This is a genomic window from Flavobacterium sp. CAN_S2 (assembly GCF_015752255.1).
In the GTDB taxonomy this organism is placed as follows: Bacteria; Bacteroidota; Bacteroidia; order Flavobacteriales; family Flavobacteriaceae; genus Flavobacterium.
This window is the reverse complement of sequence record NZ_JADOVA010000002.1, coordinates 346029-403699: the sequence shown is the minus strand read 5'-3', so window position 1 is coordinate 403699 and position 57671 is coordinate 346029. Positions and strand designations below refer to the sequence as shown.

General features: G+C 34.5%; 48 protein-coding genes and 3 tRNA genes (2 of these 51 cut by a window edge). 32 read left to right on the top strand and 19 right to left on the bottom strand.

The genetic code is table 11. From position 1 onward, the window contains the following. The 4 genes from ddpX to IWX80_RS09580 all read right to left on the bottom strand — a co-directional run. Window positions 1-382: the 5' portion of a D-alanyl-D-alanine dipeptidase gene (gene ddpX / locus IWX80_RS09595; RefSeq protein ID WP_196853237.1), read on the bottom strand. The gene continues 278 nt to the left of window position 1, outside the view; the window shows 382 of its 660 coding nt (coding positions 1-382); it begins with the start codon at window positions 380-382; the stop codon falls past the left edge of the window. Between the two features lie 94 nt (window positions 383-476). Beyond that, window positions 477-550, bottom strand: a tRNA-Arg gene (locus IWX80_RS09590). A 22-nt stretch (window positions 551-572) separates the two neighbouring features. Beyond that, window positions 573-647: transfer RNA gene (locus tag IWX80_RS09585), tRNA-Pro, on the bottom strand. Between the two features lie 22 nt (window positions 648-669). Further along, window positions 670-753: transfer RNA gene (locus tag IWX80_RS09580), tRNA-Ser, on the bottom strand. 228 nt (window positions 754-981) lie between these two features. Here IWX80_RS09580 and IWX80_RS09575 point away from each other — a divergent pair. Then, on the top strand, window positions 982-2160 hold the full coding sequence (locus IWX80_RS09575) for an acetyl-CoA C-acyltransferase (RefSeq protein WP_196853236.1): 1179 nt from the start codon (window positions 982-984) through the stop codon (window positions 2158-2160). Between the two features lie 70 nt (window positions 2161-2230). Next, the gene (locus IWX80_RS09570; protein ID WP_196853235.1) at window positions 2231-2992 is read left to right on the top strand and encodes a C40 family peptidase; all 762 of its coding nucleotides are present in this window, start codon (window positions 2231-2233) and stop codon (window positions 2990-2992) included. 50 nt (window positions 2993-3042) lie between these two features. On the opposite strand, the gene IWX80_RS09565 is transcribed toward IWX80_RS09570, so the two are convergent. Further along, window positions 3043-4311, bottom strand: coding sequence for a tetratricopeptide repeat protein (locus IWX80_RS09565; RefSeq protein WP_196853234.1), 1269 nt, complete (start codon window positions 4309-4311; stop codon window positions 3043-3045). A gap of 46 nt (window positions 4312-4357) precedes the next feature. Beyond that, on the bottom strand, window positions 4358-6979 hold the full coding sequence (gyrA, locus tag IWX80_RS09560) for a DNA gyrase subunit A (RefSeq protein ID WP_196853233.1): 2622 nt from the start codon (window positions 6977-6979) through the stop codon (window positions 4358-4360). Between the two features lie 256 nt (window positions 6980-7235). Here gyrA and IWX80_RS09555 point away from each other — a divergent pair, with 256 nt between their 5' ends. From IWX80_RS09555 to IWX80_RS09530, 6 genes are all read left to right on the top strand, one after another. Continuing rightward, on the top strand, window positions 7236-9782 hold the full coding sequence (locus tag IWX80_RS09555) for an ATP-dependent Clp protease ATP-binding subunit (protein ID WP_196853232.1): 2547 nt from the start codon (window positions 7236-7238) through the stop codon (window positions 9780-9782). A 137-nt stretch (window positions 9783-9919) separates the two neighbouring features. Beyond that, the gene (gene rimK / locus IWX80_RS09550) at window positions 9920-11302 is read left to right on the top strand and encodes a 30S ribosomal protein S6--L-glutamate ligase (protein ID WP_196853231.1); all 1383 of its coding nucleotides are present in this window, start codon (window positions 9920-9922) and stop codon (window positions 11300-11302) included. An 85-nt stretch (window positions 11303-11387) separates the two neighbouring features. Then, window positions 11388-11903: a DUF421 domain-containing protein gene (locus IWX80_RS09545; protein WP_196853230.1), complete on the top strand. Its 516-nt coding sequence runs from the start codon at window positions 11388-11390 to the stop codon at window positions 11901-11903. Between the two features lie 59 nt (window positions 11904-11962). After that, window positions 11963-12847, top strand: coding sequence for a pirin family protein (locus IWX80_RS09540; protein ID WP_196853229.1), 885 nt, complete (start codon window positions 11963-11965; stop codon window positions 12845-12847). Window positions 12848-12849: 2 nt separating this feature from the next. Beyond that, the gene (locus tag IWX80_RS09535) at window positions 12850-13242 is read left to right on the top strand and encodes an OsmC family protein (protein ID WP_196853228.1); all 393 of its coding nucleotides are present in this window, start codon (window positions 12850-12852) and stop codon (window positions 13240-13242) included. Window positions 13243-13248: 6 nt separating this feature from the next. Continuing rightward, window positions 13249-13530 (top strand): GNAT family N-acetyltransferase, encoded by a 282-nt coding sequence (locus IWX80_RS09530; RefSeq protein ID WP_196853227.1) that lies wholly within the window; start codon window positions 13249-13251, stop codon window positions 13528-13530. Window positions 13531-13601: 71 nt separating this feature from the next. On the opposite strand, the gene IWX80_RS09525 is transcribed toward IWX80_RS09530, so the two are convergent. Genes IWX80_RS09525 through hutH form a run of 3 tightly spaced genes read right to left on the bottom strand, consistent with a single transcriptional unit; the run spans window position 13602 to window position 17188 of the window. Then, window positions 13602-14948, bottom strand: coding sequence for an inorganic phosphate transporter (locus IWX80_RS09525; RefSeq protein WP_113635616.1), 1347 nt, complete (start codon window positions 14946-14948; stop codon window positions 13602-13604). A gap of 31 nt (window positions 14949-14979) precedes the next feature. Next, window positions 14980-15624 carry a DUF47 domain-containing protein gene (locus IWX80_RS09520; RefSeq protein WP_196853226.1) on the bottom strand — a complete coding sequence of 215 codons (645 nt, stop codon included), beginning with the start codon at window positions 15622-15624 and terminating at the stop codon, window positions 14980-14982. Window positions 15625-15673: 49 nt separating this feature from the next. After that, entirely contained in the window at window positions 15674-17188 is a 1515-nt protein-coding gene (gene hutH, locus IWX80_RS09515; protein ID WP_196853225.1) for a histidine ammonia-lyase, read from the bottom strand. Between the two features lie 712 nt (window positions 17189-17900). Here hutH and thrA point away from each other — a divergent pair. The 5 genes from thrA to IWX80_RS09490 all read left to right on the top strand — a co-directional run bounded on the left by thrA (window position 17901) and on the right by IWX80_RS09490 (window position 24884). Next, a complete protein-coding gene (gene thrA, locus IWX80_RS09510) occupies window positions 17901-20348 on the top strand; it encodes a bifunctional aspartate kinase/homoserine dehydrogenase I (protein WP_196853224.1) in 2448 nt (815 codons plus the stop codon). An 84-nt stretch (window positions 20349-20432) separates the two neighbouring features. Then, entirely contained in the window at window positions 20433-21353 is a 921-nt protein-coding gene (locus tag IWX80_RS09505; protein WP_196853223.1) for a homoserine kinase, read from the top strand. 116 nt (window positions 21354-21469) lie between these two features. Next, entirely contained in the window at window positions 21470-22759 is a 1290-nt protein-coding gene (gene thrC, locus IWX80_RS09500) for a threonine synthase (RefSeq protein ID WP_196853222.1), read from the top strand. A 270-nt stretch (window positions 22760-23029) separates the two neighbouring features. Next, the gene (locus IWX80_RS09495; protein ID WP_196853221.1) at window positions 23030-24199 is read left to right on the top strand and encodes a hypothetical protein; all 1170 of its coding nucleotides are present in this window, start codon (window positions 23030-23032) and stop codon (window positions 24197-24199) included. A 193-nt stretch (window positions 24200-24392) separates the two neighbouring features. Then, window positions 24393-24884, top strand: coding sequence for a hypothetical protein (locus IWX80_RS09490; protein ID WP_196853220.1), 492 nt, complete (start codon window positions 24393-24395; stop codon window positions 24882-24884). 63 nt (window positions 24885-24947) lie between these two features. On the opposite strand, the gene IWX80_RS09485 is transcribed toward IWX80_RS09490, so the two are convergent. Beyond that, window positions 24948-25487: a YSC84-related protein gene (locus IWX80_RS09485; RefSeq protein WP_196853219.1), complete on the bottom strand. Its 540-nt coding sequence runs from the start codon at window positions 25485-25487 to the stop codon at window positions 24948-24950. A 246-nt stretch (window positions 25488-25733) separates the two neighbouring features. Between IWX80_RS09485 and IWX80_RS09480 the strand changes: the two genes are divergently transcribed. From IWX80_RS09480 to IWX80_RS09465, 4 genes are all read left to right on the top strand, one after another. Further along, window positions 25734-26243 carry a GNAT family N-acetyltransferase gene (locus IWX80_RS09480; RefSeq protein ID WP_196853218.1) on the top strand — a complete coding sequence of 170 codons (510 nt, stop codon included), beginning with the start codon at window positions 25734-25736 and terminating at the stop codon, window positions 26241-26243. A 146-nt stretch (window positions 26244-26389) separates the two neighbouring features. Further along, window positions 26390-26893 carry an SRPBCC family protein gene (locus tag IWX80_RS09475; RefSeq protein WP_196853217.1) on the top strand — a complete coding sequence of 168 codons (504 nt, stop codon included), beginning with the start codon at window positions 26390-26392 and terminating at the stop codon, window positions 26891-26893. 283 nt (window positions 26894-27176) lie between these two features. After that, complete coding sequence (locus IWX80_RS09470) at window positions 27177-28706, top strand: S10 family peptidase (RefSeq protein ID WP_196853216.1); 1530 nt, start codon at window positions 27177-27179, stop codon at window positions 28704-28706. A 134-nt stretch (window positions 28707-28840) separates the two neighbouring features. Next, window positions 28841-30031 carry an NAD(P)/FAD-dependent oxidoreductase gene (locus IWX80_RS09465; protein ID WP_196853215.1) on the top strand — a complete coding sequence of 397 codons (1191 nt, stop codon included), beginning with the start codon at window positions 28841-28843 and terminating at the stop codon, window positions 30029-30031. Between the two features lie 76 nt (window positions 30032-30107). On the opposite strand, the gene IWX80_RS09460 is transcribed toward IWX80_RS09465, so the two are convergent. Both IWX80_RS09460 and IWX80_RS09455 read right to left on the bottom strand, forming a co-directional pair. Continuing rightward, window positions 30108-30491 carry a DUF3037 domain-containing protein gene (locus IWX80_RS09460; protein ID WP_196853214.1) on the bottom strand — a complete coding sequence of 128 codons (384 nt, stop codon included), beginning with the start codon at window positions 30489-30491 and terminating at the stop codon, window positions 30108-30110. Beyond that, window positions 30469-31263 (bottom strand): HipA family kinase, encoded by a 795-nt coding sequence (locus tag IWX80_RS09455; protein WP_196853213.1) that lies wholly within the window; start codon window positions 31261-31263, stop codon window positions 30469-30471. Before IWX80_RS09455 ends, IWX80_RS09460 begins: the two co-directional genes overlap by 23 nt. A 180-nt stretch (window positions 31264-31443) precedes the next feature. Between IWX80_RS09455 and IWX80_RS09450 the strand changes: the two genes are divergently transcribed. Continuing rightward, window positions 31444-32793, top strand: a complete 1350-nt coding sequence (locus IWX80_RS09450) for a TlpA family protein disulfide reductase (RefSeq protein ID WP_196853212.1) — start codon at window positions 31444-31446, stop codon at window positions 32791-32793. 26 nt (window positions 32794-32819) lie between these two features. Here IWX80_RS09450 and IWX80_RS09445 read toward each other — a convergent pair whose 3' ends face one another. Continuing rightward, window positions 32820-33710, bottom strand: a complete 891-nt coding sequence (locus tag IWX80_RS09445; protein ID WP_334682305.1) for an NAD(P)H-hydrate dehydratase — start codon at window positions 33708-33710, stop codon at window positions 32820-32822. Window positions 33711-33952: 242 nt separating this feature from the next. Here IWX80_RS09445 and gcvT point away from each other — a divergent pair, with 242 nt between their 5' ends. The 5 genes from gcvT (at window position 33953) to IWX80_RS09420 (ending at window position 41440) form a co-directional block, all read left to right on the top strand. Further along, window positions 33953-35035: a glycine cleavage system aminomethyltransferase GcvT gene (gcvT, locus tag IWX80_RS09440; RefSeq protein WP_196853211.1), complete on the top strand. Its 1083-nt coding sequence runs from the start codon at window positions 33953-33955 to the stop codon at window positions 35033-35035. A 6-nt stretch (window positions 35036-35041) separates the two neighbouring features. Further along, complete coding sequence (locus IWX80_RS09435) at window positions 35042-37084, top strand: carboxy terminal-processing peptidase (RefSeq protein WP_196853210.1); 2043 nt, start codon at window positions 35042-35044, stop codon at window positions 37082-37084. Between the two features lie 14 nt (window positions 37085-37098). Continuing rightward, window positions 37099-38133, top strand: coding sequence for an LIC11966 family surface protein (locus IWX80_RS09430; protein ID WP_196853209.1), 1035 nt, complete (start codon window positions 37099-37101; stop codon window positions 38131-38133). A gap of 61 nt (window positions 38134-38194) precedes the next feature. Further along, complete coding sequence (locus tag IWX80_RS09425; protein WP_113635578.1) at window positions 38195-38908, top strand: YebC/PmpR family DNA-binding transcriptional regulator; 714 nt, start codon at window positions 38195-38197, stop codon at window positions 38906-38908. Window positions 38909-39367: 459 nt separating this feature from the next. Further along, window positions 39368-41440 carry a hypothetical protein gene (locus IWX80_RS09420; RefSeq protein ID WP_196853208.1) on the top strand — a complete coding sequence of 691 codons (2073 nt, stop codon included), beginning with the start codon at window positions 39368-39370 and terminating at the stop codon, window positions 41438-41440. A gap of 84 nt (window positions 41441-41524) precedes the next feature. On the opposite strand, the gene IWX80_RS09415 is transcribed toward IWX80_RS09420, so the two are convergent. Both IWX80_RS09415 and IWX80_RS09410 read right to left on the bottom strand, forming a co-directional pair. Then, a complete protein-coding gene (locus tag IWX80_RS09415; RefSeq protein ID WP_196853207.1) occupies window positions 41525-42565 on the bottom strand; it encodes a PLP-dependent cysteine synthase family protein in 1041 nt (346 codons plus the stop codon). A 69-nt stretch (window positions 42566-42634) separates the two neighbouring features. Next, window positions 42635-44695 (bottom strand): S9 family peptidase, encoded by a 2061-nt coding sequence (locus IWX80_RS09410; protein ID WP_442899836.1) that lies wholly within the window; start codon window positions 44693-44695, stop codon window positions 42635-42637. A 145-nt stretch (window positions 44696-44840) separates the two neighbouring features. Here IWX80_RS09410 and IWX80_RS09405 point away from each other — a divergent pair, with 145 nt between their 5' ends. Continuing rightward, the gene (locus tag IWX80_RS09405) at window positions 44841-45161 is read left to right on the top strand and encodes a YbaB/EbfC family nucleoid-associated protein (RefSeq protein ID WP_113665668.1); all 321 of its coding nucleotides are present in this window, start codon (window positions 44841-44843) and stop codon (window positions 45159-45161) included. Window positions 45162-45246: 85 nt separating this feature from the next. Here IWX80_RS09405 and IWX80_RS09400 read toward each other — a convergent pair whose 3' ends face one another. Continuing rightward, window positions 45247-46269, bottom strand: coding sequence for a threonine aldolase family protein (locus IWX80_RS09400; RefSeq protein WP_196853205.1), 1023 nt, complete (start codon window positions 46267-46269; stop codon window positions 45247-45249). 191 nt (window positions 46270-46460) lie between these two features. Here IWX80_RS09400 and prfB point away from each other — a divergent pair. The 5 genes from prfB (at window position 46461) to IWX80_RS09375 (ending at window position 52041) form a co-directional block, all read left to right on the top strand. Further along, a protein-coding gene (gene prfB, locus IWX80_RS09395) for a peptide chain release factor 2 (RefSeq protein WP_196853204.1) occupies window positions 46461-47556 on the top strand; the annotation gives its coding sequence in 2 pieces (ribosomal slippage) (window positions 46461-46523 and window positions 46525-47556; 1095 coding nt in all). Window positions 47557-47650: 94 nt separating this feature from the next. After that, the gene (locus IWX80_RS09390; protein ID WP_196853203.1) at window positions 47651-48376 is read left to right on the top strand and encodes an energy transducer TonB; all 726 of its coding nucleotides are present in this window, start codon (window positions 47651-47653) and stop codon (window positions 48374-48376) included. Window positions 48377-48465: 89 nt separating this feature from the next. Further along, window positions 48466-49464 carry a UDP-3-O-(3-hydroxymyristoyl)glucosamine N-acyltransferase gene (lpxD, locus tag IWX80_RS09385; RefSeq protein WP_196853202.1) on the top strand — a complete coding sequence of 333 codons (999 nt, stop codon included), beginning with the start codon at window positions 48466-48468 and terminating at the stop codon, window positions 49462-49464. A gap of 166 nt (window positions 49465-49630) precedes the next feature. After that, window positions 49631-51259 carry an acyl-CoA carboxylase subunit beta gene (locus IWX80_RS09380; RefSeq protein WP_196853201.1) on the top strand — a complete coding sequence of 543 codons (1629 nt, stop codon included), beginning with the start codon at window positions 49631-49633 and terminating at the stop codon, window positions 51257-51259. A 149-nt stretch (window positions 51260-51408) separates the two neighbouring features. Further along, window positions 51409-52041: a hypothetical protein gene (locus IWX80_RS09375; RefSeq protein ID WP_196853200.1), complete on the top strand. Its 633-nt coding sequence runs from the start codon at window positions 51409-51411 to the stop codon at window positions 52039-52041. Window positions 52042-52116: 75 nt separating this feature from the next. On the opposite strand, the gene IWX80_RS09370 is transcribed toward IWX80_RS09375, so the two are convergent. Together IWX80_RS09370 and IWX80_RS09365 are read right to left on the bottom strand one after the other, a co-directional pair. Next, entirely contained in the window at window positions 52117-53166 is a 1050-nt protein-coding gene (locus IWX80_RS09370; protein WP_196853199.1) for an AMP-binding protein, read from the bottom strand. A gap of 39 nt (window positions 53167-53205) precedes the next feature. Beyond that, on the bottom strand, window positions 53206-54117 hold the full coding sequence (locus IWX80_RS09365; protein WP_196853198.1) for a CPBP family intramembrane glutamic endopeptidase: 912 nt from the start codon (window positions 54115-54117) through the stop codon (window positions 53206-53208). 97 nt (window positions 54118-54214) lie between these two features. On the opposite strand from IWX80_RS09365, the gene IWX80_RS09360 reads away from it, so the two are divergent. Both IWX80_RS09360 and IWX80_RS09355 read left to right on the top strand, forming a co-directional pair. Next, window positions 54215-54559: an arsenate reductase family protein gene (locus IWX80_RS09360; protein ID WP_196853197.1), complete on the top strand. Its 345-nt coding sequence runs from the start codon at window positions 54215-54217 to the stop codon at window positions 54557-54559. Between the two features lie 96 nt (window positions 54560-54655). Further along, a complete protein-coding gene (locus IWX80_RS09355; protein WP_196853196.1) occupies window positions 54656-57109 on the top strand; it encodes a TonB-dependent receptor domain-containing protein in 2454 nt (817 codons plus the stop codon). Between the two features lie 124 nt (window positions 57110-57233). Here the strand turns inward: IWX80_RS09355 and IWX80_RS09350 are convergent, their stop codons facing one another. Beyond that, entirely contained in the window at window positions 57234-57488 is a 255-nt protein-coding gene (locus IWX80_RS09350; RefSeq protein WP_196853296.1) for a hypothetical protein, read from the bottom strand. 165 nt (window positions 57489-57653) lie between these two features. On the opposite strand from IWX80_RS09350, the gene fumC reads away from it, so the two are divergent. Further along, window positions 57654-57671, top strand: the 5' end (the start) of a protein-coding gene (fumC, locus tag IWX80_RS09345) for a class II fumarate hydratase (protein WP_196853195.1). The gene runs 1380 nt beyond the window's last position; 18 of the gene's 1398 nt are visible here — the first part of the coding sequence; its start codon is at window positions 57654-57656; its stop codon lies beyond the right edge, outside the window.

Below are 57671 nucleotides of genomic sequence, written 5' to 3'. Positions count from 1 at the left end.
CAGGATTGGCCACATATTCTGGGTTAGAAACAATTTTCCACATTTTTTTTTGAATATCCAAAGGGCGGTAACAATCAAAAATTTTGATTTTATACCCTTTTTCCATGAATCTCAAATTGGCTTCCACAAGTGCAGTAACCGTTTTTAATCTTAAAAAACATTCCGCACAATCGTATACTTTTGATTTCAGGAAATTATCATCCGTCGCATACTTCATGTCATATTCAAAATCTTGACTATACTCTTTTAAATTTACAAATGTAGTATCATTGATAGTCACACTATTTTTTTCTTGAGTATCCACAATGATAGTTTGCGACTTGCAAGAAACAATACAAAAAAGAGAAGATAGAATTATAAATGGTTTGAAGTATGAAGTCATGAATACTATTTTTTATAAAAATAAAACTTTTTTTTGGGATTTTAGAAACTATAAAAAACAAAAAAACCGATACTAATAAAAGTATCGGTTTAAGTGAAGGCAGAAGGATTCGAACCTTCGACCGCCTGCTTAGAAGGCAGGTGCTCTATCCAGCTGAGCTATGCCTCCATTGCTCTTGGAAAAAAATTAGTCGGGGTGGCAGGATTCGAACCTGCGGCCTCCTGCTCCCAAAGCAGGCGCGATAACCGAGCTACGCTACACCCCGAAAAAAACAAAAAATCAAAAAGCGGAGGGACAGGGACTCGAACCCTGGCACCGATTACTCGATGACAGTTTAGCAAACTGCTCCATTACCACTCTGGCACCCCTCCAAGCTCAAGAAAACGTGTCCTGTTTTGCGGTTGCAAATTTAAGACATCTTTAGACTTCTCACAACTATTTGAAGGCTTTTTTTTAATCTTTTTTATCATTTTTATAAAAAAGCTTCACAATCAAACATATAGAATAAAAATAAATATAAAAAAGATAAACTCAGTATCAAAATATGAAATTGTATAAAAAAGTTTAAATTTGCTACATAAACTAACATTATGAAAGTCATGAACAAAAGAGTTGTTATCGTTTCTGCCGTTAGAACACCTATCGGAAGTTTTATGGGGGGATTGTCTACAGTTACCGCTCCAAGATTAGGTGCAGTTGCTATTAAAGGCGCAATGGACAAAATAAAATTAGATCCAAATTTAATTGATGAAGTATTTATGGGCAATGTAGTTCAAGCTGGCGTAGGACAAGCTCCTGCCAGACAAGCTGCAATTTTTGCCGGTTTACCCAATACCGTTGCCTGCACCACAGTAAATAAAGTATGTGCTTCAGGAATGAAGGCAGTTATGTTGGGCGCGCAAGCGATTCAATGTGGTGATGCCGAAATTGTGGTTGCCGGTGGGATGGAAAACATGAGTTTAATTCCACATTATATGCATTTAAGAAATGGAACTAAATTTGGTCCTGCATCCATGGTTGACGGAATGCAGAAAGATGGACTTACTGATGCTTACGATAACAGCGCTATGGGAGTGTGTGCTGACTTATGTGCTACAGAATATAACTTTACTCGTGAAGATCAAGATAACTTCGCAATTCAATCGTATGAGCGTAGTGCAAAAGCATGGGAATCTGGAAAATTTGACAATGAAGTTGTTCCTGTTCCTGTTGCACAAAGAAAAGGTGATCCTATCATCGTTTCTAAAGACGAAGAATTCTCTAATGTAAAATTAGACAAAATACCTTCATTGAATGCTGTTTTTACAAAAGACGGAACAGTAACTGCTGCAAACGCATCTACAATAAACGACGGTGCAGCAGCAGTAATCTTAATGAGTGAGGAAAAAGCTATCGCTTTAGGATTAAAACCTTTGGCATACATCAAAGGATATGCTGATGCGGCTCAGGAACCAAAATGGTTTACTACAAGCCCTGCAAAAGCAATTCCAAAAGCATTGGAAAAAGCAGGAATAGCGATTAGTGATGTTGATTATTTTGAATTTAATGAAGCATTTGCTGTTGTAGGTCTGGCTAATTCTAAAATTTTAGGCTTAGAGGACAACAAAGTAAATGTAAATGGTGGCGCTGTATCTTTAGGACACCCACTTGGTTGTTCAGGAGTTAGAATAATTGTTACTTTAATCAATGTTTTAGAACAAAATAATGGAACTATCGGCGCTGCTGCAATTTGCAATGGCGGTGGCGGTGCTTCGGCAATTGTAATCGAAAGAGCTTAAATATTTATAAAGTAAGGGTTATAAATTATAAACTTGTAACTCTTACTTTTTAACTACTAAAAAAACCTAAATGTTCGGAATTTGTAATCTAGCCATAATCCCGCTTCGCTTTGAACCGAGTGACAGAAGCGAAATCGTTTCTCAAGTTTTATTTGGTGAACATTTTGAAATTTTAGAACAATTGAGACAATGGTCCAGAATCAGGACGCAATACGACAGGTATGAAGGCTGGATAGATTCCAAACAATTACAACTGATTTCAGAAATTAGTTATCATCAATTATCTGCCGAAGCTACTATTTTAAATGCAGACTTAATTGAATATATCACTACACCAAACAATCTGCTGATACCAATTCCGCTTGGCTCTTGTTTATCTTTTCTGAATCATAACGAGATAAACACTTCTAATTTTGATTTTGAAGGAACTAAAACCAGTGGAGAAAAAAGCAAAGAAAACTTAATTAATACTGCCTTCATGTATTTGAATGCTCCATATCTTTGGGGAGGAAAAACTCCTTTTGGTATCGATTGTTCGGGTTTTAGTCAAATGGTATATAAACTCAATGGATTCAAATTACTTCGTGATGCTTCACAACAATCTGCTCAAGGAGAAGCCTTAAGTTTTATTGAAGAAAGCGAACCTGGTGATTTAGCTTTTTTTGATAATGAAGAAGGTAATATCATCCATGTAGGAATTATAATGGCTGATAACTACATCATTCATGCCAGCGGAAAAGTTCGAATAGATCGTTTGGATCATTTAGGAATTTTTAATGCTGAGACAAATAAGCATACACACAAATTAAGAGTCATTAAAAAAATTGTATAAAAAAACCTGTCTAAAATTAGACAGGTTTTTTTTGTACTTTAAAACAAATATTACATTTTCGCTTTCAATGCTTTGTATTCTGCAGTCATTTCTAATGCGCTGTAAACACCTAAAAGAGTTTTAGAAACATCTGAATTTTTTGAATCTAATTCAACCGCTTTTTCAAGATAAGGAATCGTTGCTTTAAAAAGCTCTTCTCTTTTCTTTTTTAATTCATCGTAACGCTTCATATCCTTTGCAGAAGTACCCAATTTGTTCATTTCATCAATAATCACTTTTTCATTCTCTAACTTCATTGCAGCTAGATTAATATAAGCATTGATGTATTTTGGGTTAATTTCAATAACTTTTTTGTAATATTTCTCTGCATCAGCAGTATTCTTAGCATTTGCACTTAATACTCCAAGGTTAAAAATCAATTCTACGTCGTTTGGATTTTTTTCCAATACTTCAGCAATTAACTTCTTATACATGTCAAAATCTTTTGTTTCTAAATAAAGATTAGCCTCTGTCAAAGTCAAAGAAGTATCCTCAGGATTTGCTAATCTCGCTTCAGAGATTGCTTTTTTAGCTTCCTCTGTCTTACCTTTTTCCACTAAAATCAAAGCCATATTCTTGTAAATTTCACCTCTTTTAGAAGGAACAACTTCAGTTCTAGGTTTCTCATGAGTCCCCAATTTTACCATTTTGTCTCTCTCCTGAGCAGTCGTAAAAAAATCTTCTTGAGTAGTTAACTTATTTACAGCAAAATAACTAGTTCCTTTTCCAGAATAGTTTAACGTTTTCAAATTATCATACAACTCAAGTGCTTTGTCATATTCTTTCGCATTTACATACGTTGAAGCAGCATAATATAAATTGATGGTGTCTTTTTTATCCAATAAATAAGCATCATATAATTTTTTAGCACTATCTGAATGCTTATCCAATTTTGAATCAGCAATTGCACCATTAATTAATTTAAATTTAATATCTGTAATGGAGGCTGCAGCTTGAGTTGAAAATTTTACTTTCCCAGAAGCTTTTTCAGCTGCAATTAAATCTTGATACGCTTTTGCAGCAAGCGAAAGATTCGTATTAGCATCAACATTCTTGTTTGCTAAATCCAATAAAGCGTTTCCTTTTACAAAGAAAAACTGTGCTTTTTCAGCATCTGGAGCATTCGCTATTAAAGATTCTGCTTCCATCAAAATGGTTACCGCCTCTTGGGATTTCCCACCTTTAAGCGCCTTTTCAGCTGCTTTAATTTGATCTTTTTGAGCAAAAGTAGCTACTGATATCAATAACGCTGATGCTAGTAATACATATTTACCTTTCATAATATTCTCTGTTTGTTTAATAATTATTCTTGTTTTTCTTTTTTAATTATGCTTCGTCGTCAGAATCGTCTTCTTCAGTTTCATCCTCAGTGTCATCTTCTTCGGTTTCATCTTCATCATCGTCCTCTTCTACACCTTCGTCCTCAAGAACTTCCAGAACCGGTTTCACTCTTTCGATAGCTTCAGATTCAACAATATTTCCGTTTTCATCAACAACCACTTCTGCAACATCGTCTTTCATAACTTTTGTAACTGCAGCAATCGAATCGTTTCCTTTGATATTAATCAATTTCACACCTTGTGTTGCACGTCCCATCACTCTTAAATCTTCAACAGCCATTCTGATTGTTAATCCAGATTTATTAATAATCATCAAATCGTCCGCATCAGTAACCGCATTAATAGAAATCAGTTTACCTGTTTTCTCGGTAATATTTAAGGTCTTAACTCCTTTACCGCCACGATTTGTGATTCGGTACTCATCAAGGCTAGAACGTTTTCCGTATCCATTTTCAGCAACTACTAATATTTCGCTGTTCATGTCATTTACAGTAACCATGCCAATAACTTCATCAGTATCATCTTTTAGTGTAATTCCGCGAACTCCTGAAGCTGTTCTTCCCATCGGACGCGTTTTAGTTTCTTCAAAACGAACTAGTTTTCCAGATTTTACAGCCAAAATAATTTGACTTTCACCATTGGTTAACTTCGCTTCCAATAATTCATCGCCATCTTTAATAGTGATTGCAGCAACTCCATTAACTCTAGGTTTAGAATATTTCTCTAAAGATGTTTTCTTAACCTGACCTTTTTTGGTTACCATAATAAGGTTATGGCTATTGATATAGTCTTTATCTTTTAAATCCTGAGTACAGATAAACGCTTTTACTTTATCGTCGCTTTCTATGTTGACCAAGTTTTGAATTGCTCTACCTTTAGCGGTTTTACTTCCTTCCGGTATTTCATAAACACGCATCCAGAAACATTTTCCTTTTTGAGTAAAGAACATCATATATTGATGATTAGTTGCCACAAACATGTGCTCTAAGAAATCCTGATCTCTTGTTCCTGCACTTTTTTGTCCAACTCCACCTCTATTCTGAGTTTTGTATTCCGTAAGATTAGTACGTTTGATATAACCTGCATGTGAAATGGTAATCACCACATTTTCATCGGCAATCAAATCTTCGATACTTACATCACCACCAGAATATTCAATTTGAGAACGACGCTCATCACCGTATTTATCACGAATTTCAGTCAATTCTTCCTTAATTAAAGCAATTCTCAAGTTTACATCCGCTAATAAAGCTTTCAAATGCTCTATTAACTTCATGATTTCGTCGTATTCTGTTCTTAACTTATCTTGTTCAAGACCTGTTAATTGACGCAAACGCATTTCTACAATAGCACGAGATTGAATATCTGATAATTTGAATCTTTCGATTAATTTTTCTCTTGCCTCTTCAGTACTTTTTGAAGCTTTAATTAAAGCAATTACTTCATCAATATTATCCGAAGCAATAATCAAACCTTCTAATATATGTGCTCTTGCTTCCGCTTTTTTCAATTCAAATTGCGTTCTGCGAGTCACTACATCGTGGCGGTGTTCGATAAAATAATGAATCAGATCTTTCAGATTCAACATTTGCGGACGTCCTTTTACGATGGCAATATTGTTTACACTAAACGAAGATTGTAATTGTGTAAATTTATAAAGTGTATTCAAAACTACGTTTGGTGTAGCATCACGTTTTAAAATATAAACGATACGCATCCCGTTTCTATCCGATTCATCTCGGATATTCGCAATTCCATCAATTTTTTTGTCATTTACCAAATCAGCCGTACGCTTAATCATATCGGCTTTATTGACTTGATACGGAATTTCGGTAACAATGATGCACTCACGACCATCCACTTCTTCAAAACCAACTTTGGCACGCATTACGACTCTACCTCTTCCTGTTTTGAAAGCTTCACGAACGCCTTCATATCCATATATTATACCACCAGTAGGAAAATCAGGAGCTTTGATATGCGTCATCAACTCGTCAACTTCAATATCATTATTATCCATGAAAGCTAACGTACCATTGATTACCTCAGTTAAATTGTGAGGTGGCATATTAGTCGCCATACCTACTGCAATTCCTGTTGCCCCATTTATTAATAAGGTAGGAACACGCGTTGGCATTACCGTTGGCTCTTCTAAAGTATCATCAAAATTTAATTTAAAATCAACCGTTTCTTTATCTATATCCGCTAATATTTCTTCCGAAATCTTACGCATTCTAGCCTCTGTATAACGCATTGCTGCAGGACTATCACCATCTACAGAACCAAAGTTACCCTGGCCATCAATCAATAAATAACGCATACTCCATTCTTGAGCCATACGAACCATGGCATCATAAACTGAGGTGTCACCGTGAGGGTGATATTTACCAAGAACTTCCCCAACAATTCTTGCGGACTTTTTGTGGGCTGATCTAGAGTTAACTCCTAAATCATGCATTCCAAATAGTACTCTTCGATGTACTGGTTTCAAGCCATCTCTAACATCTGGAAGCGCTCTTGATACAATTACTGACATCGAATAATCGATGTAAGCCGTTTTCATTTCATCTTCAATGTTAATAGGAATTAACTTTTCTCCTTCAGACATAAGTTGTTATATTAAATAATTATATTAGTTTCAAAACGTGCCAATATACGCTTTTTTGAAATTTTTAAACCAATTTTAAAACACTTATTTCAATGATTTATTAACAAATTAAACTTCGCTTTTCGTTAATAATTTAAGGGAAATTTAACTTTAATATTATGATTATTTTTGTCTCTTAGCTGACACGACTTCTTATAGGAACGGTTTTTGTTTTTCTATCACTAATTCACTAAATTTACGATATCAAATATATATTATGGATGATAATTTTTCACCAAGAGTAAAAGACGTTATTACTTACAGCAAGGAAGAAGCTTTGAGACTAGGACATGACTTTATAGGAACAGAACACTTAATGTTGGGTATTTTAAGAGACGGAAATGGTAAAGCAATTCAAATATTGAATAACCTGGATGTTGATTTAGACCACTTACGTAGAAAAGTGGAAATCCTTAGCCCTGCCAGCCCAAGCTTAGAAGTAAATGTTGAAAAGAAAAACCTACACTTGACAAGACAAGCAGAAAGAGCCTTGAAAACCACTTTTCTAGAAGCTAAAGTATTTCAAAGTTCTTCTATCAGCACCGCACATTTATTGCTGTGCATATTAAGAAACGAAAACGATCCAACAACCAAGCTACTTAATAAACTTAAAATTGATTATGATGTAGCTAAAGAACAATATCTAAACATGACTCCAAACGAAGAAGATTTTATAGAAAACTTGCCACGAAACGAATCGTATAATGACGATTCAGGACAAGATGACAGTCTCAAAGAAGGGACCTTTAACAATCCAGCCAATAAATCTAATAAAAAATCAAAAACACCAGTTTTAGATAATTTCGGTAGAGATTTAACAGAAATGGCTGAAGAAGGAAAACTAGATCCTGTTGTGGGGCGCGAGAAAGAAATTGAACGTGTTTCTCAAATTTTGAGCCGAAGAAAAAAGAACAATCCATTACTTATTGGAGAACCTGGAGTGGGAAAATCAGCTATTGCTGAAGGTTTAGCGTTGCGAATTATTCAGAAAAAAGTATCTCGTACTTTATTCAATAAACGTGTCGTAACTTTGGATTTGGCGAGTCTGGTTGCCGGTACAAAATACCGAGGACAATTTGAAGAACGCATGAAAGCGGTAATGAATGAACTGGAAAAAAATGATGATATCATTCTTTTCATAGATGAAATTCATACAATTGTAGGTGCCGGTGGCGCAACAGGTTCATTAGATGCTTCTAACATGTTCAAACCTGCATTAGCTCGTGGAGAGATTCAATGTATTGGTGCTACAACATTAGACGAATACAGACAATACATAGAAAAAGATGGGGCATTAGAAAGACGTTTTCAAAAAATAATTGTGGAACCTACATCAGTTTCCGAAACAATTACAATTTTGAATAATATCAAAAACAAATACGAAGATCATCACAATGTTACCTACACACAGGAAGCAATTGAAGCTTGTGTAAAATTAACGGATAGATATATGTCGGAACGTTTCTTGCCGGACAAAGCTATTGATGCGTTAGACGAAGCGGGTTCAAGAGTTCACATTACCAATATTGAAGTTCCTAAACAAATTTTAGATCTCGAACGTCAATTAGAGGATGTTCGTGAATTGAAAAATGTTGTAGTGAAAAAACAAAAATACGAAGAGGCTGCTAAACTTCGTGATGATGAAAAGCGTATTGAAAAAGACTTAGCAATCGCCCAAGAACAATGGGAAGAAGATGCTAAAAATAACCGAATTGAAGTTACCGAGGATAATGTTGCTGATGTTGTTTCTATGATGAGCGGAATTCCTGTGAATCGTATTGCGCAAACAGAAAGCAATAAACTGGCTAAACTTCCAGAACTAATTGAAGGTAAAGTTATTGGACAAAAAGAAGCGGTAATGAAAATTGCTCGTTCTATCCAAAGAAATCGTGCCGGATTGAAAGATCCGAATCGTCCAATTGGTTCTTTCATATTCTTGGGACAAACCGGTGTTGGTAAAACGCAATTGGCGAAAGTTTTGGCTAAAGAATTATTCGATTCTGAAGATGCATTGATTCGTATTGACATGAGTGAATACATGGAGAAATTTGCGATTTCTCGTTTAGTTGGAGCTCCTCCGGGATATGTAGGATATGAAGAAGGTGGTCAATTAACAGAAAAAGTTCGTAGAAAACCATATTGTGTTGTTTTATTGGATGAGATTGAAAAAGCGCATCCTGATGTTTTCAATATGCTATTGCAAGTTTTGGATGACGGTTATTTGACAGACAGTTTAGGTCGAAAAATTGATTTCAAAAACACTATAATTATCATGACTTCAAATGTTGGAGCCAGACAATTAAAAGATTTTGGACAAGGAGTAGGTTTTGGAACTGCTGCCAAAGTAGCTCAGGCTGACGATAATTCGAAAAGCATCATTGAAAACGCATTGAAAAAAACTTTTGCTCCTGAATTCTTAAATAGAATTGATGATGTAATTGTTTTCAATGCTTTGGAGAAACATGATATCGATTTGATTATCGAAATCGAATTGAAAAAATTATTTGCTCGTGTTGCTGAATTAGGATATCAATTGAATCTTTCTGATAAAGCTAAAGCTTTTATTGCAGAGAAAGGTTTCGATAGACAATTTGGCGCAAGACCACTAAAAAGAGCCATTCAGAAATATGTTGAAGATGCGCTTGCCGAAGAAATCATCACTTCGAAAATTAGCTCTGGAGATGAGATTTTCATGGATATTGAAGATGGCGCTCAAGAATTAACTGTTCAAGTTCATAAGGCAGGAGAACCAACAAACCTATAATTATTAAGCAATTATCGTGTAATAAACCCGTTACGTTTTTATAACATAACGGGTTTATTCTTTACAGCAAATACCCTTTTTTTAAAAACAAATATTTACATTTGAGTTTTAAAAAAAAGATTTAATAAAATTAATTTATGTCAGATAACAAAGTTATTCTAGGTAGTGAAGAATGGTGTTCTTTTCCAGAATTAGGAATTCCTACTATTAAAGCCCGAGTAGATTCGGGTGCAAAAACATCTGCTCTACATGCTATAAACATTGCTCCATTCATTAAAAATGAAAGCAATTGGGTAAAATTTGACATTAACCCGATTCAAAATAATTTAAAAACGGTAATTCATTGTGAAGCACCTTTAATTGATAAACGGATTGTTAAAAGTTCCAGTGGTTTTAGAGAACAACGTTATGTAATTCAAACAAATCTACAAATTGGAAGTTCTCAGTGGCCAATAGAAATGACATTGACTAATCGAGATTCTATGGGTTTCAGAATGCTTTTAGGTCGTGAAGCCATGAGTGGAAGAGTTCTAGTTGATCCCGAACAAAAATATCTTTTGGGGCAACCTACAACTGACACATTAAAAGAATTATATAAAAATTCGGAAAAAGCGAGTTCTGGTTTACGAATCGGACTTTTAGCCAGTAATCCTGAATTATACAGCAACAAGCGTATCATGGAAGCTGGTGAAATGCGTGGTCACGAAATGCACTTCCTGAACATGAAGGAATGCTACATGAAACTGGATGCAAAAACACCAGAAATTCATTATCGTGGTGGAAAAATACTAAATCAATTTGACGCCATCATACCGAGAATCAGGCCTAGTATCACTTTTTACGGATGCGCATTGACACGACAATTTGAAGCCTTAAAAGTGTATTGTTTGAATTCATCGAATGCCATTACACAATCCCGAGATAAATTGTATTCATTACAATTGTTATTAAATCACGGTGTAGAAATTCCTACGACTGGTTTCGCTAATTCCCCTTTAGATACTGATGACTTGATAAAAATGGTTGGAGGTTCTCCTTTAATCGTAAAATTACTCGAAGGAACCCAAGGAAAAGGAGTCGTATTAGCAGAAACGAAAAAGGCAGCAGAAAGTGTAATAAATGCTTTCAAAAGCTTAAATGCCAATATATTAGTTCAAGAATTTATCAAAGAAGCCAACGGAAAAGACATTCGTTGTTTTGTAATTGATGGAAAAGTTGTTGCCGCTATTCAGCGTGAAGCAATGCCAGGCGAATTTAGAGCCAACATTCATCTTGGAGGAACAGCATCGGTTATAAAAGTTACTGCAGAAGAAAAACGTATTGCCATAAAAGCTACGAAAGCTATGGATTTGAAAGTAGCAGGTGTTGACATCATTCGTTCTTCTAAAGGGCCTTTGTTACTGGAAGTAAATTCATCACCAGGATTAGAAGGAATTGAAGGCGCTACTAATAAAGATATTGCCGGCGAAATGATCAAAGCAATTGAAAAAAACTTCAAACAAAAAACAGATTTAAAATAGTTTTATACCAACCTTAAATTTGTAAAAAATTTATTTAAGTTTTAGTCATTCTTAAAGTTAAAAACAAAATAGTAAACCTAAAAAAATGAACGAGTACTTTGCTATAATTCTTCGCAGTAGTGCCGTTTATTTTTTTATGGTTATAGCTTTACGACTTTTTGGCAAGAAAGAATTGTCTCAATTGAACACTGCTGATGTGATATTAATTCTGCTCATCAGTAACTCCGTTCAAAATGCAATGGTAGGAAACGATACCAGTTTATGGGGAGGCTTAGCGGCGGCTTCAGTCCTTTTTACCATCAATTTTATTTTAAAAAAATTAATGTTTAAATATCCTAAATTTAGCGATTTCATGCAAGAAAAACCAGAAATCCTGATACACGATGGAAATCTTGATTTTAAAACTTTAAGCAAATTAAATATCACATCTGATGAATTGAAAGAAGCCATGCGCGAACATGGAATCGAATATTTTAAAGATGTAAAACTCGCAATGTTAGAAATTGATGGAAATATCAGCATAATTTCGGGCAACCAAAATTTAAAACAAACCTATCACAAGCGGAAACACATCCACAAAACTTTAAGCGGAATAAACTAAAGGAAATAGTAAACACAAAGTCAATTTTCGTTATTTTTAGATTTAAAAAAGCACTTGATATGTCAAATATAAAACTAATTATAGAAGAACGTCCGAGTAATATTGGCAACTTTATGGTGGGACGATTACTTCCTTTTCGTCAAAAAAGAATGGTTGGACCTTTTGCATTCATCGATCACATGGGACCTTCTTGCATGAGCGAATACGAAAATTTAGATGTTCCCCCACATCCACATATTGGGCTTTCCACGCTAACCTATCTGTTTGAAGGAAGCATTATGCACCGAGATAGTTTGGGCACGGAAATGGAAATTAAACCCGGACAAATCAATTGGATGACTGCAGGAAAAGGAATCGTCCACTCAGAACGAACTCCGGAGTATTTGCGAAGTTCAGATAAAATGTTGCACGGACTTCAAATTTGGGTGGCATTACCAAAAGAGCTGGAAGAAATGGAACCTTCGTTTTTTCACGTTCCTGAAAACCAAATTCCAGAATGGGAAATAGACAACATAGCTTATAAACTGATCGCGGGAGAAATACTTGGCAGAAAATCTCCTGTCCCAGTTTACAGTCCGCTTTACCTCTTAGAATTAAAAAGCACCACGGCACAAACGGTAACAATTGGCGAGCATTTATTTGGCGAAAGCGCTTTGTATATTTTAGAAGGCAGTATCGAAAGTAAAGAAAATGTTTTTGGTCCAAAGCAAATTTTAATTGCCAAAGACAGCAAACTTTGTACATTTGAAATGGCCGCGAACACGACTATTTATATTTTTGGAGGAGAACCTTTTCCAGAAGAACGTACTATCTATTGGAATTTTGTGGCTTCAACTAAAGAATTGATTGAACAAGCCAAAGAAAAATGGTTGTCACAAACGTTTGATAAAGTTCCTGGTGAAACTGAATTTGTTCCACTTCCGGAGCAAATTAAAAAACAATAAATATGAATAAGATCAAAGCAAATATTGGCACTGAACTGTACAAAACAGAAATAGAATCAGAAACAAATTTGATTATTTCTGATGAGCCTAAAAGCAGCGGAGGGCAAGATTTAGGCTTTGCGCCAAATGAATTATTGGCATCCTCATTAGCAGCTTGCACAGCAATCACTTTGCGCATGTATGCGAATAGAAAAGGTTGGGAATTAACCGATGTTAAAGTTGAAGTAAGTTTTGAAACAAACTCAGTGGAAAACAAATTCAAAATAGTTCGCGATATTCAATTACTTGGAAATTTAGATGAGGATCAACAAGCGCGATTATTAATCATTGCAGATAAATGCCCGATACACAAAATTTTAACCAATCCTATCGAAATAACTACCGAATTAAATTAGAAAGCTATGACAATAGAACATTTCAACGAAACAAAAAACGGTCATTTTAAAGCAATTGCTAATGAAATTGAAGCTGGAAGAATGACTTATACTTGGGCAGGAACAGATAAGTTTATTATTGACCATACAGAAGTAAACCCTGATTTTGCAGGACAAAGCGTTGGCAAAAAAATGGTATTAGAAGCTGTACAATATGCCCGAGAAAACAATCTTAAAATTTTGCCTCTATGTCCTTTTGCGAAAAGCGTATTTGATAAAACTACAGAAATACAAGATCTATTGTTTTAATAAAATAGAATTTTTAGAGCATAAAAAAAACCATTCTAAGAATGGTTTTTTTTATGATTGTAATTTTAGCATTAAATAAAAATACTGAAAATATAATAAATTATTGCTGCTAATATTGCTGAGATTGGAATAGTTAAAACCCAAGCCCATAACAAGCTTACGGTCATTCCCCATCGTACGGCTGAAACTCTTTTAGTAAGTCCAACTCCAATGATAGATCCAGTAATTGTATGCGTTGTACTTACAGGAACTTTAAAATGCTCCGTAAAATATAAGGTTAATGCTCCTGCAGTTTCTGCGGCAACACCTTCGAAAGAAGTTACTTTTGTAATTTTAGAACCCATCGTTTTTACAATTTTCCAACCACCACTCAAAGTACCTGCAGCAATTGCAGAGTAACATGCTAGCGGAATCCAATCTGGCATTTTGAAAGCTCCATTTTCATCCGGAAGAACTACATCTAACCAATCTGGTAAACTTTCCTGTGCGATACCACTAGTTTGAATATAAACGGTAACAGCAGCAGCTATAATACCCATTACTTTTTGGGAGTCATTTCCACCATGCCCTAAACTAAAAGCAGCTGATGACAATAATTGCATTTTCTTTAACCAATATGTTGACTGATGTAGATTTAAACTACTAAAAATCAAACAAAAAGAACTTATTGACAATACAATAAATGCAACTAAAAACCACTTTATATTGTGTGATTCAAAAACAACACTCCAAAGATGGGAGTCGAAACGTGGTTTCTTTATTTCATCAAAGTATATCATTTGACTTTCCACAAACCAAATAGTTAACAGCATTAATCCAACTGTAAAGATTTTAGGATAGATACTTCTTTTAGAAGCATTAAGAAGCCAAATAGAGATTAAATACGACATTAAAGCACCAATTAAAGGAGCCAAAACAATAAAGGCAATAATGATTAAAACCCCAGAAGGGAATCCACCATTTTTTCCTGCGGTATACCAGTTTACAGTATCATACCAATATGCGGTATGAACTTCTGTTCCTTCGATTACTGCATATCCAAAAAAACCATGGACAGCAATAGCGTGTGCAATGGCTGCCCCAGCGAATCCTCCAATAAGAGTATGTGAGGAACTGGATGGAATACCTTGCCACCATGTGAACAAATTCCAAATAATTGCAGCTATAACTCCAGCAAGGATTACAACTAAATCAATTTCTAAAGTATTGGCAGTTTTTGCCACTGTATCCGCGACACCAAAACCAAAAACCCAATAGGCCAAAAAGTTAAAAAAAGCTGCCCAGACAACTGCTTGAAACGGACTTAATACTTTTGTGGCAACAACCGTTGCTATAGCATTGGCAGCGTCATGAAAACCATTGATGTAATCAAAGATCAAAGCCAGTACTATAATAACTATAAGTAGAGTAAATTCCATAAATTATAATTTCAGAATAAAACTGATTGAATTAAGAATGTTTTACAGAAATAGATTCTAGTACACCTGCTACGCTCTTACACTTATCAGTTGCAGTTTCTAAAACTGACAATACTTCTTTGTACTTGATAATGTTTTTTGCATCTGTTTCATTTTCGAATAAATCAAGAACTGCTTTATCATAAACATTGTCTGATTTATTTTCTAATTTGTTGATTCGAAGACAAGCATCAGTGATATTCTTCATTTTTTTCAAATCTCTCAATTCCCTTATTGCCACATCAATATTTTGACATGCTTCAAGGTTAATTTCGGTCAATTTTCTGATAGATTTTGTAATTTTATCCACTTGATACAAACGCATTCTACTCGCCGCACCATGAAGATTACCAGCTACATTGTCTATTGAAGTTATTAATGAATAAATATCTTCTCTATCAAACGGAGTAATAAAATTTCTACTCAACTCAAGATTAGTCTGACGGGTTATATCCTCCCCTTTTTGCTCTAAAACATCAATTTTCTGAAAAAGAACTTCACGCTCTTTCAAAGGAAGGTTTACAGCTTCGTGCAAATTTGTAGCAATTTCAATTAAATTACTTGATGCTTGTTCAAAAAGCGGAAAGAACTTTTTATCTTTAGGAACCAAAAATTGGAAAAAATTATTTATATTCATTTCATTAAAATTTAGTCCGGCAAAATTACTTCATTATTCACCGCTAATGTTAAGCTAACATTAACAAATCGTTTTCAATTTGAAAACTGTTCAAAAAAGAAACCGTCTTTTCAATATCATAATGCAATATTCGGTCTTCTTTAATCAAAGGAACTTCTTCGCGATACGCATTTAAAAACATTTCAATAAAATCACTGGACTGCAAAGGCCGTCTGTATTCAATCGCTTGCGAGGCATTCATTAATTCGATTGCCAAAATGCGTTCCAGATTATCCAAAACACGTAATGCTTTCGTAGCGGCATTGGCTCCCATACTGACATGATCTTCCTGACCGTTACTGGAAACTATACTGTCGACACTAGCTGGAGTTGCCAGTTGCTTATTTTGGCTGGCGATACTGGCAGCGGTATATTGTGGAATCATCAAACCGGAATTCAAACCGGGATTGTCTACTAAAAATGCCGGAAGATTTCTAGTTCCTGAAATCAATTGATACGTTCTTCGCTCCGAAATACTTCCCAATTCAGCCAGAGCTATAGCCATAAAATCTAAGGCTAAAGCCAAAGGTTGTCCGTGAAAATTCCCTCCGGAAATGATTTGGTCACTTTCAATAAAAATATTCGGATTATCCGTAACTGAATTAATTTCAGTCTTAAACACTTTTTTCACATAATCAATCGCATCTTTTGAAGCGCCATGAACTTGTGGCATGCATCGGAACGAATAGGGATCCTGAACATGATTTTTTGCCTGTTCGATAATTTCGCTTCCTTCTAAAAAACCTTTTATGCGATTGGCCGTTACAATTTGTCCTTTATGAGGTCGTATAAAATGGATTAACTCATTAAAAGGTTCTATTCTTCCGTCAAAACCTTCAAGAGAAATGGTTCCTATTAAATCCGCTAAATAAGAAAATTTACTAACTTTCATCAAAATATGCGCGCCATAAGCACTCATAAATTGCGTTCCGTTCAACAAAGCCAATCCTTCTTTTGATTGCAAAACAATGGGCTGCCAATTAAAATGTTTCAAAACTTCACTCGAATGTATTTTTTTTCCTTCAAAATATACTTCGCCTTCGCCTAATAACGGCAACGATAAATGCGCCAAAGGAGCCAAATCTCCAGAAGCTCCCAGTGAACCTTGTGTATAAATTACCGGCAAAATGTCATTATTATAAAACGCAATCAATCGTTCGACCGTTTGCAATTGAATTCCCGAATGTCCATAACTGAGCGATTGTATTTTAAGCAACAACATCAGTTTCACAATTTGAGTTGGCACTTCCTCACCTGTTCCGCAAGAATGCGATTTCACTAAGTTTTCTTGCAATTTTGACAAGTTCTCATTGGATATCTTAACATTACAAAGCGACCCAAAACCTGTATTTATACCATAAATAGGATCTGAATGCGATGCCATTTTTTTGTCTAAATAATCACGACATTTTTGAATATTTATTTTCGCCTCATCAGACAAAGCCAATAATTTGTGGTGAGAAACAATTTCAGCTAATGTTTCCAGGTTAAGCAGTTCAGTACTAATATAATGCGTATTATCCATTTTGATAGTGTTTAAAAGGTAAAATTGAATAAATCTTTATAATTACACAACAATTATTGATAATAATTTAAATTTAATAGTTAAACAAAACCAAAAATTAGATTTCATGCAAATATTCTTATACGCCTTCAAAAAATACTATTTTTTAATAGTCAATTTTCACGGTCTTTTTTAGAAACCAAAATGAGAGTACAAACTAATAAACTGATTTTGCCTGTTTTGAAAGTAATTAGAGGGGAATTTCATCCTTTTAATTCAATAAAAAAGATACTTGCGCGCTAAAGCAATTTGAAAAATTTGCTGATTTCTACGAATAGCTTCATCATAGACTTGATAAATCACACAATATTTCATAATCATCAAATAGCATCGGATATTTTCAAATATTCGCAAAAACACAATTAAAGGCGCTGTTTTTTATAAAAAACTGTACTTTTGAAACATCAAAATGGTAAACAATAAAGCTACATATCACTCTTCAATAACAACTCAAATCTGGGTTGGCACTGCTGTTACGTTTACTACAACAACTACAACTACCCCTTTGGGGTAAATTTTCAACATATAATCCTATTATTATATTTTTTTTCGGAAGAAAGAAAGTTCTTGGGTATATAATAAACATTGCATTTTCAAAAAAAAAAAAACACACACCATTAAATCGTCTGCAACAACTAAATAGCGATTTATCATTACATTAAAATAACTTGATATGAAAGTATTAAAATTTGGCGGAACTTCCGTTGCCAATGCACAAAATATAAAACTGGTTTTAGCAATCGTTAGCGATAAAGCAAAAGAAGAAAAATTAATCGTTGTGGTTTCCGCTTTCAGTAAAGTAACAGATTTGCTTCAACTTGCTTCGCAAAAAGCGGCTACCGGAGATGAAAGTTTCAAAGATATTCTTGCCGAAATCGAGAAAAAACATTTAGATGCTTTGAAAGAACTAATTCCTGTAAGCGAACAAAGCAGTCTTTTGAGCCACATCAAAAGAATCGTCAATCACCTAGAAACCTTATTGGATGGATGTTATCTTTTGGGTGAATTATCATCTAGAACTTCAGACACAATTTTGAGTTTTGGCGAATTACTGTCTTCGTATATCATCGCAGAAGCTTTAAAACAAAATCTAAAAAACAGCAATTATAAAGACAGTCGTGAATTGATCAAAACCAATAATCATTTTGGAAAAGCTATCGTGAATTTTGATGTTTCCAATGAATTAATTGTAGACTTTTTTGCTTCGAATGAAAATCAGGTGGTTGTTATGCCCGGATTTATTGCTGCTTCGTTAGACGGAATCAACACTACTTTAGGTCGCGGTGGATCTGATTATACTGCCGCTATTCTTGCAGGCGCTCTTGATGCAAATGATTTGGAAATTTGGACTGACGTCAACGGAATGTTTACTGCCAATCCAAAAATTGTAAAACAAGCACAACCTATCGCCTACATTTCCTATCAGGAAGCGATGGAGTTGTCGCATTTTGGTGCCAAAGTTTTATATCCGCCAACAATCCAGCCTGTATTGAGAAAGAATATTCCAATTCTGATCAAAAATACTTTTGAACCAACTGCTGAGGGAACGTATATTTCCAATCAGGTTTTTGCGCAAACCAATCCCGTAAAAGGAATTACACATATTGATGCAATCACATTGATTACGCTTGAAGGTTCCGGAATGATTGGTGTTTCCGGTTCTTCCAAAAGACTTTTTGAAGTATTATCCAATAAAAATATCAATGTAATTTTCATCACTCAAGCCTCATCTGAACATTCTATTTGTATCGGAATTCTAAATTCAGATGCTGATGTGGCGGAAGATTCCATTAATAAAGCGTTTGAAGTAGAAATTTTACAAAATAAAGTAGAACCTTGTATCGTTGAAAAAAACCTGTGCATCATTGCTTTGGTGGGCGAAAACATGAAAAACCATCAAGGTTTAAGCGGTCGAATGTTCAGTACTTTGGGTAAAAATAATGTCAATATACGAGCGATTGCACAAGGTGCTTCCGAAAGAAATATTTCGGCAGTAATCAACGAAAGAGATGTTAAGAAAGCATTGAATTCGTTGCACGAAAACTTCTTTGAAGAAAATACAAAACAGTTAAACCTGTTTGTAATGGGCGTTGGAAATGTAGGAGAAAAATTCATCGAGCAAATCCACCAACAAAAGAAATTCCTAAAAGAAAATCTAAAAATAAACTTGCGTGTTATAGCATTGTCTAATTCCCGAAAAATGTATTTTGATGAAGACGGAATCGCTCTCAAAGAATGGAAATTCTTATTGGAAACCGGAGAAGCTGCTGACAAAGAAAAGTTTATTTCTAATGTGAAAGAACTGAATTTACGCAACAGTATTTTTGTGGATATCACTGCAAATGAAAGCGTGTCTAAAACCTACGAACAATTTTTAAAAAGAAATATTGCGGTGGTAACCTGCAACAAAATTGCCTGTGCCTCCGAGTATGATAATTATAAAAAACTGAAAAAATTATCGCAACAATTTAATGCTCCTTTTCTTTTTGAAACGAATGTGGGAGCTGGATTACCAATCATTGATAGCGTAAAAAATCTAGTTGCTTCGGGCGATAAAGTCAATAAAATTCAAGCCGTTTTATCTGGAAGTCTGAACTTTATCTTTAATAATTTCGATGAAAACAACACTTTTCATAATGTCGTTAAAGAAGCTGGTGTACAAGGATTTACAGAGCCGGATCCAAAGATAGATTTGAGCGGAATTGACGTTGCTAGAAAGATATTAATCTTGATTCGTGAAAGTGGTTACAAAATGGAAATTGACGAAATCACAAATGAATCTTTCATGCCTGCTGAATGTTTAGATACGACTTCAAATGAAGCGTTTTTCGAATCCTTACAAACGCATGCAGCTCATTTTGAAACTATTTATAAAGAAGCATTAAGCAAAGAATCTCGTTTGAAATACGTAGCGCAGTTCGAAAATGGAAAAGCAAATGTTGGTTTAAGATTCATCCCGAAAGACCACCCGTTTTACAATTTAGAAGGAAAAGACAATATCGTATTATTCTTCACCGATCGTTATGTGGACCAACCTTTATTGATAAAAGGTGCCGGTGCCGGAGCTGCAGTTACTGCTTCCGGAATTTTTGCTGATGTAATTAGAATTGGAAACATATAAAAATAGTTTAAAGTTTTCTTTGTTTAAAGTTTCAAGTTCAAGAACTGGTAACAACTTTAAACTTTAAACCTGAAACAAAAAAATATGAATGAAATAAAAATATTTTGCCCTGCTACAATTGCCAATCTTTCCTGCGGATTTGATGTCCTTGGGCTTTGTTTAGAAACTGCCGGTGACGAAATGATTATTCGGAAATCAGATGTAAAAGGGATTCGCATCACTAAAATTGTGGGTGCCGACTTGCCTTTGGAAACTGAAAAAAATGTTGCCGGAGTTTCAGCTTTGGCGATGTTGGAAGCGATAGAAACCGAATTTGGATTCGAAATCGAAATATACAAAAACATCAAAGCCGGAAGCGGAATTGGAAGCAGTGCCGCAAGTTCAGCCGGAGCTGTTTTTGGAATCAATGAATTATTGGGACGTCCATTTACAAGAAAAGAATTGGTTTTATTTGCCATGCAAGGCGAAAAATTAGCCAGTGGAAATGCCCATGCCGATAACGTTGCTCCTGCCCTTTTGGGTGGCTTTACATTGGTGAGAAGTTCCAATCCTTTGGACATTATTAAAATAGAAAGTCCATCTGAATTATACGCCACAGTGGTTCATCCGCAAATTGAGTTGAAAACTTCCGACGCGCGTTCGGTGTTGAAACAGACCGTTTCGTTGAAAAGTGCCATCACGCAATGGGGAAATGTAGGCGGATTAATTGCCGGATTATACACCAAAGATTACGACTTAATCGGACGTTCGTTGCATGATGAAATCGTGGAACCGTTGCGCTCTGTTTTGATTCCCGGATTTGATTTAATCAAGAAAACAGCCTACGAAAACGGAGCTTTAGGCTCTGGGATTTCGGGTTCAGGTCCTTCAATTTTTGCTTTGAGCAAAGGAAAAGAAACCGCTGATAAAATCGCAAAAGCCATGAGCGCCGTGTACGACGAAATGAATTTACCGTATGAAATTCACGTTTCTAAGGTGAATGATGAGGGGATGAAAATTATTTAAGAATTATAATTAACGATTTTGACCCGAGCGTCAGCTAACTGGCTTTGCATTTCTAATATAACTTCTGTTGCGGAAATCTTAAATCAAAAATCGTTAATTTTCAATCAAAAATCATAATGAAATATTACAGTTTAAACCATAACGCACCAAAAGTTACTTTCAAAGAAGCCGTAATACAAGGATTAGCAACTGATAAAGGATTGTATTTTCCAGAAACCATTACACCGTTAGCTTCTGCTTTTTTTGAAATTATCGAAAATTTAAGCAACGAAGAAATTGCTTTTGAGGCGATTCAACAATTTGTGGGTGACGACATTCCCGCAGACACTCTTAAACAAATCATTGCTGAAACCTTATGTTTTGATTTCCCTGTCGTGGAAGTCGAAAAGGATATTTATTCCCTTGAATTGTTTCATGGTCCTACGATGGCTTTCAAAGACGTAGGCGCGCGATTCATGTCGCGTTGTTTGGGTTACTTTAATAAAGATAACGCTAACAGTAAAAACACAGTCTTGGTAGCTACTTCCGGCGATACTGGCGGAGCTGTGGCCAGTGGTTTTCTTGGTGTAAAAGGCGTTGAAGTGATTATTCTGTATCCATCCGGAAAAGTGAGCGATATTCAGGAACGACAATTGACTACTTTGGGTCAGAATATTAAAGCGCTTGAAGTAGACGGCGTTTTTGATGATTGTCAGGATATGGTGAAGAAAGCGTTCTTAGACGAAAGTCTAAAACATAAAAACTTGACTTCGGCAAATTCGATAAATATTGCGCGCTGGTTGCCACAAATGTTTTATTTTTTCTTTGCGTATAAAGCATTAAAAAAACAAAACAAACCGCTAGTTTTCTCTTGCCCAAGTGGTAATTTCGGGAATATTTGCGCGGGTATCATTGCCAAAAAAATGGGATTGCCTGTTGAACATTTTGTAGCTTCCACCAATGTGAATGATACGGTTCCGAGGTTTTTAGAAAATGGAGTTTACGACCCAAAACCTTCTATCGCCACAATTTCGAATGCGATGGATGTAGGGAATCCAAGTAATTTTATCCGAATTCAGGAAATGTATCATAATGATTTAGAGCAATTCAAAAAAGATTTTTCTTCGTTTACATTCTCTGATGCAGAAACGATTGAAGCGATGAAAACCATTTACAATACCGACGGTTATATTGCAGAACCTCACGGAGCTGTTGGTTACTTAGGATTGACAAAAGAATTAAAAAACCACCCAAATGCAATTGGTATTTTCTTAGAAACTGCCCACCCAATTAAGTTTTTGGATACGGTAGAACCAACATTAAACGTAAAACTGCCGATTCCTACACAAATAGAAAGTGTTTTAGGAAAGGAAAAAATAAGCGTAAAAATTAAAACATACGAGGAATTGAAAGCGTTTTTAGCGTAAAAATTAACTGCATTTTTTAATATACAAACCGACTGAAAAGTAATTTCTAGTCGGTTTTTTTTATGAGAATAATTTGATTCAATATCAAATCGAGCGCAGTCGAGATTCTATTTATTCTAAATTAGTTTTCTGTAAGTAAAATCATTAAGTTTGATGAAATCAAAACATGCTTAATTTATGATACAAAGCCAACTGAATTTGGGTGGATGTGCGCTATCTATACTGTAGCATATAAATAAGTTGTGCAAAATTTAAGAAATCCTAACAAAAATGATAACTAAACTAAAACAACAAAATATTTTTTCAAGAGAAATCCGAAGATTAAATGCGTTGTACAATGCAACATTATATACCTTTCCTGAAAAGGCTAAAATAGTCAACTCAAATATTCATAATAAAATTATTGAGCCAAACGAAAAGATATATTTAAATGATATTGCCGAAGAAAAATATTTATTAGCAGGAAATAGTTATGAACTTGTAAATAAGCTTAGATCTGGTTATTCAAAAAGTCTGAGAGAAGTTCTAATCATTAGAGCTATTTCTGCTTTAGAAGTTTTATTGATTGATTTAATTAGAGAAACTTTTATTCACAAAAAATATCTGTTTCATACCGGTCAAAAACTAGAATTCAATCAAAGTGAACTTTTATCCTCAAAATCAATTTCAAATATTTGGTCAAAAATCATCAATAAAGAATGTCGAAAACTTCAAAATCAGGGTTTCCAAGAAATAGTAAAATATTATAAAAATTCTTTTTCATTTAATTTTAGTCAATCACCAGTTCCATTAAATCAAATTAAATATATACATGATATTAGGCATTTATTAGTTCATAGATTAGGCAAAACTGATAGCCATTTTAGACATGAATACAATTATAAAAAAATGGTTGTCGAGCTTTCACAAATTGAGTATTATGAATCAATGGAAAAAATATTACGGTTTGGTAATTTTATATCTGATAAGATTTCAGAATTAATAGAAAGCCCGGGAAATCCAAATTTATCTGATGTTAGTGACACCAAATGTTTTTTGGTTGTTCAAGTCTTAAACGATAAACTCGACAAGATTTTTTCTTCAGATTTTTCTTTTCTTTCAGAAGAAAACGTTTACCAACTTAGCGATATAATAGAATCTTATGATCGAAATAATGACGATTTAAAACTTAATCTTTTCGGCGATAAAAAAGTAATCAATGCTTATATAAAATTAGTAAAGTCTTCTGAAAAAAATGGAAATATTTCAATCTTGAATTTGAAAAAACATGTTTTTCCAATAATAACGGTTGAAGAAATAAATTCAGTGAAAAAATTATTACCAACAGAAGCTTTCCCCATAAATATTCATTTAGAAATTGCTGAAAAGCTTAATATAAAAAAAAGAAAAGTTTATCAAATAATTAAACGAATAAAAGATTTAGAAAAAGACCTCTGCTAGCGCGAGCATCTCGCTCATGACCATTAATAAGAGGAAATAAATTATTATGATTCAAATTGTAGTAGGCACGAGCGGGACGCCCGCGTTAGCAATTTAAATTATCGAACAATATTAAGAAACAAAATTAACTACTGACTTAAAACGATGTAGCTTTTTTTATACCTTGGCTCTATAAAAACCAAACTGAAAAACGATGAACACAACAGAGCAAGTGTCACAAGAGCACCAACAAACCAAGTTCCGAATCAAAAATATTTTTCTTCCTGATTATGACAACTACGAAGGCGTTCGCAGAATCAATATTTATGTGATGCGGTTGTTCTTCGCGTTAATGTTTGTTTTTGTTGCCACAGATTCTTGGACCGTTATTTTAACTCACGAAGGTGCGTGGGATCCAACAAGAGCAGTTGCTTGGTGCTGTTGGGCGGCTTACTCCACACTGGCACTTTTGGGCGTATTCCATACGTTGCGCATGTTACCCATTATGCTTTTTATGATTTTCTACAAAGGACTTTGGCTTGCCGTTGTGGCGTATCCGTTATGGTCCGCCGGTACTCTTGAAGGTTCGCCAGCCGAAGGAATGGCGTATATGTTCTCCGGAATTATAATACCGATACTCTTTGTGCCGTGGAAATATGTATTCAAAAAATACATTTTATTCGACACAAAAAAGAAATCAATATAGCATTTCAAAATACCTTCTGAAAAACAAAACGGCTGAGAAATTTTCTCAGCCGTTTTAGTCCTATCACAATTTATTAAACTTGAATTGCTGTCCACCAATTGACGCCTCATACATGAGTCCGCCTTTTTGCATGGTGAAAACCATCACGCCATTGGTATATTTTACATTTGCGGAGGCGCCTTCGGTAACTGCTACCGCTGAAGCTTGTGCGGAAAACTCAAATCGGCTTTCTTTAAACCGGTCCATTTCGTTTTTAGATTCAAAAAATATCACTTCCCGATACGCTTGTCCTCCAGCCTGAAATCCTATGCTTACTTGCGACAACTTGGCCATGCCAATTCTCTTGTTTTGTTCATAAACCACTCCGTTGCCCGCTGCTCCGCCTATACCAAGTCCGCCTTTGCCCACATTAGGAAATATAGCATAACCGTACGCTTTATCAAAAAGTGCCTTCATCAACGGATCACTTTTTATAAATTCGGATTTTGCGGTTTCGCTATCGGCAATAATTTTATTCTTTTTGGCGGTTGTTTGCCCAAATATTGGTGCTGTGTTTAATGCACAAATCATTATTATCACCAAAATACTATTTAGATTTTTCATAATTGTAACTATTAAATTGTTGAATTTATTTCTTTATCTAAAGGTAAAAAAAAATCTTTACTTAAAACACAAAATATTGATTATCAATTATTTAATTCCTATTTTTCGAAATTAAAAGTTTGGATAATAATAAAGAAACAAGCTGATCACAAAACTAGTTATACCAAAAAAGGAACGAAATGGACCTCTAATTGTTAGTTCGTTTTTTCTACCTTTGAAAAACACAAAAACACTAGACTACTTCACATGATTACAAAAGCAACACTTGAGAACGTTTCGCAATTAAATACATTAATCAATTCAGCCTATCGCGGGGAATCCTCTAAAAAAGGATGGACTACTGAGGCTAATATTTTAGATGGACTTAGAACGACTGAGGAAGAATTATCAGAAACAATTCTGAATCCAAAAAATACGGTTCTGAAATTTACGGACAACGACCAAATTATAGGTTGTGTTTTATTGGTTGAAAAAGAGATGGAATTGTATTTAGGTATGCTGACCGTTTCCCCGGAATTGCAAAACAGTGGCGTTGGAAAAAAATTATTGCAGCAGGCAGAAATTCACGCAAAATCATTAGGATTACCAAAAATTGTTATGACGGTGATTTCCGTTCGGGATGAACTGATTGCTTGGTACAAACGCAACGGTTATCAGGATACTGGCACAAAAGAACCGTTTCCGGCAAGCGATGTTCATATTCCAATTACGGAAGAGCCTTTGGAATTTATTGTTTTAGAAAAAAAGATTGAATAATTTTATTAGTTGATTTTCAAATAATTATACACCTATTTAAATAAAATAAACTAACTTTAATAGTTCGTTTTTCTTTTATACATCAAAGGAATAGCAACTGAATCAATATTTTATAATTAAAAGTATCAATTTTAAATCTCAATAAAATGGCAACTACTCCAAAAACTCTTGTTGTAAAAGATTTAGAAGAAAAATCAATTCTGGTTTCAAGAACATTTTCTGCGCCGCTTGAAAAAGTTTGGCGTGCGTTTACCGAAAGTGAATTGTTAGAACAATGGTGGGCACCAAAACCTTGGAAAGCCGAAACCAAAACGATGGACTTTTCTGTTGGAGGTTATTGGTTGTACGCCATGGTGGGTCCTGAAAATGAAAAACATTGGGGACGCATGGATTATACAGCCATTACACCTCATTTAAGTTTTGAAATTAAAGATAGTTTTTGTGATGAAGAAGGAACTGTAAATACTTCATTACCGGTTTCCAAAGGAACAATTGTTTTTACCACAACTGATGCGGGGACTTTGGTCGAATTCAAGATGTTTTATTCCAATGAAAAAGAGATTGAAACCATGATTGAAATGGGCTTTGAGCAAGGCATTACCGCTTGTTTGGAACAATTGGAAATGTTATTTGAAGAGAAGAAGATCTAGTGATAAGAAAATTTAGTTTAATCTTCTGGCGGCTCGCGTAAGGGATTGCGGCGGCATCCCACGCTTTTTAGCTTGGATACAGCCAAAAGCCCGACCCCAAAGCTGCAGATATATAAATGGAAAAGGGAATTTTCTGCTTTGGGGTTACGCCTAAATAAAGGTTGTTACTTTTGAAATTACTATTCTGATTACTACTTTTTGTCACTCTATTAAAAAGCAATATATTAGTGCTGTTAAAATTATATCCAAAAAACGGTATCAAAATGCCCCAAACCAATCTTTTATGAAAAAAACAATACTATCCTTGCTCTTCCTTGGATTTTTTACCGCTTTGCATGCCCAACCACAAAAAGCTGCTACAACACCTCCCACTCCAAAAGAAGAAAGTTCAGCCGCAAATCTTATTTTCAATCCGGATTCGCAAGTAGTAACAGAGCACACAACAACTATCAAAGGTCAAAAAGTGTCCTATAAAGCTACAACTGGTACGATGCCCGTTTGGGACGAAGACGGAAAAGCAATTGCGGGTTTATTTTACACGTATTACGAACGCTCCGATGTAAAAGATCGTGCGGCGCGTCCTTTGGTAATTTCTTTTAATGGCGGTCCAGGTTCGGCTTCTGTCTGGATGCAAATTGCCTATACGGGTCCAAGTCTAATCAATATTGACGATGAAGGATATCCGTTACAGCCTTATGGAATCAAGGAAAATCCATATTCAATTTTGGATGTTGCCGATATTGTTTTTGTAAATCCTGTTAATACCGCATATTCAAGAGCTACGAGTAAAGAAATACCAACCACAAAATTTTTTGGCGTAAATGCGGATATTAAATATCTAGCCGACTGGATTAATGGATTTGTATCCAGAACGAATCGTTGGGCTTCGCCAAAATATTTAATTGGTGAAAGTTACGGAACGACACGCGTTTCCGGATTGGCACTAGAATTGCAAAACAGCGAATGGATGTATCTGAACGGTGTTATTTTAGTTTCACCAACTGAATTGGGAATCACTCGCGGAGTCGCTTCTGAAGCCGCACTGAAACTACCTTATTTTGCAGCAACGGCTTGGTACCACAAAATGCTGCCTGCTGATTTACAGAACAAAGACTTAACAGCCATGTTGCCTGAAGTAGAAGACTTTACCATCAATGAACTACTCCCCGCAATGAGCAAAGGAGGCGCATTAGACGACCAAAAAAGAAAAGAAATTGCTGCTAAAATAGCGCGCTATTCCGGTCTTTCGGAAAAAGTGGTTTTACAAAATAATTTAGATGTACCGTATGATTATTTCTGGAAAGAATTGTTGCGAGATCAAGGGTTTACCGTAGGAAGATTAGATTCCCGCTACAAAGGAATTGACCGCAAATCAGCTGGTGACGGACCTGATTTTAATGCGGAACTTACTTCTTGGCTGCACTCCTTTACCCCTGCAATCAATATGTATTTACGCAATAATTTGAATTACAAAACGGATTTTAAATACAATATGTTTGGTTCTGTACGACCTTGGGATGATTCCAATGATAAAACCGGGGAAAATCTGCGTCAGGCAATGGCACAAAATCCGTATTTGCATGTAATGGTTCAGTCCGGATATTATGACGGCGCCTGCGATTATTTCAACTCAAAATATAACATGTGGCAAATGGATCCAAGCGGAAGACTAAATGACCGAATGTCCTGGAAAGGCTACAGAAGTGGACACATGATGTATTTGCGAAAAGTAGATTTGGAAACTGCCAATGAAGATATCAGACAATTTATAAAACAATCTTTGCCTAAAGCTGGACAATCGGCGAAATATTAGTTTTAGTATAATTTTTTATAAAAGGGCTGTTCAAAATGATTTTGGACAGCCTTTTTTGTTTTTTTTAGAAATACATTGGTTAATAAAAAATCCATATCGGCGTTTACGGGTAAAACAAAGTCTACTTTTGTGCTGTGAAAAAATCAGTTTCAATTATTGGAGGAGGACCCGCAGCACTTATACTCGCTGCATTATTGGATTGTAATAAATTCAAGGTTACCATCTATGAAAAAAATAAAACACTGGGGAGGAAATTTCTGGTGGCCGGAAAAGGAGGATTTAACCTAACACATTCGGAACCCATTGGGGAATTGATTGCACGCTATACACCTCCTCATTTTCTGGAAAAAGCATTGCTTGATTTTGATAACGAAGACTTTAGACAGTGGATTGATTCGATTGGTATTCCAACCTACATCGGCAGTAGCAAACGCGTGTATCCTGAAAGTGGTATCAAACCTATTACTGTTCTCAACGCCATTCTAAATGTTCTGGATAAGCAAGGCGTTGCGATTGAGTACCAACACACTTGGAAAGGTTGGACGAATGAAAATGATATCGTTTTTAATACCGATACAACAATAAAATCCGACTATACCATTTTTGCGATGGGCGGCGGGAGCTGGAAAGTAACCGGTTCTGATGGTTCTTGGCTAGATTTATTCGAAAGGGAAAGTATTCCTGTAGTTCCTTTTCAATCTTCAAATTGTGCGTATCGTGTGAATTGGCCGGAAGATTTTATTGTAGAACATGAAGGCAGTCCGCTTAAAAATATTACGATTAGCTGTTTGAATAAAAAGCAAAAAGGCGAAGCGGTAATCACACGTTTTGGCTTAGAAGGAAATGCCATTTATGCGTTGAGTCCACAAATTCGGGAGGAATTGGAGAGCCATCAAAAAGCTATAATTTTTTTGGATATGAAACCAACCTTACTTTATGATGATTTGGTTCAAAAGATTAAAAAATCAACTTTTAAAAAGACCAGCGAAACATTACAAAAAGAAATAAAATTGAGTCCTGCACAGATTGGACTTTTGAAAAAATACCTTTCCAAAGAAACTTATTTGAATCCGGAATTATTGGCACAAAACATAAAAAAATTACCTATCGAAATCACGGGTTCTGCCTTACTGAACGATGCCATATCCACAACAGGAGGCATTCAACTGAGTGCTGTGGATGAAAATTTCCAACTAAAAAACAAAAAAAGTAATTATTGTATCGGTGAAATGCTGGACTGGGATGCGCCCACTGGCGGTTATCTTCTTCAGGCTTGCTTTAGTATGGGGATGCATCTTGCGCGTCACCTGAATAAGGTTTCTTAAATTTTAATATTCTTTTATTGACTGCAAAAAAGTATTCTGTTTTTGAGAAATGACTTTACAAAAGTTTTAAATTTATTTACAATACCATTTCTTCAAACAAGCGTTGTGTGGTTTGTTCCAAATCATCACACAAACCCGGATGTGGTCTTGAGGTTTGAATTGCAGAGCTGCGAAGCGCTGTCAGCCAACGAAAACGCGATGGAATATCAAATTGCGCTATGGGCCCACCTGATTTTTCGCCATGTGCCACTTTTGCAAATGCCTGTACATTTAAATGCAGTTGTTCCACATCCAAATCATCAGAAAAAAGTTGGAGTTTGGATTCATTAACCGAATATAAAACCTTAATAAACTTTGCTTTTTTACAAAAAAGAATAATGCCCACATTGAGGAATTCTTCGCGTTCTACCCTTGGCACAACTCGGATTACGGCATACTCATATAAGTGCTTTTCTTGCATTTTGTGCTTCGTTTATAAAAATTTCGGAATGGTTCAAACGTGTTCTTAAAAACTGAAAATAGACTTCCCGAATTGCTTCGGGAGTTTCATCGGTATCTTCCCAATGAAGCCAAACTTCCGGAATCATATTTACGATGTTTTGCAATACATCCTCAGATAATATTTTTTTGAAACTTGCGTCTGTTTCTGGCAACAAAGAAGCCTGAGGCAACAATACATGGTCTTTTATCAGTGCAAAAGGACTTTGTGCATGCTTTTCCCAATTGGTCCAAGAATGATGAAAATAAAAACTTGCGCCATGATCAATCAGCCATAATTCTTTATGCCAAATTAACATATTAGTGTTTCTAAACGTTCTGTCCACGTTTGTAATAAAAGCATCTAACCAAACAATTTCCGAGGCTAATTTTGGTTCCACCAAAGTAACAACAGGATCAAAATTTATGGCTCCCGATAAATAATGCAACGCCAAATTCAGGCCTTGGCTCCCTTGAAGTAAGTCCTGAATTTCTTCGTCGGCTTCAGAACGTCCAAAAGCTTCGTCGAGATTTGCGAAAACGAGTTCCGGCATTTTCAGGTTTAAAACACGGGCAATTTCTCCGCCAATTAATTCGGCTATCAAGGCTTTTACGCCATGTCCGGCACCTTTGAATTTCAATACATATTTAAAATCATCATCGGCTTCAGCTAGCGCAGGCAAAGAACCGCCTTCCCGCAGCGGAGTGATGTATCGCGTAACATTTACGGTTCTAAGATGGGGTGTTTTTTCCATAATCGAATTGGATAAAGCAATTTTGCTTGGATACAAACTTACAAATAAGTGGGGTAAAATTCATTTAGGAATGTTATTTTTATAAAAGCAAACAACACCTTTTAATTTTATTATTTATAAATTAACTAATAATTTTATAGGAATTAGTTTATATTTGAATAATCTTATAAAAAACCAGATATGAAAAAAACTATTTATCTATTGCTAATTTTAATTTTAGCCTCATTCACAACTTCAAAAGATCTAATAACAATTTCAGGAAAAATTACAAATACCGAGAAAGGAACAATCTGTATTAAAGGAGAATTATTTGAGCAAGAAATTGAATTAAAAGCTGATGGTAGTTTTTCAAAAAACATTAACATAACATATGATGGAATTTACACCCTTGAAACTGGCAAAAATAGCATCCCAATCTATTTGTCAAAAGAGACTAATTTGATGATACTAGCTGATGACAACGTTTTTAATACAAGTTTAAAATTTAAAGGACAAGGTAGTATCGAGAATCAATATGTAGCTGAAAAATCAAATATAACCTCTCAAATTTCAGATGAAGAATTATACAAATTAGATGAAATGGAGTTCCTAAACAAAGTGAATGAAATTAAAATTTCTATTTCTGAATTGTACAATAAAACTAAATTTTCTAATGCCTATTTCAAAGAAAAAGAGGTTGCTAATATCAATTATTTAGAGCAAAAACACTTGTTGTTTTATGAAAATTATCATAATTTTCATGCTCAATTAAAAGGATTTAAAGTTTCAGATAAATTTCCAAAATTTGAAGAAAGAGTAGATTTGGATAATGATGCTGATTTTTTATTTTCTAGTGAATACCAAAAATTAGCTACGTTAAAATTCTTTAATAATATAAAATTTGACGGAACTGATCTTGATTTCACTATAAATAAAATCATTAATATCAAAGCTCTTAAAAGTCAAAATCTTAAAAATTTCATAATTCAGAATTCCATTTATGACGTAAATATTGATTATCAGAATTATGAAAAAATATATCAAGAATATCTTTCAACTACAAATAATCCGAAATTAAAAGAGAGTTTAACTACAATTTATAATAATATAATAGCGACACAACCGCACAAAGCATCTCCACAATTTGATTATGAAAACCAAAAAGGTGGAAAAACGTCTTTAGAAAGTCTAAAAGGGAAATATGTTTACATAGATGTTTGGGCAACGTGGTGTGAGCCTTGTCTTAAGGAAGTACCATCTTTGAAAAAAGTGGAAGAAGAATATCAAGGTAAAAATATTCAGTTTGTTAGCATTTCTGTTGACAATATTAAAGACCGACAAAAATGGAGCAATCTTATAAACGCAAAACAATTGGGAGGAATTCAATTATTAGCAGATATGGACTTCAATTCCGAATTTATTAAAGGTTATGCCATTAAGAAAATTCCCAGATTCATTCTTATTGATCCAAATGGTAATATTGTAAATTTCGATGCCCCAAGACCATCAGATAGTAAACTGATTGATTTGTTTAACGAATTGAAAATATAATTTTTTTGAAAACCTTTTAAAACTTTTTATTCAATAATATTCAAAAAGGCTTTCCCAATATTCGCAATCACATCTGAAGCGATGAACGATTGATAGCCAGTTTGCGGTAAAGCGATATCAGCAGTTAAACCATGAAGATACACTCCAAGAATTGCGGCACTGACAGGTTCATAGGACTGTGCCAATAAACTGCAAATCATTCCTGTCAAAACATCGCCAGTTCCGGCGGTTGCAAGCGCAGCATTTCCGGTGGTATTTTCATAAACGGTTTCGCCATCGATGATTCGGGTGGGTGCGCCTTTCATCACGATTATAATTTCATACTGTTTTGAGAAAGAGATTGCTTTACTCATTTTCTCCTCTTCGTAATCCCATTTTCCAATTAATCGTTCCAGTTCTTTGGGATGTGGCGTGATGACCGTTTTAGGTTGTAGTAAAGCTAACAATTTTTTGTTTTTGGAGATGATATTTAATGCGTCAGCGTCTATAACAAGCGGAATTCTGTTTGTTTTCAGAAATTGATACAGCGCATTTTGGGTTTCTACGGCCTGACCCAAACCAGGACCAATTCCGATGGCTTGCGGTTTAATGTCAAAAGTGATATTAGAAATTATTTCCTCGTTAATATCTGTAAGAACCATGACTTCAGGAATCGCGGTTTGCAGAATTGTGTAGCCACATTTTGGAATAAAAACGGTGACTAATCCGCAACCAGTCTTCAAAGCTGCTTTCGAAGACAAACTGATTGCTCCTATTTTGCCATAACTTCCGCCAATGATTAAAGCATGTCCCTGAATTCCTTTGTGCGTATGCTTGTCCGGTTGTTTGTAATGTTTCAGGATTTCTTTTTGGTCGATATAAATAGGATTCGTCATGAAAATTTGTTTGTCTAAAATTACGGATTTTATAGGAAACAAAATTGTTAATTGAACTAAAATTCCCTAGCCCTGATTGTAACGGAAATCCTTATTATACGCCTTTTTTGCGGATAAAAAGATTGAAGTAAAAAGCAGGAAATAGCTCCTAAAAAAATGGTTACAAATTCTGTAATATGAATTGTTGCGAAAACGTTTGAATCTTTAAACTTTGCTTCGCTCCGCCTTTGTCACCCGAAATAAAATCAATAAATTAGCGACTTCAAATTTTATATAAAAACACAATGAAAAATACTGCGCTTACGCACATACACGAGAGTTTGGGAGCAAAAATGCTTCCGTTTGCCGGATACAATATGCCCATTTTATATGAAGGAGTAAATGCAGAACATGAAACGGTACGCAATGCCGTGGGTGTTTTTGACGTATCTCACATGGGTGAATTCCTGCTTACGGGTCCAAATGCATTGGCATTAATCCAGAAAGTGACTTCAAATGATGCTTCGACTTTGACCATCGGAAAAGCGCAATATTCTTGTTTGCCAAACAACGACGGCGGAATTGTAGATGATTTGCTGGTTTATAAAATGAAAGACGAGCAGTATTTATTAGTCGTAAATGCGTCGAATATTGACAAGGACTGGGATTGGATTTCGTCTCAAAATGATTTGGGTGTGGAGATGAAAAACCTATCGGATGATTATTCTTTATTGGCCATTCAAGGACCAAAAGCGGTTGAAGCAATGCAATCGTTAACTTCAAAAGATTTATCTGCGATTCCATATTACCATTTTGAAGTGGGTGATTTTGCCGGTATCGAAAACGTAATTATTTCGGCTACAGGATATACTGGTTCCGGAGGTTTTGAGATTTATTGCAAGAACTCCGAAGTAGAACAAATTTGGAATAAAGTTTTTGAAGCGGGTGCGGCTTTTGGTATTAAACCAATTGGTCTTGCAGCTCGTGATACACTGAGATTGGAAATGGGTTTTTGTTTGTACGGAAATGACATCAACGACACGACATCGCCACTGGAAGCTGGTTTGGGATGGATTACAAAATTCACTAAAGAATTCACGAATTCAGAAAATCTGAAAAAACAAAAAGAAGCTGGTGTTACTAAAAAATTAGTCGCTTTTGAAATGCAAGAACGTGCGGTGCCAAGACACGATTACGAAATTGTGAATGCAGCTGGAAATGTAATCGGGATTGTAACTTCGGGAACCATGTCACCATCAATGAATAAAGGAATTGGTTTGGGTTACGTAACTGTTGAAAACAGTGCCTTGGACAGCGAAATCTTTATCAGAATCCGTAAAAATGATGTTCCTGCCAAAGTTGTAAAATTACCTTTTTACAAGAAATAAAAATAAATGAAGAAACTTTCACTAGCATTTTTGCTTACTACATTTTCACTTTTTGGTCAAAATGACGCAAAAACTTGTGAAACACTTTCTAAAATAAACGCGTTATTACAACGTGAACATTATCAACCTAAACCGGTAGACGACAGTTTATCGGTTTTTGTTTTTGATGGTTTTTTGGATGCTTTGGATTCAAACCGAAACTTATTTACCAAGATTGAGTACGATAAACTATGCGAACACAGACTCCAACTGGATAATTATCTTCTGCAGAATAATTGTTCGTTTATGAATGATTTTGTTGCCGTCTACACTTTGGCTTTAAACAGAAAAAAGAAAGTTTTAGAGAAAATACAAAAAGAACCGTTTGATTACACTTCCAATGATTCAGTGAAATTTTCGAAGAAAAAATTTCCTTTTGATTTAGTTGCAACAGATTTAGAACGTATTTGGAAAAAGAGAATTCGGTATGATATCCTGGAAGATATTTCGAAGCTAAGTTCAAATTTAGATTCGTTAAATCAAAATTTTTCCTCTCTCGAAAAAACAACTAAAATAAAGTTATTTGATGCTAATTTGTGTCAGGTAAACAGTATTTTAGATACTAAAGGCCGAATAGAAAGTGATTTACACAACACTTTTTTGAATTTGTTTTGTACCTATTTTGACCCGCATTCGAATTATTTTTCTTTGGCTGCAAAATCCAGCTTCATGTCGGGTTTGTCCACCAGCACATTATCATTAGGGCTGAATGTAGGTTTTAATGAGAAAGAAGAAATCGTTGTGCAAGAAATAGTTCCCGGCGGTCCTGCTGCAAAAACTGGTAAGTTTGAAAAAGATGACATCATTCTAGCCGTTTCCAATACCAAAGGAATCAGCTATACCGTTTCCTGTTCTTCTATTGAAAAAATTGGAGAATTGATTTTTTTAGATTCCAATACTGACATAGAATTAACCATTCAGAAAAAAAATGGAGCTGTCATGACTGTATTTCTTAGAAAACAAGTGATGAAAGCGACGGATAATGTAGTCTATAGTTTTATTGCCGAAAAAGAAGCGAAAATTGGTTATATCAATATCCCCAGTTTTTATTCAAATTTTGATGGAAATTCCGTTCAAGGATGCGCTGATGATGTTGCCAAAGAAATTGTAAAACTTCAAAAAGACAACATCAAAGGATTAGTGATTGATCTCCAGAATAATGGTGGCGGCGCTATACAAGAAGCGATTAAATTAGCCGGAATGTTTATAGATATTGGTCCATTATCGGTTTTAGTAGACAGCAAAGACCAGCAAACTATCTTGAAAGATTTTAATCGCGGTAGCGTTTACAATGGTCCTTTGATAGTACTGATAAATGGGAATTCTGCTTCAGCAAGCGAATTTTTTGCAGCAGCTATCCAAGATTACAACCGCGGAATAATCATCGGGAGCACCTCATTAGGAAAAGCTACAATGCAGGCTATTTTGCCTTTGGACGAAAAAAACCAACAGGATTTTGTGAAAGTAACTATTGAAAAATTCTACAGAGTTTCCGGCAAAAGCCATCAAATGCAAGGAATTATACCAGATATTGCGCTACCGGTTTTATTTGACAGTATTACTTCTCGTGAGGACAGTTACAAAACAGCTTTGAAAAATGACATCATTACTACCAAAGCGAGATTCAGTCCGTTGCCAAGAACTTATTTCCCACAACTAACATCATTAAGCCAAACAAGAGTTAAAGCAAATGTTCGTTTTAATGAAATCAATACAGCAAATGAACAGATTAATGCACTTTATAACAATCCTAAAAAACCAACACGATTAGTTTTCAAAGATGTGTTTGAGGATGTACATGAAATTGACTCTCTTTGGGAAAAAGTAAAAAAAATAGTGGAAAGTGAAAGTGATTTTACTCTTTCGAATACTTCATATGATTTAGAGAATCTAAAATTTGATACTTTTCAGCAAGAAAGCAATGCATATAAAATTAAAAATTTAAAAAACAGTCCCTATTTAGAGGAAGCAATTGCAATACTAAATGATTACAACACTATAACCAAATAAACCAATCCTAAAATATGAAACCAACCTTTACCTTGCTCTTACTTTTGCTCGTTACAACATTTAGTAATGCTCAGGAATTCAAAACGCCTGTAGATTATTTGAATTATATCAGTAAGGAAACCGATATTATTTCCCGAACAACTTGGAAATACACTTCGGCAGTGGCACACAGCAAAAATGCCAGAAAAATAGATGTGACGAGAAAAACATTAGTCAAAAGCATACAAACCGCAGCTAAAAAAATAGAAGCTCTTAAAGATGGTTACAAAGGTGATGTGGAATATAGAAATCAACTTTTATCTTATTTGGCCATTTCTGAAAAGCAAATTAATCAGGAATATGACAAAATAATAAACATGCAGGAAGTTGCTGAACAATCCTATGACTTTATGGAAGCGTACATTATGGCAAGAGATTTAGTCAATGCTAAAATCAATGAGGAAGTGGATAAATTGAATGCAAACCAAAAAATATTTGCTACTAAATACGGGATTCAAATTGGGGAAGATAAAAGTGAATTGGGCAAGAAAATGAAAATATCCAATGAAGTTTTCGAAAATCACACTCAATTATATCTAATCTTTTTCAAAGTGAATTTCACAGAGTCAGTATTGATGAAAGCGATTGCTGATAACAATTTGAACGCAATTCAACAAAACAGCAATGTACTAGAACAGTATTCGAATGAAGGTTTGGAAAAACTAAAGACATTTCAACCATACAAAAATGACTTAATGCTTGTAAACGCTACCAAAAAAGTATTGGAATTCAGTAAAAAAGAAGCGTTAGAATTTGCACCGGGAGTTGTTGCTTTTATGATGTTGAACCAAAAATTTCAGGAAAACAAAAAGATCATGGACGACAAAGCCGCGAATGCAAGATCTAAAGCAGAAATTGATAATTTTAATTCGCTCGTAAATGCTTTGAATAAAGAAGTAGGAACCTACAACAAACTGAATACAAAGTTCAATACAGAGCGCTCCAACGCGATCAATAACTGGAATACGACGGGAACAAATTTTATTTCGAAACACGTTCCAATTGATTAACAAAAATATTTGAAAAAATAACTAATAACTGTATTTTTGCAGTTCAAAATAAGAAATAGAAATGGGAAGAGCGTTTGAGTTTAGAAAAGGAAGAAAAATGAAACGTTGGTCAGCAATGGCCAAAGCATTTACCAGAATTGGAAAAGATATTGTAATGGCTGTAAAGGAAGGCGGACCAAATCCTGATGCCAACTCCAGATTAAGAGCTGTTATCCAGAACTCTAAGGCAGTAAATATGCCGAAAGAAAATGTGGAACGCGCCATAAAAAAAGCAACTGATAAAGACACAGCCAATTATAAAGAAGTTTTATTTGAAGGATATGCGCCTCATGGAATTGCAATTCTGGTGGAAACTGCCACGGATAATAACAATAGAACGGTAGCTAATGTTAGAAGTTACTTCAACAAATGCAACGGAACTATGGGAACTCAAGGTTCTGTAGAATTTATGTTTGATCACACCTGCAACTTTAGAATTCCTGCAAACGGAATTGATCCTGAAGAACTGGAATTAGAATTAATCGATTTTGGTGCTGAGGAAGTTTTTGAAGATGAAGACGGTATCTTGATTTATGCTCCTTTTGGAAGTTTTGGAACCATCCAGAAAGAATTAGAAAACAGAGGATTGGAAATTCTTTCTTCTGGATTTGAAAGAATTCCGCAGATTACAAAGAAATTATCGGAAGCAGAAATGGCGGACATCGAAAAGCTAATTGAAAAACTAGAGGAAGATGATGACGTAATGAACGTGTATCACACGATGGAAGAAGCTTAAAATTCGTTATAATTATAGTTAAAACTCTAGCTTTGGCTGGAGTTTTTTTGTTTTACAATTTATGAACTAACAATGTAGCTTGTGTCATTTCTTTCATTTAACTTTTCTGAAGTTTACAAGAAATAAATCAACAGTTTTTCAAAACAATTTTTAATCAGCTTTTGCCTTCAAATTATTGTATAAATACCTTTTAAATATCGGATTTTAACTAAAAATAGAGGATTTAGAAACGAGTATTTTTTAATATCTTTTTTACTGCTACCAAGTTTCTTATATTTGCTCACTTTTGCGAAATGCAACGTCTCAAAAACAAGCGAAACATAAAACCATTAGAAACACAATTATTTTTTGTGAAGATTTTCTACAAAAGATAATTCTTGATTGAATGAGTTTAGTTAGAGAGCAAATTATTCGCAATACAGAATATCGTTCTAAGGAACGCTTAAAATTATAAAATATATGACAAACAATATTCTAATTGAAAATCAATATAAAAGAACCAGTTTATTTGAAAAAGAAAATGTAGACTATTTAGTTCGCATTTTAAAAAGATTTAATACCGTACCAAAGATAAATAACATCAATATCATCACTTCAACCAGTGAGCCCACTATTTTCAAAATTGTACCCAACAAATCAATTATAATTGGTTCCTCCTTTTTGAACAAACCCATTTTAGCTTTAGTCTATCTAAGATATGGAATCGAATGGCAGCTATGGTACAAAGCTTTGAACGCCGAGAAAAAAGATGTTGTTTTATGTGATATTGCAGCTCTTGAAGTAACTCGGATATTTTATAATTTACTCCCTAAAGATGATAAAGAAAAATTAGAGAATCTTGATTATATTCTAATTAATTTAATCAAAAATGATATTTCTTTAAATGCTGAATCGTCATTAATAAATGAAGAGCTTCAATCTTTTCATGGTTTAAAAAATTCTAATACTGAACTCAAAGAATCTTGGAAACCTATTATCGAAAATCTTGCAAAACCTACAGAATACATGTTGATGTCTGGTGGTGATCTTAGATTGAACATAGACGAAATTCATTTGCTAAACAAATACGGATGTCGTCCATTCCCAAGACCTGATGCATTTACATTTGCTTCTTCTACAGCGTCGAGCGTTTCTAATTTTGCTTTTGATAAAACAGATAAAGTGAGAAGTATATTAATTAGAAATAGCTTGAAAAAAGGTTTTCAAGATACTACGATCGAGTTTTCTGAATTGCTAAAAAATAACCTGAGACACATATTTAAATTAAATGAGGAATGTGAAATAATTTTTTCACCATCAGGTACTGATTCATCACTTCAAATAGCAGCCATAACTCAAATTATCTCCGACAAAGAAATTACACATATTCTGGTTGCCTCTGATGAAACTGGTAGTGGCGTTGCTGCGGCCTTAAAAGGGTGTCATTTTGAAAACACTACTGCTTTAAATCATCCAATTAAAAAAGATACAAAAATTGAAGGTTTTAGAGATGTTGATTTAATACAAATCCCTTTTAGAGATCAAAATGGCGCATTAAAATCGTCTAATCAATTAGATCAGGAAGTATTTGATGCCATTATTAAGACTAAAAATCAGGGCAGGCACATTGTGTTACATACTATGGACCAGTCAAAACTAGGATATCAATCTCCAAGCGACGAATTTATTAAAAAACTAAATTCACTTGAAGATTTATCAATTCAAATAATTGTAGATGGTTCACAGCTAAGATTAGATCCAAAAGACATACAAAATTACTTAAACAAAGGATATATTGTGACCATTACCGGGAGTAAATTCTTCACTGGTCCTCCATACTGCGGTGCATTAATTTTACCTAAAAATGTAAATAAATTAATTCAATCTGTAAAAAACACATTACCCAAAGGCTTAACCCAATATTATAATCGTTCTGATTGGCCAACTTCATGGTTTTGTTCAAATGAATTATCTGATGGTTATAACTACGGTTCCTATATGCGCTGGAATGCCGCCGTGGTTGAAATGGACAGGTATTATAAAACACCTATTTTATATCGAAATATGGGTATTGAGATGTTTTGCAATTTTGTAGATGACTCCATAAAAGAAGCCACTTTTTTACAGCCTATTTATGGTGATGAAACAAAAACCAAGAGTTACAGCAGTAAAGAATTTGGAATAAGAAATATTCGCACCATTTTTCCTTTCTTTATTTTTAAAAACAATGAAGTATTATCTGTTGATAAAGTAAAGAAATTATACACTTTATTAAATTCTGATTTATCGGATCAGTTTGAAGGTTCTTCTTTAGAAATCATTCGACTTGCTGCCCAAAAATGTCATATTGGTCAAGCAGTTAATGTAAAATATACTACAGAAATTGAAAGTGCTATTTTAAGAATTAGTTTGGGAGCCAGAGTTATTTCTGAAAGTTGGGTCAACAGAGATATTAGCCTCTTTTTTAGAAATATAGAATTACAAATGAGTCAGATTACAATCACTATTAAAAAAATTGAATTGATACTTAATAATCCTGAATTATTGGATTAAATAAGCAAATGTTCTTCATTTATGTTCAAAAAAAAATCCCCATTTGCAGAAGCAAATGGGGATTTTTAATTTATAATCTTGAACTTATTTTATCATTTCAATTTTTTGAACTTCTTCTTCGTTGATACTGTCAAAGAAACCTTGTTCGTTCATCCAATCATCGCTAAATACTTTACTCATGTAACGAGAACCGTGATCCGGGAAAATTGCGATTACATTACTGTTTTCGTCAAATTCACCTTCTTCTGCATATTGTCTTATAGCTTGCATTACTGCTCCTGAAGTATATCCAACAAATAAACCTTCTTTTCTGGTGATTTCACGGGCAGCATGAGCGCTTTCCTCATCCGTCACTTTCATGAACTTATCAATAATATCAAAATCCGTTGCAGATGGAATCAGATTTTTTCCCAAACCTTCTATTCTGTATGGATAAATTTCATCGTTATCGAATTCTCTGGTTTCATGATATTTTTTCAATACAGAACCAAAAGCATCCACTCCAAGAATTCTAACATTTGGATTTTGTTCTTTTAGGTATTTTGCAGTACCTGAAATAGTTCCGCCTGTACCACTACAAGCAATTAAGTGTGTAATTGCTCCGTTAGTTTGTTTCCAAATTTCCGGACCGGTAGACTTATAATGTGCATCAACATTCAACTCATTGAAATACTGATTGATATAAACCGATCCTTTCGTTTCTTCATGTAAACGTTTCGCTACATTATAATAAGAACGTTCATCATCAGCAGAAACATGTGCCGGACAAACATACACTTTAGCGCCTAAGCTGCGAAGCATGTCTATTTTATCTTTAGATGATTTAGAACTAACAGCAAGAATGCAGTTGTAGCCTTTTATGATACTTACCATGGCTAAACTAAAACCCGTATTACCGGAAGTGGTTTCAATTATGGTATCACCCGGAGATAAAATACCTTTCTTTTCAGCTTCTTCAATTATGTATAATGCTATTCTATCTTTTGAGGAATGTCCTGGATTAAAAGCTTCTACTTTAGCGTAAAAATTCCCTTCTAAATTTTCAGTAACTTTATTTAGCTTAATAAGTGGAGTATTACCTATTAATTCTAAGACATTATTATAAGCTGTTATTTCTTTTTTCATAAAAAAATAGTTAGTCGTGGCAATTTTACATTAAACACGAATGTTGCAAATCTAACAAAAAAAATCTAATTAGTTTTTAATTCCTTCTAAATCTAATAAAAAACTATATTCTTTTGCTAATTCCTTTAGAGCTTCAAATCGTCCTGAAGCACCACCGTGACCGGCATCCATATTCGTATTAAGATATAAAACAGTATCATTTGTTTTTAGGGTTCGTAGCTTTGCAACCCACTTTGCAGGCTCCCAATACTGAACTTGAGAATCATGAAGTCCAGTTGAAACAAACATATTAGGATATTTTTGTGCTTTTACATTATCATAAGGAGAATACGATAACATATAATCGTACGATTTTTTCTCGTTTGGATTTCCCCATTCATCATATTCTCCGGTTGTAAGCGGAATCGTGTCATCAAGCATCGTGGTAATTACATCCACAAAAGGTACTTGAGCAATTACTCCATTATATAGTTCCGGCGCCATATTGACTATTGCTCCCATTAATAATCCGCCTGCTGAACCACCTTCAGCATATAAATGTTGTGGTGAAGTATATTTTTCCTGAATTAAAAACTTAGAGCAATCAATAAAATCAGTGAATGTGTTTTTCTTTTTCAATAATTTTCCGTCCTCATACCATTGTCTTCCTAAATCTTCGCCACCACGAATGTGCGCTATTGCAAAAACAAAACCTCTGTCCAAAATTGACAAACGTGTTGATGAAAAATAAGCATCCATTGTCACTCCGTACGAACCATAAGCATAAAGCAATACCGGATTATTCCCGTCTTTTTTCAATCCTTTGTGGTAAACCATTGAGATTGGGACTTTGGTTCCATCAGTTGCTGTAGCCCAAACACGCTCTTCGATATAATTATTTTTATCAAATTTGCCTCCTAGAACTTGTTGCTCTTTCTTGATTTCTTTCTCCTTGGTTTTCATATTAAAATCAATAACCGAAGATGGTGTTGCCAAAGATTGGTAACTGTAACGCAAAATATCAGTATCGAAATCCACATTTGTCGTTGTGTAAGCACTATATGTTTCGCTCCCAAAAGGCAAATAATATTCCCCTTCCCCACTCCAAGGCATAATGCGAATGTGATTCAAACCATTAGAACGTTCTTCTACAACCAAATAGTTGCTGAAAATCTCAATATCTTCTAGTAAAACGTCTTTTCTGTGAGCGATTACATCTTTCCAATTTTCTTTTGCAGTTGCATTTTCAGGAGTTTTCATCAACTTGAAGTTAGTCGCTTTGTCCTTATTGGTCATGATGTAAAAAGAATCACCAAAATGAGAAATACTGTATTCTAATCCGCGAACCCTTGGTTGAAAAACCACAAATTCTCCGTCTGGATTATCTGAATTTAAAATTCTATATTCAGTAGTTAATGTACTTCCAGAACCTATTACAATGTATTTTTTTGACTTTTCTTTACCTACAGAAACGTTGAATGTATCGTCTTTTTCATTAAAAACTAATACATCTGCAGCAGCATCTGTAGCTAATTTATGTTTGAAAACTTTATCAGAACGCAACGTAACTTTGTCTTGTCTGGTGTAAAATATCGTTTTATTATCATTTGCCCAAACTGAACTTCCAGTAGCATTTTCAATTTTATCCGAAAGAATTTCTCCTGTTTCTAAATTTTTGATTTGTATCGTATAAATACGTCTTCCAACAGTATCGATTCCAAAACTCGCAAATTTATTATCCGGACTAACGCTCAGACCGCCCAATTGAAAGTAGGTTTGTCCTTTGGCCAAGTCATTACAGTTGAACAAAATTTCCTCAGTAGCGGTAAGACTTCCTTTTTTTCGAGAATAAATAGGATAATCTTTTCCCGTTTCAAAACGCGTAATGTAATAATAACCATTGTATAAATAAGGAACCGATTGGTCGTCTTCCTTGATGCGGGCTTTCATTTCTTCGTATAATTCTTTCTGAAAACCTTTCGTATCCGCAGTCATAGCATCATAATAAGTATTTTCCTGATTCAAATAATCGATTACTTCCGGGTTCTCTCTGTCGTTTAACCAGAAATAATTATCTACTCTTTTTTCGTTATGTTTTTCTAAAGTTTTTGGAATTATTTTAGCTATTGGAGTTGGAATATTTTTTGACATTTTTTGTGCTTTAATTTTAGTATTTGATGCTGCAAAAATAACACAAAGACAACTGAGGATGAGTTTATTTTTCATGAATATTTTATTGATTATGACTATGCAATATAGTAATTTTGTAAATCAAATTAATTTAAAAAATTAAAACATGGATTTAATGGGAATGATGGGCAAACTTAAAGAGACCCAACAAAAGATAGAAGACACAAAAAAACGTTTAGATACTGTTCTAATTGACGAGCAAAGTACGGATACTTTATTAAAAGTTACTTTGACTGCTAACAGAACTATAAAATCAATCACCATTGACGACACTTTATTAGAAGATAAAGATCAACTGGAAGATTATTTGATTTTAGTATTGAATAAAGCGATTGAAAAAGCGACAAATGTGAATCAGAACGAACTGGATGCCGTTACCAAAATGGATATGCCAATGATTCCAGGAATGGAAGATTTGTTTAAATAAAAAAGTTTAAAGTTTAAGGTTTAACGTTTTTTGATTGCGATAAAAACTTTAAACCTTAAACTTTAAACAAATTCCCCAAGAAGAATTACACTAACTTTTGCAGTGTTTCCAATACATACGTGTGCATTACTTCTTTATAATCAAGATGCGTAACGATTCGCAATTTTCCATGACCCATCGAACTGATTAAAATATTTTTTTGTTTCAACAATTCAATTAAATTCTTTTCGATACAATTTGGAACCAACGAGAAAATCAGAATATTAGTTTCAACCGGCTCTACTGATGCCACCCAGCTTACCTTTTTCAAAACTTCACCTATTTCTTTAGCTCTTCGATGATCTTCGGCAAGGCGTTCTATATTATTATCCAAAGCATAAATTCCGGCTGCCGCCAAATAACCTACCTGACGCATTCCGCCACCTAGAATTTTTCGGATTCGCAACGCTCTATGAATAGTAGCTTTATCACCTAATAAAACCGAACCAATTGGCGCTCCCAAACCTTTAGACAAACAAACTGAAATGGTATCGAATAATTTTCCAAATGCTTTTGGGTCTTGATTTTTGGCTACCAAAGCATTCCAGATTCTAGCACCATCCATGTGAAATTTTAAATTGTTAGCATCACAAACCATCTTTATTTTTTGTAAATCTTCCAGTTCATAACAAGCACCACCGCCTTTATTTGTTGTGTTTTCAACACAAACTAAACTCGTTAGCGGACTGTGGTAAAATTCCGGATCATTAATCGCTCCAGCAACTTGTTCCGCGGTTATCATTCCGCGATTTCCGTCTAATAAACAACAAGAAACACCGCTGTTAAAGGAAACTCCACCACCTTCGTAATGATAAACATGCGCATATTTGTCGGCAATCAATTGTTCTCCAGGCTGTGTATGTAATTTTATCGCCGTTTGATTGGCCATAGTTCCTGAAGGAAAAAAAAGTCCCGCTTCCATTCCGAACATTTCTGCAACCTTTGCTTCAAGTTCAATAACCGTAGGATCTTGTTTATAAACATCATCACCTACTACGGCATTCAACATGTGAACCAACATTTCGCGTGACGGTTTTGTAATCGTATCGCTAACTAAATTTATTTCCATATTATTTTTTTATTTTTGATAAGAGCAAATCACGACTTGTCCCTGCGTAAAATTTTTCTATTTTTGTGCCACAAATTTACACAATACCGTTTGTTAATTCCAACTAGTTCCGTTAAAACTAAACTAATTGTAGTACAGAACGGCATTTTTGATAAATATTGAAATCAGACCTATTAAATTAATATAATTTTATGACAACTACCGAACAAATTAAAGGTATTGTAGAGCGCCTTGGTGCGTTGAGGAGGTATCTTTGACGTTGATGCCAAGCTAATTGAAATTTCTAACGAAGAGGAAAAAACTTTCGCACCTGACTTTTGGAATAATGCCAAAGAAGCTGAACTTATTGTAAAAAACCTTCGGAACAAGAAAAAGTGGATTGAAGATTACAATAAAGCGGTCGAAATGACTGAAGAATTGCAACTCGCCTATGATTTTTACAAAGAAGGAGAACTTAGTCCAGAAGAATTAGACGAACAATACATCGCTACGCAAGCGCATATTGAAGCCATCGAATTCAAAAATATGCTTTCGGACGAAGGGGATACATTGAGTGCCGTGGTACAAATAACTGCCGGTGCCGGTGGAACTGAAAGTTGTGACTGGGCCGAAATGCTGATGCGTATGTACATGATGTGGGGAGAAAAATACGGTTACAAAATCAAAGAACTGAATTTCCAGAAAGGAGAAGCTGCCGGTATCAAAACCGTAACACTCGAATTTGAAGGTGATTATTCTTTTGGTTATTTAAAAGGAGAAAATGGCGTGCATCGATTGGTTAGAATATCACCTTTTGACAGCAACGCCAAACGTCATACTTCGTTTGCTTCTGTTTATGTGTATCCGCTTGTAGATGATAGTATAGAAATTGAGATAAATCCTGCTGATATTGAGATTACGACTTCAAGATCCAGCGGTGCGGGAGGGCAAAATGTAAATAAAGTAGAAACTAAAGTACAATTGTTTCATAAACCAACCGGAATTCAAATACAATGTTCTGAAACACGTTCCCAGCAAGACAACAGACAACGTGCTATGCAAATGTTACGATCTCAATTATACGAAATTGAGTTAAAAAAGAAACAGGCACAACGCGCGGATATCGAAGCCGGGAAAATGAAAATAGAATGGGGTTCCCAAATCAGAAATTATGTGATGCAGCCTTATAAGTTAGTCAAAGATGTTCGTACCGGATATGAAACCAGTAATGTTGATGGAGTGATGAACGGAGAAATTGATGAATTCCTGAAAGCATATCTAATGATGATGGGACAAAAAGAAGAATAAATTCATCTTAAAATTAAAAAATATCCTGCAATGAGCAAAACGCTAAATTGTAGGATTTTTTTATTACTTTTGTTTTAAAATTACCCTTTATCAAATGAAAAAATTACTTCTTCTATTCGTTTTGTTATCCTGCACAATTTTTTATGCTCAGAAAAAAGTATACTTTACTGAAGACTTTAAAGAGTTACCGTCTTCAGATAATGCGATTTATTATACTATTTATGAACCAAATGGCAAAGGAACGATCAGAACTACTTTTTACATCAACGATAGTATCTATTCTAAGGACTATTTCTCAAACTATAAAAAGAGACAAATTGATGGTGCATCAGAACGATGGCACCCTAACGGAAAAAGAGAATCATTCGCGATTTATGTTAAAGGCAAACAAGAAGGTATTCAAACTCGTTATTTTGAAAATGGCCAAGTAAAACGAACCGAAAATTTTAAAAACGGGGAATTTGTTGATGGGAAATGTTTTGATGAAAATGGGGCAGAAATAGCTTTTTTCCCTTACTACATAAAACCAGAATTCCCTGGTGGAAACAAAGCTTTTTATGATTTCATTTCCTCTAATTTTAAAGCGCCAAATAACAGTATAGGCGAGGTAATAATTGGATTTTCAGTAGAATTGGACGGTACTTTAAATCATTTTGAAGTAATAAAAAGTGTGAACAAACAAATTGATCTAGCAGTGATCAAGACTTTAGTTAAATGTCCAAAATGGATACCGGGAAAAATTGATGGTAAGGCAGTCGTAATAAAGTATAAAATACCTATTAACATACAAGACTTGAATAACAATCAAGTAATACGTTAACAGCACTAAAATCTAAGATTAATTAGGATAACTACGGGTAAATTCTTTTATTTGAAAAATATTTAACAACCAAATCCTATATATACTTAATGAAATCCTACACAATTCAAGAAATTAATGAAGTTCTAAAAGGAGAAATAGTGGGAAATACTTTTCACAGTATTACTGCACCTGAACAACTTGAAGCCGCTAATGAATCTGAAATTTCATTTATTGGAAACAAAAAATATGAAAAATTTTGGGCTGCATCTAAGGCTTGTGTTGCAGTTGTTAATGAAGATATTGCTATTGAACCCGGAGAAAATAGGGCTTTCATAAAAGTAAAAAACGCTGATTTAGCGATGTCACAAGTATTAGAACTTTTTGCACCTCCTACACCATTATTCAACATTGATATTCATCCAACCGCAATAATAGACGAAACAGCAACTATTTGCAATGGAGTCCGCATTGGAGCTGGTTCTTATATTGGACCAAAAGTTGTTATTGGTGATAACACAACAATCTATCCAAACGTGACTATTCTAGATGAATGCACCATTGGAAAAAACACAGTTATCTGGTCCGGAACTGTAATCAGAGAGCGCTGCCATATAGGAAACGACTGTATTTTACATCCCAATGCAACAATTGGAGCAGATGGTTTTGGTTTTCGTCCTGACCCACAAAGAGGCTTGGTGAAAATTCCACAAATTGGGAATGTGATTATAGGTAATAATGTCGAAATTGGCGCAAATACATGCGTTGACAGAGGTAAATTTAGTTCTACCATTTTAGGTGATGGTTGCAAAATTGATAATTTAGTCCAAATAGGTCATAACAGTAAATTAGGGAAATTTTGTATTATGGCTGGAAACAGTGGACTGGCAGGATCTGTGACATTAGGAAACGGTGTTATTATAGGCGGAAGCGCATCTATAAAAGACCACACGACTATAGGTGATGGAGCCATAGTGGGCGCCGGTTCAGGTGTAACAGGAGATATTCCGGCGGGAAAAACCATGTTAGGATATCCAGCTGTAGAAGCCCGAGATGCACTGAAACAATGGGCAATTTTGAAAAGACTCGTAAATGAATCTAAAAAATAATTACTAGCTTTTTTATTGAATTCACAAAAAAACAGAAGTTCGCTTCTGTTTTTTTGTTTTAATAGTAAACAAATATTCGATTTTCATTATTTACAATTTAAAATAATAAAATTTATTTAGTTGGATTTTGTATTTTAGCGCAAACTTTTTTTAACACTATTTCATCATGGATTTGAACTTCAACAAAAACGAAGACCACAATAAACTTTTACTTTCAGCTTTGCGTCAAAAATTGAGCGTAGTTAAAATGGGAGGCGGCGAAAAACGCATCCAAAAATTACACGGAGAAGGCAAAATGACTGCACGCGAACGTATCGATTATTTATTGGATCCAAAGGCGAAATGTATAGAAATTGGAGCATTTGTTGGTGAAGGAATGTATGCGGAACACGGCGGTTGTCCATCAGGAGGTGTTGTGGTAAAAATAGGATACATCCGAGGAAAACAATGTATTGTTGTGGCAAATGACGCTACAGTAAAAGCAGGTGCTTGGTTTCCTATCACTGCTAAGAAAAACTTACGTGCGCAAGAAATTGCTATGGAAAACAGATTGCCAATCATCTATTTAGTGGATAGTGCCGGAGTTTATTTGCCATTGCAAGACGAAATTTTCCCTGACAAAGAACATTTCGGACGTATTTTTAGAAATAATGCCCTTATGAGCAGTATGGGAATAACTCAAATTTCTGCTGTGATGGGAAGTTGCGTTGCCGGAGGCGCTTATTTACCAATTATGAGCGACGAAGCCATGATTGTTGATAAAACTGGAAGTATTTTCTTAGCTGGAAGTTATTTAGTGAAAGCTGCCATTGGCGAAAGCATCGATAATGAAACATTGGGAGGAGCAACAACCCATTGTGAAATTTCGGGCGTTACGGATTACAAGGCAAAAGATGATAAAGATGCATTAGACAAAATAAAAAATATAGTCGACAAAATAGGTAATTTTGACAAAGCAGGTTTCAGCCGAATTAAAGCTGAAAAACCGGCTTTAGACGAAAATGAAATCTATGGAGTTTTGCCAAAAGCCAGAAATGAGCAGTACGACATGATGGAAATCATCAATCGTTTAGTTGACAATTCTGAATTTGAAGCCTACAAAGATGGTTACGGTCAAACCATTATTACCGGTTATGCCAGAATTGACGGTTGGGCAGTAGGAATTGTGGCTAATCAACGAAAAGTGGTCAAAACTAAAAATGGCGAAATGCAATTTGGAGGCGTAATTTACTCTGATAGTGCGGATAAAGCCACGCGTTTCATTGCCAATTGCAATCAGAAGAAAATTCCTTTAGTGTTCATACAAGATGTAACCGGATTTATGGTTGGATCTAAATCCGAACATGGCGGAATCATAAAAGACGGTGCCAAAATGGTAAATGCCGTTTCTAATTCGGTTGTACCAAAGTTTACAGTTATCGTAGGAAATTCATACGGAGCAGGAAATTATGCTATGTGCGGCAAAGCGTATGACCCAAGGTTAATTTTTGCCTGGCCAAGTGCTGAATTAGCCGTTATGGGCGGAACGCAGGCTGCAAAAGTATTGGCACAAATTGAAGCTTCATCGCTTAAAGCAAAAGGTGAAGTCGTAGATGAACTCAAAGAAAAAGAGTTGTTTGATAAAATAAAAGCGAGATATGACGAACAAGTTTCTCCGTATTATGCTGCATCACGTTTATGGACCGATGCGATTATTGATCCAAAAGACACCAGAGCTTGGATATCTATCGGAATTGAAGCGGCCAATCACTCGCCAATTGAGAAAAAATTTAATTTAGGAGTTATTCAAGTTTAATACTGATTTTCAAATACTTACAGTAATATTTTGTATATTTATGGCTGTTTTACTCTTGCTTTTCAGCAATTGTAAAACAGCCTCATTTATTATACAATACTCAAAAATCTTAACCTAATTCATTTTATTAATTTAAACTTGAATAAGAAATGAAAAAGATTTTGGTTTTACTATTTAGTATAATGTTACTAATGGGTCATTCGATTTGTGCACAAAACAAATTAGAAAATACTGATGCTCAAAAAGAAAAGAAACCTATTTATTTTGAATCGGGACTGAATGCATCCTTGCCGGTTCATATCGAAATGTATCGGACGCACCGACTGGCGATTGGTTTGAATGCGAGAGCTGGAAAATTGATTTCAAAGAAAGTTGAATTAGGAATCCGATTTGATTATGATTATCGGTTCATCCGAAAAAACACTCGAATTCTAACCCCAGAAAGCACACTGCAAGAAAGAGCCAGTCACAATAACTTTAGCCTCTTTAGCCTAAAACCCAATATTCAATTCAATATGAATTCGCATTGGTTTTGGGGTGCAGAAACAGGAATAGGATATGTTTTATCCGACGAGGACAGTAAAATAGGAATGGGTTTTGTGTCAGAATATGCAAGTGATCAGCAATTTGGCTTATGTTCAGGACTATATGTAGGTCGGTATTTTATCATTAGCCCTAATAAAAACAAATTTGGAGTTTCCATGAATTTAACCCAATTTCTGGCGCTTGGCCATGCTGAAAACAGTTTAGGTTTGAGATTCAATTACCGATTTATTAACTGATTTACATTAAAAAAAGTATCAAATTCAAAAGTGTCTTCCAGAAAAGATCGTTTTGAATTTGATACTTATACTAATTTATATACTTTCCAGTATTTCTTTTCTTTTCAGCTTACCATTTTCAGTTTCGGAAAATTTTGCTACATAAAATACTTCTTTTGGTTTTTCATATTTATCTAAACCATCAAAAATATTATCTTCTAAAGTTTGATTTTCACCCTCGATTACTAAAACTAATTTTTCGCCTAAATCAGCGTCTTGTATTCCAGTTACAAAAAATCTGGATTGAATCTTTGAAGACAATTTATCTTCAATTTTCTCCGGAATTAATTTAACCCCACCACTATTGATTACATTATCTATTCTTCCTAAAAAAACAAACTGATTCTCACCAACTAATTCCACTAAATCATTGGTGACAATAGCTTCTTCTGAAATTTTAGGTGCATCAATAACCAAACAATTTCTGTCATCCTTGGTAATTTTTATATTAGGCAAAACTGAAAATGCCTTCTCTCCTATTTTTTTAGCTGCAATATGCGTGATAGTTTCAGTCATACCATAGGTTTCGTAAACCTGTGTTTTCAATTTAGAAAGTCCTTTTTCTAAAGCATTGTTCATCTTTGCCCCGCCAACAATCATCTTCTTTACATTATTTAATTCTGCTAAAGAGTTATGGGCTTGCAAAGGAACCATTGCTACAAAATCATATTTGGTGTCATTTTGCAACATCGGATGCGAACTTGGCGCTACAAAATCAATATCAAGACCAAGAATAAAGCTTCGAACAAACATCATCTTTCCAGCGATATATTTCGTTGGCAAACAATGTAATGCTTTGTCACCCGGTTGTAAATCAAAAAAGTCACCTGTGGCAATTGCTGAATTGACCATTGCTTGTTTCTCAATTCGGATTATTTTGGGCGTTCCCGTAGTCCCGGATGTATTCAGTTCTAAGTAGGATTTATTGTCAAACCAATCGAGTACAAAATCTCCAACAGACTTTTCATATTCATCGCCTTCTTTGATAAAACTATACGCAACTCGGCATAAATCATTTCGATTCAGATGAAATCCGTTCAATTTAAACAGATTATGAACATTCTGATAAGTTATTGTATTGGTCATGAGTGAGTATTTTTTTAAATTATTTAATGCTTAAATCAACTATATTTTCCCGGTTAATTTTTCTTTCCAGTTCGTCCAGTTGTATTTTTTACTAAAGATAAATAAAAGTATTGGGTAAATTATGACAACTGGTAAAATAACATCTAATCCTGCTGAAGGATCTGAAATATCTTTAAAAATAGAGTGCGTTTGAAAAGCAGACCAATCAGAAGTGATTAGCAATGCACCAATTAAATTATTAGCCGCGTGAAAACCCAAAGCGAGTTCCATTCCCTCATCCATTAGCGTTATAATTCCCAGAAACAGTCCGGTCCCGATGTAATAAACCAAAACAATTGGACCAATTTTAGTGACTTCTGGATTAAACCAATGCATCCCCCCAAAAATAAGTGAAGTCATCAGTAACGGAAACCATTTGTTTTTAGCAAGATTAGCAAATCCTTGCATCAAATAGCCTCTGAAAATATATTCTTCAGAACTGGTTTGTATTGGAATAAGAAATATACCGATTACCGCCAAAATAGCAAATGGAACAGGTTTAAAGTTGATGACAAAATCACTTGGGGAATAATAATAAAATAACAATGTCGATACAATAGTTATTGCTGCCCATATAAAAAATGAAAACACGATTCGACTCCAATCTACTGTCGTTCTTGAGGTTGTAACAGAAAGTACCGTTTGATGGTGTAAATATCTTATGACCAAAATGATTCCGAGCATGATAAATACAAACGAAATCATAATTAAGAACAAAGTGAAATTGGGTTCAAAAAAACGCATGATTGCCTCATTGCTGGTAGGATAAGGTTTTCCATTTACGAATGTCTCATAAAGTAATGCCATAAGGAGTGGCAACTGACCCAGAAATGAAGCGAAAATGATTATTAGAGAGCCCACAATATACTTCCAAAACTTATTTTCTGATTTAAAACCTTGTTCTATAAACATGTATTTTTAGTTTAATATTTTTAACTAATTAGTACAACAAATGTTATTTTTGCTACACTTAATATCCTTTCCAATCCTAAATTATTTTATTTAAAATATGATACAAATATACCATAATTCCCGCTGTGGAAAATCCAGAAATTGCCTCGCTTTTGTGGAAAACTCAAAAAAAGAGTTTAAAGTTATCAATTATTTGATAAACCCACCTTCTTTTGAAGAGTTGACTGTTATCATCGAAAAATTAAATATAAAACCCATTGAATTAGTTCGTCAAAAGGAAAAAATTTGGATAGAAAATTTTAAAGACCAAATAATGAATGACGACCAAATTATTCAAGCCATGATATCTAATCCTATTTTGATTGAAAGACCTCTTGTTATTATGGGAAATAAAGCAATGATAGGACGAGATCTAGAGAAAGTGGCCGAGTTTATTTCATAAAAAACGAGTTTTAAATTAACATTTATTTGTGATTTGTAGTATTAAACCAAATCTTACTTTTGCAATCTAACGATTGTAACCAAAGTTTTTTTAAAAATGAAAAAAATAAAATCCGTTTTAATTCTTGTTCTCTTTTTTACAACCCTATTCAGTTTTGCCCAACAAGGTCCTGCAGTTCCAAAAATCAAAATTTCCGGAAAAGTAGTAGAAAAAATAAGCAAACAACCGCTCGAATATGCTACAATTACTTTTTTAGCACCTAATAACCCAAAACCAGTAGCCGGTGGTATTACTAACGCAACTGGAGAATTTGACATTGAAGTTAACCCAGGTATTTACGACATAAAAATCGAGTTTATCTCATTTAAATTAAATGAGTTTAAACAAAAAAATCTTCAAAAAACTACCAGTTTAGGACTAATCAGTTTAGAAGAAGATGCTAATCAATTGAATGAGGTTATCATTCGTTCCGAAAAAACAACGGTTGAAATCAAATTAGATAAAAAAGTATACAACGTAGGAAATGACCTTATGGTAAAAGGTGGAACTGTAAGTGATGTTCTGGACAATATTCCTTCTGTGGCTGTAGATGTCGAAGGAAACATAAGCCTTCGTGGAAACGAAAATGTAAGAGTTCTTATTGATGGAAGACCTTCAAATGCTATTAATATTGCTGAAGCATTGCGATTGATTCCTGCTGATGCAATTGAAAAAGTAGAAGTAATTACTAATCCGTCTGCACGTTATGATGCTGAAGGTGGTGGAGGTTTATTGAACATCATCCTTAAAAAAGGAAAAAATCAAGGTTTAAACGGAACAATAATTGCGTCTGCCGGATATCCTGAAAATTATGGTTTGAGTGGTACATTAAACTACAAATCAAAAAACTTTAATCTTTTCACAACACAAGGGTACAATGACCGAAGTAATCCTGGAAATGCATTTACAGATTCTAGATATTTAAATGCGGATAACTCAACTCGAAATTATGTAAATGAAACGAGAGAAAACGATAGAGACAGTAAAGGTTACAATGGAAACTTTGGAATGGAATGGTATTTAAGCGAAAGCATTTCATGGACTAATACTTTCAACTACAGAAAAAGTAATGGAATCAACGTGGATAACGTTTTCCAGAATAACTATGATGCAGGATTTAATTATGACTACACTCGTAACCGTATCAATCTAGAAAATAGCGACAGTGAAAACGTAGAATTTGCAACTAACTTCACTAAGAAATTCAAAAAAGACGGTCATAAATTAACAATTGACGGTTCGTTCTCTACAAATGATGACATCAATGATGCTTTAATTACAGACACAGCAACAAATACAAGCTTAGTGAAATTTGACAATACCATCAACAATCAAACTCAAAGCAGAAATTTACTTCAAATGGACTATGTTTTACCTTTTGGAAAAGGAAGTCAGTTTGAAGCAGGTTACCGTGGTGATTTCTCGGAATTACTTACAGATTACAGAGTTGATAATGATGGCGTAATCAATGAAAATTTCACCAATACACTAGAATATAAAGAAAAAGTAAATGCGCTTTATACTCAGTACGGAGTGAAGATCAATAAATTTTCAGCTTTATTTGGATTGCGTTTTGAAGATTCCAATATTGAAATCAATCAATTAGCAACGAACGATTTCAATACTAAAAAGTACAATAACTTTTTTCCAAGTGCATTTTTCACTTATGAAATCTCAGACGAAAGTAGTGCTTCTGTAAGTTACAGCCGAAGAATTCAAAGACCAAGAGGAAGGATGTTGAATCCGTTCAGCAACTTGTCAAGTAACATCAATATTTTTGTTGGAAATCCAGATTTAGATCCAGCATTTTCAGATGCAATTGATTTTGGTTACATTAAAAGATGGGAAAAATTAACTTTCAATACTTCGTTATACGTAAATAAAACAACTGATGTTTTCCAATTTGCAAGAAGAGAATCAGGTGATTTTGTAAACGGAGTTCCTGTTATCATTAGTTCTCCAATCAACTTAGCTACAGAATATAGAACAGGATTTGAATTCACGTTAAACTATTCTCCATATAAATGGTGGAAATTAAACAGTAACTTCAATTTCTTTAGAAACGAAACCCAAGGAGATTTTACTTATACTGATTTTAACAATAATGAAATTGTACAAAATTTTGATAACGTAGCAACATCATGGTCTACAAGACTGACTTCAAAAATCACATTGCCATACAAAATTGACTGGCAGACTAATGCAACGTATAACGGTCCGCAAAATAATGCACAAGGAAGAAGCTTAGGGGTTTTTGCAGCAAACATAGCATTCAGTAAAGACGTCTTAAAGGATAAAGGAACACTTTCATTCAACGTGAGTGATGTTTTCAATTCAAGAAAAAGAATGATGGAAACTTTCCTTCCGGGAACTGTTGATTCTTACAGCGAAATGCAATGGAGAGTAAGACAATTTAATTTATCATTCACATACCGTTTTAACAAACCTAAAAACGAAAGAGAACAACCTAAAAGAAATCAAGGGGATAATGAAGGAGATTATCAAGGATAACAAAATTAAGGACTCATGAAAATGGGTCCTTTTTTTATAAGTCATTTAATCTAAAAAAATAAAAAAAGTATAATCATAAAAAAAAGGGCCCATAAATGAGTCCTTTTTTTATTTAACAAAAAGATTAAACTGATTGTTCTTGCTTCTTTTTTGCTCTTTTCTCCTTGTATGCTTCCCAACTTGCTCCACCTACCCAATAGGATACGAAACCAACTAGAAAAAACATCAACCAAAATCCTATAGTAAGAATGGTTAAGAAAAGTAAAAAGCCTAAGTACTGTGAAAATTCAAACATGTTTTCCGGAATTTTGAATGTAGCCACAAATGTAAGTTTAATTCCTTTTCGTACCAATAAAAAACCATAAAAACTATCAATCAATTTTTATAAAAAAGGAATTATCCGTATTTTTGAACTCAGAATTTGGAGCTATTTCCCGCTGTACACTCCAATCTTTTCTTTTTGAAAATAAAAAGAAAAGGATTTCCGTTCCCATCAGGGCTAAAAACGTAATAAACAATATAATTATTTCTAAATAACAACAAAATGAAATTCAGAATAGAA

Bases quoted from the DNA above. Each gene is read 5' to 3' on its own strand.
- IWX80_RS09575 (WP_196853236.1), top strand. From the start codon at position 982: ATGAACAAAAGAGTTGTTATCGTTTCTGCCGTTAGAACACCTATCGGA.
- IWX80_RS09570 (WP_196853235.1), top strand. From the start codon at position 2,231: ATGTTCGGAATTTGTAATCTAGCCATAATCCCGCTTCGCTTTGAACCG.
- IWX80_RS09565 (WP_196853234.1), bottom strand. From the start codon at position 4,311: ATGAAAGGTAAATATGTATTACTAGCATCAGCGTTATTGATATCAGTA.
- gyrA (WP_196853233.1), bottom strand. From the start codon at position 6,979: ATGTCTGAAGGAGAAAAGTTAATTCCTATTAACATTGAAGATGAAATG.
- IWX80_RS09555 (WP_196853232.1), top strand. From the start codon at position 7,236: ATGGATGATAATTTTTCACCAAGAGTAAAAGACGTTATTACTTACAGC.
- rimK (WP_196853231.1), top strand. From the start codon at position 9,920: ATGTCAGATAACAAAGTTATTCTAGGTAGTGAAGAATGGTGTTCTTTT.
- IWX80_RS09545 (WP_196853230.1), top strand. From the start codon at position 11,388: ATGAACGAGTACTTTGCTATAATTCTTCGCAGTAGTGCCGTTTATTTT.
- IWX80_RS09540 (WP_196853229.1), top strand. From the start codon at position 11,963: ATGTCAAATATAAAACTAATTATAGAAGAACGTCCGAGTAATATTGGC.
- IWX80_RS09535 (WP_196853228.1), top strand. From the start codon at position 12,850: ATGAATAAGATCAAAGCAAATATTGGCACTGAACTGTACAAAACAGAA.
- IWX80_RS09530 (WP_196853227.1), top strand. From the start codon at position 13,249: ATGACAATAGAACATTTCAACGAAACAAAAAACGGTCATTTTAAAGCA.
- IWX80_RS09525 (WP_113635616.1), bottom strand. From the start codon at position 14,948: ATGGAATTTACTCTACTTATAGTTATTATAGTACTGGCTTTGATCTTT.
- IWX80_RS09520 (WP_196853226.1), bottom strand. From the start codon at position 15,624: ATGAATATAAATAATTTTTTCCAATTTTTGGTTCCTAAAGATAAAAAG.
- hutH (WP_196853225.1), bottom strand. From the start codon at position 17,188: ATGGATAATACGCATTATATTAGTACTGAACTGCTTAACCTGGAAACA.
- thrA (WP_196853224.1), top strand. From the start codon at position 17,901: ATGAAAGTATTAAAATTTGGCGGAACTTCCGTTGCCAATGCACAAAAT.
- IWX80_RS09505 (WP_196853223.1), top strand. From the start codon at position 20,433: ATGAATGAAATAAAAATATTTTGCCCTGCTACAATTGCCAATCTTTCC.
- thrC (WP_196853222.1), top strand. From the start codon at position 21,470: ATGAAATATTACAGTTTAAACCATAACGCACCAAAAGTTACTTTCAAA.
- IWX80_RS09495 (WP_196853221.1), top strand. From the start codon at position 23,030: ATGATAACTAAACTAAAACAACAAAATATTTTTTCAAGAGAAATCCGA.
- IWX80_RS09490 (WP_196853220.1), top strand. From the start codon at position 24,393: ATGAACACAACAGAGCAAGTGTCACAAGAGCACCAACAAACCAAGTTC.
- IWX80_RS09485 (WP_196853219.1), bottom strand. From the start codon at position 25,487: ATGAAAAATCTAAATAGTATTTTGGTGATAATAATGATTTGTGCATTA.
- IWX80_RS09480 (WP_196853218.1), top strand. From the start codon at position 25,734: ATGATTACAAAAGCAACACTTGAGAACGTTTCGCAATTAAATACATTA.
- IWX80_RS09475 (WP_196853217.1), top strand. From the start codon at position 26,390: ATGGCAACTACTCCAAAAACTCTTGTTGTAAAAGATTTAGAAGAAAAA.
- IWX80_RS09470 (WP_196853216.1), top strand. From the start codon at position 27,177: ATGAAAAAAACAATACTATCCTTGCTCTTCCTTGGATTTTTTACCGCT.
- IWX80_RS09460 (WP_196853214.1), bottom strand. From the start codon at position 30,491: ATGCAAGAAAAGCACTTATATGAGTATGCCGTAATCCGAGTTGTGCCA.
- IWX80_RS09455 (WP_196853213.1), bottom strand. From the start codon at position 31,263: ATGGAAAAAACACCCCATCTTAGAACCGTAAATGTTACGCGATACATC.
- IWX80_RS09450 (WP_196853212.1), top strand. From the start codon at position 31,444: ATGAAAAAAACTATTTATCTATTGCTAATTTTAATTTTAGCCTCATTC.
- gcvT (WP_196853211.1), top strand. From the start codon at position 33,953: ATGAAAAATACTGCGCTTACGCACATACACGAGAGTTTGGGAGCAAAA.
- IWX80_RS09435 (WP_196853210.1), top strand. From the start codon at position 35,042: ATGAAGAAACTTTCACTAGCATTTTTGCTTACTACATTTTCACTTTTT.
- IWX80_RS09430 (WP_196853209.1), top strand. From the start codon at position 37,099: ATGAAACCAACCTTTACCTTGCTCTTACTTTTGCTCGTTACAACATTT.
- IWX80_RS09425 (WP_113635578.1), top strand. From the start codon at position 38,195: ATGGGAAGAGCGTTTGAGTTTAGAAAAGGAAGAAAAATGAAACGTTGG.
- IWX80_RS09420 (WP_196853208.1), top strand. From the start codon at position 39,368: ATGACAAACAATATTCTAATTGAAAATCAATATAAAAGAACCAGTTTA.
- IWX80_RS09415 (WP_196853207.1), bottom strand. From the start codon at position 42,565: ATGAAAAAAGAAATAACAGCTTATAATAATGTCTTAGAATTAATAGGT.
- IWX80_RS09410 (WP_442899836.1), bottom strand. From the start codon at position 44,695: ATGTCAAAAAATATTCCAACTCCAATAGCTAAAATAATTCCAAAAACT.
- IWX80_RS09405 (WP_113665668.1), top strand. From the start codon at position 44,841: ATGGATTTAATGGGAATGATGGGCAAACTTAAAGAGACCCAACAAAAG.
- IWX80_RS09400 (WP_196853205.1), bottom strand. From the start codon at position 46,269: ATGGAAATAAATTTAGTTAGCGATACGATTACAAAACCGTCACGCGAA.
- IWX80_RS09390 (WP_196853203.1), top strand. From the start codon at position 47,651: ATGAAAAAATTACTTCTTCTATTCGTTTTGTTATCCTGCACAATTTTT.
- lpxD (WP_196853202.1), top strand. From the start codon at position 48,466: ATGAAATCCTACACAATTCAAGAAATTAATGAAGTTCTAAAAGGAGAA.
- IWX80_RS09380 (WP_196853201.1), top strand. From the start codon at position 49,631: ATGGATTTGAACTTCAACAAAAACGAAGACCACAATAAACTTTTACTT.
- IWX80_RS09375 (WP_196853200.1), top strand. From the start codon at position 51,409: ATGAAAAAGATTTTGGTTTTACTATTTAGTATAATGTTACTAATGGGT.
- IWX80_RS09370 (WP_196853199.1), bottom strand. From the start codon at position 53,166: ATGACCAATACAATAACTTATCAGAATGTTCATAATCTGTTTAAATTG.
- IWX80_RS09365 (WP_196853198.1), bottom strand. From the start codon at position 54,117: ATGTTTATAGAACAAGGTTTTAAATCAGAAAATAAGTTTTGGAAGTAT.
- IWX80_RS09360 (WP_196853197.1), top strand. From the start codon at position 54,215: ATGATACAAATATACCATAATTCCCGCTGTGGAAAATCCAGAAATTGC.
- IWX80_RS09355 (WP_196853196.1), top strand. From the start codon at position 54,656: ATGAAAAAAATAAAATCCGTTTTAATTCTTGTTCTCTTTTTTACAACC.